Below are 57671 nucleotides of genomic sequence, written 5' to 3' on the forward strand. Positions count from 1 at the left end.
GGTATCGCTCGAAGCCTTCAATGAGATCAAGCACGAAATCGAGTTCGACACGCATAGCGTGATAACTTTTGCCGACAAGCCTATTTATCTCGATATTCCTCTCGCTCAGACGATTGAACTATTGCCACACTTTTATGCGGTACTATCCCCTGCTGAATATTTGATGTGGAATAAAGTCGATAAAGTGTGGCTAGAACTGGCCCTTTCCTTTGGTGTGGCGGCGTTTTGCACCATCACCTTAATTGTTTTGGTTTTGTATCGTTATGTATTACACCCCGTTTCTCGCCTCGATAAACAGCTACAAGAGCTGGAAACAAATCAACGCGGCAACATTGAAAAGCTAGAAACAAACGATGAAATAGGACGCTTATCCTCACGCTTTTTTGATATGTATGAAGAGCTCAACGTCATATATAAGAAGACAAAACGCCTGGCTGAAACGGATCACCTAACGCAACTCGCTAATCGCCATCGTTTCCATGAACTTGCAACTCGTGAACTCGTCTCCCCTTCGCAGCATTTGTGGGTCATTTATGTCGATCTCGATAACTTTAAGTACGTTAATGACAAATACGGGCATGAACTGGGAGACAACTTATTAAAGGTGTTTTCATCACACATCAAAAATGTCTGTCAAAAATTCTCGCACGACTACGATAGTCCCTGTTTTGCAGCAAGATTGTCTGGTGACGAGTTTGCTATTTTATTGAGCTCAAATCAGGATGCACAACGCCTACCCGACTTGCTGGCCTCAGAGTTGCTAAAACCGATTAGCAATCTCAGTCCATCTTGGAGTAATTCATTCCCCGTGACTGCAAGCGTAGGTATCGCTCAGTACCCTCAAGACGGTACAGACGTCGCGAAATTACTCTCCAGTGCCGATGCGGCAATGTATCAAGCCAAACGAGCCGGGAAAAACCAGTACGCTTATTACTCAGCTGCTCTCAATGTTGAGTCTCAAAGACGCAGTCAGCTTGAGCGAGCGCTCAGAAAAAGCAACGTGGAAGAAGAGTTCCATCTCGTTTTTCAACCCTATATGAATAATCGGGACAACGAGATTGAAGGACTAGAGGTATTATTGCGCTGGGAAGCGGAAGGCATTGGCCCCGTGCCTCCGAAAGAGTTTATCCCAATCGCGGAACAGGCGGGCTTATTTGATAAAATTGATCGCTGGGTTTTCGCCAATGCAACTGCAGAATATCACCAATTAAGAAATATTTTTGGCAAAGACATTGTCCTGTCGATTAACCTCTCTTCAGCAGAACTTAACTCCATCGAAATGGCGAATTATATTCATGACCAAGCAAGCAAAAACGGTGTGAAACCAGAATGTATTGAATTAGAAATAACAGAAACCTTTGCCGCAGAACAACAAGGTACAGCATTACTTGATGAGCTGTCGAAGCGTGGCTATCGTCTCGCCATTGATGACTTTGGCTCTGGCTATACATCGCTGACTCAACTTGTTCAATATCCAGTTCAAAAGATCAAGTTTGACCGAGAGTTCCTCGTTACATTGATGAAAACCAACAACGGTCATGTGATCAAACCCATCATCGATCTATGCCACGCTCAAAATAAAACGGTCACCGCAGAAGGTATTGAGCACAATGTTATGCATGAATGGTTATCGGCCTACCGCTGTGACTATATGCAAGGCTATTTATTTGGTAAGCCAATGAGTAAGGAACAACTGAATTTGTGGTGGCAATCCGCAAATGACGATAGCCGCTTCGATGGTTCCATAGTAGGTTCAATTACTGTTCAAGGGACATCTTATTAAAGATTAAGTACAGAAGCCATGTATGTGGCTGCTGTACTTATATAATATAGAAACAAGACTTTACCCCTAGTTTCAATAATATAAGCAACCACATAAGTTCGTACGTTAATTTTTGGCATTATTATTTTTCGATGAAAGCTCTAAGTTATTTAAATATTTAATCAAAACGATAGAATTAATTTCTGGTAAGTTTAGTTCAGACTTTTATGTATTTAATTGAAAACATGAGGAAATAAGTAAAAGCTGACAAAACTTACTTTTGTACTGCTAATCACCGGCTTAGATGATTCGTGTAGAAGCTCATTTGTCGGCTCCACTTAGACTTAGCTTTATCACTTGTGAACAGGAAATGCCCTTCTTCTCGGTATTTCTCTACCTTTCTTATCCATCTTGTTGTTTACCCACTCACTTAAAATGCACTAACACACATAACGAGTTGACGTTACGATTTGTTACGAGTCAAATCACAAATCTAAACGCAGGCTGAATAGACGCACAAAAGACAAACACATTGAAATAAAAAGAGTTTCTAATCTAGAAAAAATAAAACGTCGTTTTTATAAATTCGCCATCTCACAAATATCCTTAAACACAGTTTTATTAATTACGCATATCAGATATTATTTATGCCGAAGTTTATCGAAACAATCGATTAACTTCATAATTTATTTGAGTTTCAAACAGTTAGTTTTTAACTTGAAAACTTATCGTTAACCCAATATTAAGTACCTAAGCGTACAATAAGAAACATTGGGAATAGAATTATATTGATGTGCATGTTGTTTTAACGAATGCATGAAGCAATCGGTAAATTTGTAACACCATAGAGTTTTATTTAGCCAAGATGAAAAAGTTAATTTTATTATTTATATGGACATTTCTGTCTGCCTCTCCTTTTGCCTTTGCAAAACAAGCAGATAACGAAGTCAAAAGTCACATACCACAGAATCAAATTGAACAAGTGTTCAAACAAGCAAAGTTAGATGGCGTAGTAGACTTTAAATTGTTTCGTGACGCTTACATCGCGTACCAAAAAACACCTGATAGAAAGAAATCAGTACTAACCATCATCGACTATAGTAAACCATCGACTGAAAAACGCTTTTATGTGGTTGATTTAGATAAAAAGAAGCTTATCTACAATACTTATGTTTCTCACGGTGTGAACAGTGGAAAGAAAACAGCGACGCAGTTTTCAAACGTGGTGAACTCGCGTAAAACTTCGCTGGGTACGTTTTTGACTGACACCACCTACTACGGCTCAAATGGCTATTCACTTCGACTAGATGGTCTAAGCTCAGGGTTGAACGATAAAGCTCGCGAGCGTTATATCGTTGTGCACGGTGCCGACTATGCTAACCCTTCTTTTATCAAGAAGAATGGTTACCTTGGGCGCAGTTGGGGTTGCCCAGCACTGCCAAAGAAGTTGTCTCGTGAGATCATTGACACCATAAAAGGCGGCAGTGTTATTTACGCAAGCGCATAACACGGGTGCAAATCATGTGGGGAAGAATGCTCTATTTCTTCCCCAACAAATAATCGGATTGACTCAAGCTTCCAGGCCTCATGACTCTCTTTCTTTACCTATTTTTCCAGTTTTCGCTTGCTTCAACGCTAAAATTATTTAGGTATTAGCTTATACCTAAATAACATCAGAAAACTCTGTTCATCCCTCTTCCATCTCGTTAGTATACGCTGAGTTGGTCAGACACCGATTTTCATTGTTATCATAGTGTCACTAAGATTCCGTAGTCATAGTGATAGTCTATGACGTTATATGTTTAGGGTTACTTCTTGCGTTATCTACACCGTATATTATTGATGCTTTCATTGTCCCTATTTTCAGGGTTCATCGCTGCCTCATATGCGCATACGTATCACCACACTAAACATTACACCTCTGAACGCTTACTTAAACTCGCGCAACAAGACGATTTTGAACTAGCACACAGCGAATTCCATACATTTGCCTCTCCAAGTTCTTGGGGCTCAGAAGGTTATTATCTGCACATAAAGCGCGAGTTGTTAGCGCTGGTTTCCTGCCGCCGAACATCCGCCACTGATGGTGTTTTATCATCAGATTTTACTCCTGATTATTTTTTACTTGTTGCTTTCTCTTCCCCACCACTATTGGAATTGGCGAAACAAGCATCTCGCTTACCTCTTGATGGTTATGGCGGGCTGATGAGTAAACGCTCTCTCTATCGACTCTCAGGAAGAAAAGAAGCCAATTTGATGTACGTCTTTACTCATGGTCGCAACGCCTTCCCTGTTGTTTAACTTTTTATGACATACAGAGAACACGGAAATGTAACGATGAGAACCAATACGCTCATTGTTACTAGAACCAATTTGAGGTCCATATAATGACAAAATTCGCTACGACTATCGCACTAGCATTACTATTTGCAACGGGCTCTGCCTTCGCTAACACAGAAGCAAAGCCAGAAGAAATGAGCAATGAGACTCTGCTAGAGTGTGCCAACGTTTCTAATGCACGTATTGCGATTCCAGAACACAGAGCGATGTTCAGACACTACCTAATGTCTGAAAGAAACTATAGTTTCAGCCAGTTATCTTCTGCTGAGCTTGAATTTAAAGCAGCAGATAAGAATGAATCCGAAGTAGAAACTATCTACAAGTCTCAATGTAAAGAGGTTGGCGAGTATCTATATAGCATTGGCTATTAAATTCGAACCCCTAACGACACTAAAAAAGAAAGGCGCATACATTGCGCCTTTCTTTTTACTGATAAAAACCAGCCGATTAGATGTCTAATCTGTATACAAGCTTAAAAGTGCAAAGCAAAGTAAACTTACTGGGAAAACTCTGACACATCCTTGGATTTACAGAACGTTCGACGTGCTTTAACAAACAAGAAACTAAGCCCCCCAATCACAAGAGTAATTATTGGGGCCGCCATTAATAGCATTGTGATCGCTTTGCTCATATTGTCTGGTAGCAAAGGAAGCAATAAACCAAAACCGCATAATATCAGCGTCCATAAAATCGCACTCAACCACGCAAAGTAATGGAATTTACTAATACGTTTCACTCGCAACCCCATCATTAATGGCAATAGGGAACGAACAACCGGAATAAACCGCGCACAAAAAAGCGCAATCAATCCATGTTTACTGAGTAATACGTCGACCTGTTCCAAACGCTTTTGAGGAACCGCGCTCACCCAGCCTCGTACCTTAGGTAAGCGATTTAGCCACTTGCCTTGTAAGTAAGCCGCCCAACTTCCCAATCCCGCACTAACAGCTATCACCAACATGATCATTATTGGATCAAGGACACCAACCGCCGCCAGCGTACCGGATAATACGACGACACTGTCGCATGGGAATGGCGCAGCAGGAATAAAACCACTTTCCAAAAAGATAAGCGCAGCAACAACAAAATAAACCAATCCTGCACCGCCTGGCGCCATTAACGCCGTGAAATCTTGATGCCAAAAGGCACTCAAGACCTGAATTATCGAATCAAACATAAACCGCTCCTAAGCATAACTAACCAAAAATTGTAAAAACATGGAATGTGTTAGCGAGCATGTATAAAGCGGTATATGAGATTCGATTCTTTCCTCGCACCGACTCTGTATTTAGAATGAGTAAAAATACTTTCAACACAACGACCTAAAGCTTCATTGCCGATGCGTTTTAGCGGCCCCATCGAGTGAAATGCCGAACGATGTGTCCACCATACTACAGCAAGCGTTTCAAACCATTCGAGTTCTACATCGTCGTTCGAGCTCGTTTCCTTAGAATGGCTAACCCTCAATATATTCCGGCTGTTTAAACTCGGATAGTCTTGTTGTATTGGAGAGACAGGGTATTCTGAAAAGTGCTTCGACTTAGCGTCAACAGCAATATTCTGGTTATGAAAGGAAAGAAAATTTGGGTATGAGTGCGCCAGACTCATGCTCGGAGCCAACAAGCAGAAAAGTAGTCCGAGTAAAACAATCAGAGTCGTACGCACAAAGGTAACCAAAACCAAAATAATAAGTTCTTTTAACCCTGTGCGTAACAATTGGCAATTAGTATTCTTAATCGTTAAGAATACTAATTATTTTTCACCGTAAGGGTAGTTTTCAAACATTTTCGCAATTTCTTCTTCAATCAGAGACTCTCTTTTCTCAGAGCTCATAGACTCAGATAGTTTCCTGCTTGAAACACCTTTCCACACAACCTGATTAGCCTTTGCATCAACAAGCTCTACCACCAGTTTGCCATACTTACGTTCTTTGTATCGTTCCGGGCTTGAAGTGATCACGCCAAAGCTATTCCAACCATAACCGAAACTCACCGAAGACCCAGAAGAGACAAGCTCGGACTCTTCGACGATATCATGATGAACGTAAAGGTCCCCACCACTATTCACTTTAATTAAGCCCTTGTCTTCAAGCTGTTCAGCCAATCCTTGTTCAATACGTCGACCATCAATACTCGTAGGGGCTTCTGCTTGGGCACCGAAATCAAACGTTCTGTAAGCTGAAAAATCGGCTTGCTTATCAACATCCGTCGTTACGGTTGTACAAGCAGACACGAGCATCATCACCGTCCCTAATATCAAACCTTTCCACATGTTAAATCTCCTTTGGTTAAGCTGACTGTTTCAGCGGAATTACGCTAGTGCTATACATACGCTTCAGCAGTAAAAAGTAATCATTTCAATATCTAGTCTTGACCATGAAACGTGACTGTTCAATAAACGCAATTAACCTTTACACTGACAATCTTGAATATCATCAATACCTAAACGCTAGTAAACAGTGTGTTTGCCCCTAATTAGCAGCCATCGATTTTAGAAGCGGAATCTCTGACCCTCCTGAAAAACAGAGACAATGAACACTTTAACACCAAGACGCTACTTTTTTAGGCATCTGACAAACAATTGATGAGAAAAGACTTTTCTTTTTCGTTCAGTGTGGCATATTAACTGCGTCCTATCGATGCGCGGGCATCGTATAATGGCTATTACCTCAGCCTTCCAAGCTGATGATGCGGGTTCGATTCCCGCTGCCCGCTCCAATCTCTTTTATCTCAATCTACTCAAAAGAATCCGATGGCGGAGCAAATAGACAGCGCCAACGTTGTTTCCACGTTAAATTTGGTCGTGTTACGTCATAAAACATATCTTTCCATTCTGCAAACGTCACACGAATGGGATTAAAGCTGTTTACAGGTTTAGAAATTCCATACCTAACGGTTTCCACTTCTGGTTCAAACGTTCCAAACATCCGATCCCAGATAATCAACACTCCCGCGTAATTTTTGTCGATGTACTGACGGTTTATACCATGATGAACACGATGATGAGATGGCGTATTAAATACCCACTCTAGCGGTCCAAGCGAGCGAATTGATTGAGTATGAACAAAAAACTGTAAGCCCAGATTAAACAGCACAACGAAGACGACCCACTTGGGATCAAAGCCAATAATCACCAAAGGCAACCAGAAAATCCACATTCCCGCTAACGGATACATCAAGCTTTGACGAAACGCGGTGCTGAAATTCATTCTCTCCGAGCTGTGATGGACCACGTGCGCAGCCCACATCCAACGAATACGGTGGCTAGCTCGATGAAACCAGTAATAGAAAAAGTCTTGCAGAACGACAAGTAGCAAAAACGCTGAAACGCTCATTTCGATATCAAACAATCGCCAATCAAACCACCACAAATATAACTGAGCAATCAGTAAACCCGTGAGTATGTCTGTCGCTTGGTGTAAGCCCGCAAGTACAAAATTACATACAACTTCCGGAATATAATACGTCGCGCTTTCAGGCAAACGTCCCCTTCGTTGTCCAAACCAGTACTCTGCAACCATACATAAAAAGAAAACTGGCGCCAAAATCATCAGAAGTAATTCAGGGCGTTCCATCAACTGTGTCCAATCCATTGTGTTTCTACCATTTTGTATAGTGATCTTCAGTAAGACCTATGACTTCTTCTAACTGATGTTTGATACCATTCCCATCAACGATGTAGCCAGAGAAATAGCCGATATATTGACGAAAATTGCTTTTGAGAAACCAAAAGTTCTTCTTTTCTGAACGTCGATTTAAAGGCGTGAATACTAGGTCAATCCGTTTATCTTCCGACGTGATATGCCACCTTTGTCCTTCATCATTTCGTGAAAATTGAAACTGAACAGGCTGTAAAAAATGCCGTTCACCATTAATCCAGAATACATTTTCACAGTAGCCCGTTTCATTGACACCCGCAGCTAAGTTCAGCCCCAACCGTCTGCCGCTTTCAAAGCAATTAATACTCGCCCACCGCCAGCTTGTCTCCCGTCGCATGTACCCAGCGGAAAAGTCGTAACCAGCAGCCACTTCTGAGAGATCTTGTTCCTTTCCTAATATGAATAAATTGCCATCTACCGTTAACGCATTGTGCTTCTGCGTATAAGTCCAACCCGCATAACCGGTTGGCGTACATAACATTAATGGCAAACTCATACTTTCTGGACGTAAGTAGAGATCAGCATTGACAGACTTTGTCACAAAGTGGACGTGCCAAATACCATTCTGAATAGAAAACTGAATACTTTTGTCAGCAAGATGGGCATGACTAGACCAACTGGAAGGCTGAGTTTGATAATCAATATTAAAAGGCTTTAACCACTGCTGCTCCACTAACTCATTATTTTGAATGTCAAACAGATAGCAAAAACCAGATGCTAAATACCTAATATCCGCAATCGCAACCCCAATCACGTAGTTAGGTGTGACCAAATTAACGAACTGAAACTGCTTATAATCACAGTAACGGCGCCACTTAGACGCTGGCTTATCCATCTCATCAAGGTAGGTAAACTTATCTAACTGTAAAGATGTGGGAATCCCATCAAGATGGCCAAACACTGGTAGACCGTCTTGCTGCATAAACGAGTCCAGAGTCTTAAGCTCATGCATATTTTTATCTTTTTCGAGTCAACACGCTCAAATGTTAACACCGAGTTAACAAAAACAGTTTGCGTGACAGCACAACAATATCGACTAATTTGGCTTCTGCTCGCTATATGTGAAACCGATCACTCAGCTATCCACTCATGTCACTCACTTAATCTTCCTCATCAATACGACCAGAAGTTGGAAATTGAGCATTCTCATCCGCAGGAAAGACCATTATAGCCATTGAGAATTAGTCAAAATCACTATTTAATGGGAATAAATTCATATAAACTGATTGCTTATTCATATCAAGGAAGAGATCTATGTCACACATACACGATACTATTGTTGCGTTGCAACACAGTAGCCCGGCTCAAAAAGAGTTTTACCAAGCCGTAGAAGAAGTATTAACTTCTCTCGCTCCTGTCATAGAAAGCAATAATAAATATAAAGAACAAGCGATTATCCAAAGAATCGTAGAACCAGAACGTCAAATCATGTTTCGAGTTCCTTGGGTCGATGACGCTGGGAATGTGCAAGTAAACAAAGGCTACCGCGTCGAGTTTAACTCCGCGTTAGGTCCATACAAAGGCGGACTGAGGTTCCATCATTCAGTGAACGCGAGCATCATAAAGTTCCTCGGCTTTGAACAGATTTTTAAAAACGCGCTTACTGGCCTTCCAATTGGTGGCGGAAAAGGCGGTTCAAACTTCGATCCTAAAGGAAAATCTGACGGTGAAATCATGCGATTTTGCCAATCATTTATGAACGAGTTATACCGCCACATTGGCCCTGCTACCGATGTTCCTGCTGGCGATATCGGCGTCGGTGCGCGTGAAATTGGTTATATGTTTGGTCAATATAAGCGATTGACGGGACGCTACGAAGGAGTACTTACAGGCAAGAGCCTTCTTTGGGGGGGCTCACTTGTTAGAAAAGAAGCAACGGGATACGGAACCGTATATTTTGCGGAATGCATGCTCAATGACCGTAATGATTCACTAAAAGGCAAAACTTGCCTCGTTTCAGGCGCAGGTAACGTCGCTATCTATGCAATTGAAAAGCTATACCACATGGGAGCAACCCCAGTAACATGCAGCGATTCTAGAGGCACGATTTATCATGAGCACGGTATTGATCTGCAGCTCCTCAAGCAACTTAAAGAAGTGAAAAGAGTAAGTTTAGAAGAGTATTTAGACACTTACCCTGAAGCAGAGTATACGCCGTTGGGTGACTATCCTAATGAAGGGCATGCTGTATGGCGATATCAAGCTGACGCCGCATTTCCTTGCGCGACCCAAAATGAACTGACGTCAAACGATGCTCTTGCTCTTATCGATAATGGGTGTGTTTTGATTAGTGAAGGCGCAAACATGCCAACCACTCGTGATGCGGCCAATATCATCGTGGATTCCGAAATGGCTTATGGGCCAGCGAAAGCAGCCAATGCAGGCGGCGTTGCAACCAGTCAGCTTGAAATGGCACAAAATGCCAGCATGCAAAACTGGACCTTTGAGCAAGTCGATAGCCAGTTGCAGGCCATCATGAAAAACATCTTTATTAACGCAAACGAAACCAGTCGAGAATTTGGTCAGCCTGGTAATTTAGTTTTAGGTGCAAACATTGCCGGCTTTAGAAGAGTCGCTGATGCGATGATCGAGCAAGGCATCGTTTAGTTCACAATAGCCAGCAGCCGGACTGCTGGCTTAACACTATTCGGTGATACACTGCGCTTTGAAGAAGAGCTTCATTTAATCCGCAATAAGCGTCGTCACTTCAGTTTTAACCGAATTGGCGATAAAACAATTCTCATGAGCCATGTGGTGCATTTTTTCTAATTGAGATCGTGTCGGTTTATCATCACCAGCAAATGTTATTTTAGGGTTTAGTGTTACCTTAGACACCCATTCTTTCCCATTTTCACCTTTTGTCAGCTCTCCTACTGCATCATCTAGGTAGCGATCCACAACGTAACGTCGTTTCGCCGCAATAGAGAGAAAAACAAGCATGTGACAACTTGAAAGTGCCGCAACAAATGCTTCTTCCGGATCAACGTTTTCTTCTACAGATAATGGCAACGGCACTACGTGTGGAGATGGTGACGCAGGGACTTGCAACCCGCCATCAAACTTCCAAATGTGCGCCCGACTATACTGGTTATCACTGAACACTTCGTCAGCTTCGCGATGCCATTCGATTAAAGCGGAATGCTTACTCATTCTAACTCCCTGATTTTCTCATTGACGAATCAACACATCCATTCACGTCATAGTAAACCATAACGAAACAAGGTAAGGAACGTATGAACTCAGAGACGTTACAAAATTTGTTGAGGATCGACGTTTTTTTTCTGTATGTCATCCAGAAGTCGATTAGCCTGATGGATGTTAACTTGTAATCGGTTGATTAGCATCTGTAACCGCTCAATTTCAGGAGTTTGCTTCGCTTTGAGCGCGTTTTCTAGCGCCTCCGTTTGTCCAGCTAAAATCGGCAAACCAAGGTTCAATGCCATGCCTTTTGTTTTATGCAACGTGTCTTCTAGAGACGCGAAATCTTCAGCCATAAAATAATCAATAAGTTCATCAACCGATGATTCAAAATCGACAATAATACTTTTTAGTAGCTCATCTATCGCTTCCGGCGCTTCTTGCAAAGAAATGAGCATCTCTGAACTGGATAACTCTTCTTCTGTCAGCCGTAACTTCTCTATTGGCTTGCGCTGCAATTGGAGAACATTGTTGTCATTCGTTAATGGTAGATTTTCTTTTGGTTCGAGCCTCGCCGCAAACTGTTTAAGAGCGTCAGAAAAGCTCTCTTGCTGTAGCGGTTTTGTAAGCACATGATCCGCTCCGGCTTCAATAAAGCTATCATGCGCCTCACGAAATACATCAGCCGTATACGCAAAGAGTAATGTCTTGATACCTAACTCTTGTCGAATCACACGCGTCGCTTCAACACCATTCATCTCAGGCATGTGATTGTCCATCAGAATCAGGTCATATTCGTTATCTCTCGCCTTTTTAACCGCCACCAATCCGTTTTCAGCAACATCCACCTCATGTCCCAACTTTTCGCAAAACCCTTTCGCCACAATGGCGTTCACTCGATTATCTTCAGCAAGCAATATCTGCAAATTGTGTGTTTTCTTGCGAGTTTTTGGAGGCTCTTGTGCCTTTGGAAGTTCGCATTCAACCCAAGGAATGGGCAGTTCGACGATGAATTGACTTCCGACGCCCTGCACACTTTTCAAAGTAATCTTGCCATCCATCAAGCCAGTTAATTTTTTAACTATTGCCAAACCAAGCCCTGTGCCTCCAAATTTTCGGGTAGTTGAAGAGTCGGCTTGCTCAAACGAGTTGAAAACATGTTCTTGCTTGTCTAGCGCGATACCAATACCAGTATCACTCACAATCATCACCAAGCAATGATTTACCTTATCAAGTTCCGTTCTGATTAACACATGCCCTTCACTGGTAAACTTCACCGCGTTGCCAGCAAGATTAAACAAAATCTGTCGTAAACGTGCGCAGTCTCCGGTAAATCCAACGTATTCAGGCACTTCATTTTCCACGATCAATTCGATATTTTTTTCATCGATGAGCGGTTTTATTGCGCTACACACAGGAGAAATGACTTGATCTAAATTGAACTTAGCCTGTTCAAATTCCAGTTTGTTTTCTTCAACTTTAGAGAAATCCAAAATATCGTTGAGAATCGTCATCAAGTGTTGGCCAGAATCAAGAATGACTTTCACGTACTCTTTAGTCGTCGGCTCTTTGGTTTCCTCTGCAATCATTTGAGAAAGGCCTAATACACCATTCATCGGCGTTCTTAATTCGTGACTCATTGCGGCGAGAAAACTTGATTTGGCTTTTGCTGCTCGCTCGGCTTTATTTCGCGCCTCCTCGATTTCGAGGTTCAATTGTTTCAAGTTGTACATTCGATATTGCGACTGATACAAAAATGCGCTGACTAACAACATCACGGCAATAAAAACAAACAACCAAGTGAAACGCGCTTCACTTTGGGCAATATTGAGCAGCCGATGCTCCGCATCCTCGATAAAAACAAAGTATCCATGATCAAGCAGTTCATTCGTGAGTAGTTCTATCCTCTTATCGCTCGCTTGAAGCCGATCTAAGAAATTGGCTTCACTTTCACTCTCAACTACGTTTTGTGTCAAAAGCAGTTGGTTGAGAAACTCAAAATAGTGATGCCCACTCAACGTCTTTCGGGTATCGGTAGAAATATCTTGCTGATATAAGTTGAATAGCATTAATAACGCGTATTGATTCTCCACCTGAACGCCAATCAACATATCGAGCTTCAGCGTTGTATCAAGCACACGGTTTTTGAATAGATTGAGCGTATCCTCAACTTTTTTATGATTGGGCGTAACAGGGAACCAAACTGACTCCCTTGATGAATTTAGCAAGTTCTCAGCTGCGACTTCTATATCCACTAAAGATGTCGTCAGTTCATAATTCTTCCTATCTTCAACCGCATATCGATTCACGATAACATCGCGCTCTTCAATCAACTTGTGCCCAATATCCGTCAACTCCGCGTGGAATTCTTGTGCACTTTTTGAATTCACATGTGACATGTACGCCAATACACAACACGTCAGCATGGCAATAAAAAAGCAGATATTAACGAGTTTGAATTTACTCATTTTCCAACACCTCTAAAATCACGGGTCTGGGTGCTGTCAAAGACTGTAAGAACGCTTCAATATCAGCGACACTTTCATCGCTCATCGTAATTCCGAGCTGCGTTTTCGCCATAATCTGTATCGCCTCAGATAACTGGTCAACTCGTCCGTTATGAAAATAAGGGCTTGTTAGGGCGACATTACGTAAACTGGCGACTCTAAAATAGAATTGTTCTTCACTTTCCGTCGTAATCAGGTGCCGTCCCGAATCCTCTACTACTGGCTTATCTTTGAAATAGGCGAACCTTTGTATCATCGCTCCGCCAATATTTTTGCCCTGATGACACTGTACGCAACCTGAAGACTGAAATGTTTTCCACCCCCTAATTTGCTGCTCACTGAGGACATGGGTGTAACCCAGTAAGTAGGCATCGAATGGTGCACCTGGAGTTTGGAGCCCTTCGACAAACTCCACAATGGCGGACTTAATATTGTTAATATTAATCGGTAGCTCACCATCACGACTAAATAGCGCTTGATAACGTTCGCTTCCTTTCACGTACTGCTCTATTGTTTGCCAGTTTGAGTCCATTTCTATTGGATTGTGGATTGGCCCATCAATCTGAGCCATCAAGGTGTTTTCGGTACCATCCCATAAAAAACGATAATTTAACGCTGCATTAAACACTGTGATGGAATTTCGAGTTCCATCACCTTTCACTCCTGTAGAAACTGGTGTATTTTCAGTGCCATTGGTTTGCAAGTTGTGGCACGTCGCACAACTGACGCTACCGTTTGAAGATAGCTGAGGATCACGAAAGAGATGCCAGCCAATTCTCGCCAGCTTAATATCTACGACAGGGTCACCTTCTATCGGCTGAACTAACGAAATATCACCTAGCACCTTAGCATTTCTTGCGATTGTTGCTTGGCTCAAAATGAGTGTCACAACAACTAATGTGATTATGCTGAATTGCCTCATCAACTGCATACCTTACACTTGCCATTAGTATGAAGTTAGTTGCATTTTTAGGTTTTTTCCATTAATGGAAAACGGTTACCAGAGCTGCACGTGGAGGGACTTTTATTTAAAGCTCAGATAAGGAGCAAATGACGAAGGCGAGTAACGAAGAATTGACTCGCTTCGTGGAGTTATGTGTGCATATTGAATTCTAGATTTAGCTTATAGAAGCCAGCAACCTTTGAACCCAAGTAATCTCACCATAGGAGATGAGATCGAAGATAGTAAAGAAAATGGCACAGATAATGGCCAGTTTGACCAAGCGTTGAACAATAAACATCATAATTACCCATCATTTTTTCGCAGTTTACTATTACAAAAGAAGTTTAGATACAGAAGAAAAGCACTAGTTACACTAATAGACTGTTTTATAAAAAGATTTATACCTTTACTAGCTGCACGATTAAACCGTAATTTGAATGCGCGGTACGTTATTGAGCATTTTAATTGCAAACGCGAAAATCTAGTAATTAGAGCAAACGTTTCACTTACCATATCAGCTCAGCAAATCCTTCATTTTATCTCTATAATTTGAATCTATATCAACAATTTCTGTTAGAACATGTCGTACACTTTCAGTGAATTAACATCTATAACTATTTTTTAATGAAAACACTTCGCTTGTTTAACTTGAATCTTCGCTATAAAACCGCCTTATACTTTTCATTAGGACTGCTGGGCATGGTCATCAGCTTCCTTTTTATTAGCCGTTATTTTTTCCTGTATAGCTTAGATGAGCTCGAAGACATGGAAATTAACCATGCGAATCAGCAAGCACTCGCTGTCATCGACATGATGGTGAGCCAGCAAGAAAGCGCCTCATACGACTGGGCGTACTGGGACGAAACATACGATCTGTTTGTTGATCGTGATATTGCGAAATATACCGAGCGAAACCTTTACACAGAGAGCATTGATGCGTTAAACCTCGATATGATGGCATTTATCACGACTAATGGGCAAACCCTGCTCTCCTTAACTCGTGAGGATAACCCCGACACTTCTTCAGAACTCACCGCTAAAATGGCGAATCAACCTACTCTTCAAGATTACATCAAGTCCATGAATCACAAGCTTGATATCCATAGAGAGAGCATCTCAGGGTTGTTTAAAATCAACGATACTATTTGGGGTCTTAGCCTCAGCCCAGTTAGAAATAGTGAAGGCGACCGCCCTTCTAACGGATGGATGCTTTGGGGAAGAAACCTATCTTTGCGCTTTCCTGGAGACTTTAAATCCATTTTAACTGCGGAAAACTCATTAGAGACGCAGATGGTAAGTGGATCAGACAGTAGTGAGATGCGGGATATAGAGAAGACCTCGCGGTCAATAACAAAATGGGCCTCACTCTCTGATTTATCTGGTGAACCAATCGCATGGCTAAAAACGAAAACACAGCGAGAGCATTATGCGAAAGGTAATACGCTATTCATGTACCTGTTTGCAACGGTTGGCGTTGTGGCATCAATCATCGCTGCGGGTACCTACATCACGTTTAAAAATAAGGTCGCCACTCGCTTTAATCATTTTGCTGAAGGAATAAGCGAAATCGCCTCTCAATACCAGCTTGAAGGCTTGCACTCTGTAAAAGTAGACGAATTAGAGTTAGCGACAAAACTGGTACAAAAGCTCTCTGAAAATACATCGTTAACCCAACTGCAATTGAAAGACTCGATGGAAAAGTTTGGTGCTCTGTACCATAGCTCCTCACTGGGCATGCTAATTGTTATCGATCGTAAAATTGTCGATGTCAACCAACGCGCGTTAGATCTGTTGAGCTACAGCAAATCGCAATTGATAGATCGTCCTCTAGACACCTTGTGCCCATCGGAGGACGATGAATGTCGAGTTGACGCAATGTTCAGAGAGCTGAAAAACGGTAAAACACAATTCGAAGCGCAGGTGCTCGATAGCAATACAGAAGAAATCGACTGTTTGATAGAAGCCACGCTCATTCAACATCATGGTCAAAGTGCACTGATGTTATTGCTTCAGGATATGAGAGAGACAAAACAGCAAGCAGAAATGATCCAAAAACTCACCGACTTTGATCCGGTATCCGGTTTCTGTAACCGTCCTGTCATTCTCAATGCTCTGCACGAACTCGTAGAGACACGGCCAAACCATTTTTCGTTTGTGTACATTAACAGTAAGACTCTCAAACAAATTGCAGGGGTATACGGTCACCTCATTTTTGATGAAGTGATTCAATACATCGCATCCGCTATACGCGAGCAATTAGGGGCATTCCAAATAGGCCGAATTAGTGAGCATGAATTTATCGTTTTGATTCCAGATATCGAGCACCACCAAAAAGCGATAGATGCTACCAATCGATTACTGAATCATTTGTCACATAAGGTCCAGCTCTCCGGGATCATGATGTCATTAGACAGTAAAGCGGTGATGATGGACCTAAACATTACTCACCAGTCTGTCGAGCATTTACTGCTTGCAGCACGTTTCTCATCGCAATCCGCTAAGGGTCGTCACTCTCACGAAGTATTAGTCATTGATGAAGAACTATCAGAGCAGGCGGAAACGTCTATGGTGATCAATCGCGATTTAGAAAATGCCATTAGACAAGATGCGATTAAACCTTTTTTCCAGCCTATCGTGGATGCTAAAACCACTGAAGTTATTAGCTTCGAAGCACTTGCTCGTTGGCAACATCCAACATTAGGGATGATTTCACCAGAAGTATTTATTCCGATGGCAGAACAAGGAAAACTTATCGTCGAATTGGGAGAGTCCATTCTCAAACAATCGTGCGAATTTATCAGTCGGCTCAATGGAGTTCGTCATGCGCAAGGTCTATCGATGTTAAGCGTGCATGTGAACTTAAGTGCGCAGCACTTTTATCATTCCGGACTGATGCCCTACCTAAAAAAAGTGATGGCTCAATACAACCTCTCTGCGGGCCAGCTTGTGCTTGAAATTACCGAAAGTATGTTGATGGGCGGAGAAATAGAATCAATCCAAAGCATTCAAGACATCAAGCGACTTGGTGTTGGACTCGCTTTGGATGATTTTGGTACTGGATACGCATCATTCAGTAGCGTATGTAATTTTCCATTGGATATTGTGAAGCTGGATAAATCTTATATCGACGAGATTGAAACCAATGACAGAGCGAAAACACTGGTAAGAAACATTGCTAACATGTCTCAAGAGTTAGGGTTAACTATTGTCGCCGAAGGTGTTGAAACCGCGAGCCAAGTACGCAAGCTTAAAGTTTGGAATATTGATGAGTTGCAAGGGTTTTACTTCCACAAACCGATGCCTGCCGAGCAAGCACTCGTTCAATTTTCTCGCCACGTAAACAGTTAGTCTCTCTCCTCTAAGACACATTAGGAAGGCAAAGTGATTACCGTCACTTTGCCTTTTTGTTGAACCTTTTCACACCAGACGCCCCACGATTAGTGACTACCGATATTCATATTAAGGCCCGTAGTCTCAGATGTGCCATGATAAATGCTGATATGACTAATTCGAGTGATCAATTACTTATTTGCACTAGTATTACTGCGTATATACTTGAATTAGGTTTTCAAAAAGTCCCTGTGACCGCACAAGGAGGACTGCATGAAACGACTATGGATATGGGTCTTACCTTTACTATTGTTTGCTAGTCAAGCACTGGCCAATACTGTCTGGATTGTTCCCGTCAAAGGCGCTATAGGTCCTGCTACCAGCGACTATTTGTCTCGTGAGATAGAAGAAGCGCAACTCAACGGTGTCAGTTTAGTGATCTTAGAGATGGACACTCCTGGCGGCTTAGACAGCGCAATGAGAGATATTATTCACGCGATTACCACCTCCTCCACTCCAATTGCGACTTGGGTTGGCCCGTCAGGATCTAGAGCGGCTAGCGCAGGGACATATATTTTACTCGCCAGCCACGTTGCCGCCATGGCTGAAGCCACCAACCTTGGCGCGGCAACACCCGTCGCGTTAGGTGGTGCCCCTCAGCCCCCTTCATCGGATGATGGCAAAGATCAAAACGCGGAAGAAACGTCAGAAGGAACCAACGAAAGTTCAGAGAAAGTTCCTGCGAAAACCGCGATGGAGAAAAAGGTGATTAATGATGCTAGAGCCTATATTAAAGGCTTAGCAAAGCTTCATGGCCGAAATGCAGAGTGGGCAGAGAAAGCAGTGAGCGAAGCAGCGAGTTTGGACGCCACAGAGGCATTGGAATTAAACGTTATTGATTATATAGCCAACTCACCAGAGGATTTAGTCAAAGCCATTGATGGACAAACAGTTAAAGTTAACAATCGTGATGTGACATTGTCACTGGAAAATCCCGTATGGATTGAAAGAACACCCGATTGGCGAGCAGAAATGCTAGCCGTTATCACAAACCCAAACGTCGCCTACATCCTGATGCTCATTGGTATCTACGGTTTGCTTCTTGAGTTTTACAACCCAGGCATTGGCTTACCCGGCGTGTTGGGTGGTATTTGTTTGCTCCTCGCCATGTATGCATTACAAATGATGCCTGTGAACTACGCTGGGCTTGGTCTGCTGTTACTCGGAATTGCACTGATGATCGCAGAAGCATTCAGTCCGAGCTTTGGCATTTTGGGCTTAGGTGGCGTTGTCGCCTTTGTGCTCGGTTCCATCTTCCTCATGGACAGTGAGTTGCCAGGGTTTCAGATCGCCCTTCCTTTAATTTTCGGTATTTCTATCTTTTCTGTCGCGCTGATCGTGTTGACGGTCGGCCTGCTGCTCAAAATACGACGACGACGTGTGACAACAGGTTTAGAAACTTACCCAGGGAAAATCGCTGTTGTGAGCGATGACTTTATCGATGGCGAAGGGCGCGTTCAACTTGACGGTGCGCTATGGAGAGCCAAAACCAAAGACCATCAACAACTCAAACAAGGTGATCATGTCACCATTGTGAATGTGAAAGGGCTGACCTTAACCGTGATGCCTGATGACCGCCAAAATAAATAGGAGGCGCTTTATGATGCTCTATACTGTTGCGGTGATCGTGGTGCTGTTGTTCGCACTTGCGACCCAAATGTTTAAGGTTTTGAGAGAGTATGAACGTGGGGTTGTATTCTTTCTTGGTCGCTTTCAAGAAGTAAAAGGCCCTGGCTTAATCATTCTTATCCCATTTATCCAACAAATGGTACGGGTGGATTTACGTACTGTCGTTTTGGATGTGCCGACACAAGACTTGATAACCAAAGATAACGTGTCTGTACGCGTCAATGCGGTTGTTTATTTCCGCGTAGTCGATCCTCAAATGGCAATTAACAACATCGAAAGTTACAGCGATGCCACCAGCCAGTTAGCGCAAACCACGCTGCGATCAGTATTAGGTCAACATGAACTGGATGAATTACTATCAGAGCGCGAGCGTCTCAATAAGGATTTACAATCCATCCTCGATCAACAGACTGATGACTGGGGCATCAAGATTGCCACGGTTGAAGTCAAACATGTTGATTTAAATGACAGCATGGTCAGAGCGCTAGCGCGTCAGGCTGAGGCAGAACGTAACCGTCGTGCGAAAATAATTCATGCTACCGGTGAGCTAGAAGCTTCTAATAAATTAAAAGAGGCAGCTCAAATGCTCAACGAAGCGCCGAATGCGCTGCAATTGCGTTACATGCAGACCCTCACGGAAATCACAACAGACAAAACATCGACTATTATCTTCCCAATGCCGATCAATCTTGTCGAAGCCGTCAGTGATATCGCCGAAGCGGTAAAAAAGAATAAAGAGACACAAGATAAATAAAAACCATATTCAAGGAAGTAAGCTGTTTACACGTTACTTCCTTGCTTTAACTTGCTTGTTTTCGAAGAGTATTTAGTTTCTCTTTTAGTGTTTGGAGCACTCCCGCTTCATTACCGACAAACCTGTGTTAAAACAAGCTCTCCACGCTGTTTCGACATCATCGTCGTATTCAAAATCACACTCTTGAACCGTTTCGATAAGGCTTTCAAACCAAACATCAATATCCTGTGGTTCAATGCCAATATCGGAACTCGCATGCTTCTTACCATATTTCTCCACCATCTTGTGCGCCTCGTTAGAGGTATCGGCCATCATAAAAAACACGATAGATCCTCTAAGCATTCGCACCTGTTGGTGCATGTCGACACCATCAAACTTTTGTCTGAAGCTTGTACTTTTTGACCATAAATTCTTGTAAAACAAGTCGAAAAAGCCTTGGTTCGCGATACAACGTTCATAACTATCGTTGAAAACTTGAATCACGTTCATGTTGCTCTCCATTACTCTCTTAATATGAGTGTAATTTAATAATCATCAAAAGCATCTAAATGATGATGCCTAACCCTATGAAGCACACCAATTTTCAATAAAAAGTAAAAAGTGATTCAAATAAACGCCCTCTTATCAATGAAAAAATATCCCGTATTATGAATCCATATTCGAGGTACGCATGGTTGTCGATGCTAAGCGCATCCTCATTTGCCACAAAAATAAAAAGGATACAAACGTGTCTCATCAAATCATTACTGATCTAAACAGCCGCTACACTGCTAAAAAATACGACGAAACCAAACGCGTTTCTCAAGAAGATATGGCAATCATCAAAGAAGCACTCCGTCTTTCAGCGTCTTCAATTAATTCGCAACCGTGGAAATTCATCGTGATTGAAAGTGATGAGGCCAAGCAACGCTTCCACGATACATTTGCAAATATGCACCAATTTAACCAGCCACACGCGAAAGCCGCGTCACATACGATTCTGTTTGCGTACGATCCAAACTTCACCAAAGAGAAGTTCGCGAAACGTGTGGATGCCGAAGTAACGTCTGGCCACCTACCGGCGGAAATGTACAACAACTTTATGGGCGCCTACGCTTTTGCCGATGCAAATACGGATGAAAATGGCTTTAACGGAAACTGGACAAAAGCACAAGTCTATTTAGCGCTAGGCAATCTACTACACACCTTGGCTCGTCTGGGTATTGACTCAACGCCGATGGAAGGGGTAGATCCAACACTGATTGGAGAAGTATTCAAAGAAGAATTAGAAGGCCATGTCTGTGAAGTTGCACTGGCGATTGGCTACCACAAAGACGGGGAAGATTATAATCATGGTCTACCAAAAGCTCGCCTTGCGATGGATGATGTAATTACGACTCTATAATCGACCGTTTCCTTAGCTTAACTATTTATATCATTGTTTAAACCAAAAAGAGCCGCACTAATATGCGGCTCTTTTTTAGCTTGGCTTCAACTCTAGTCTAACTTTATGCCACTTGCTCGGACTTAAAGTTACCAAGTAATGCATCGTAAAGCTCGTTGTCGCTTAACACACCAACTAACTGATTGTCCTCCACCATAAGCAGAGGCTGATTGCTGCGCTGCTTAAGCTCAATCGCTTCTCGCATACTGATTTCCGGGCTAACCTGAACCAGCGAATTTTCGTTTACCTCATCAAGGTTCGAAGAATCGCTCTTCCATTGAACCAACGACTTATCTGTATCCGCTAAGCTTAAGCCTTTGCTCTCTTGGGTCACCCAAATATCTTTGTCAGGGCAAATTAGAACACGCTCATCTTCACGAACTAAGTCGTCACGCATCAAAGAGCGTCCCTTAAGTACGTTCAATGGATTAGTGTGGGCAACAAAGTCAGCCACATAATCGTTTTCTGGAGCAAGAATGATCTGTTCTGGCTTGCCGTGTTGAATCAGTTTTCCTGATTCCATAATGGCGATGTTATTACCGATTTTTAGCGCTTCATCCAAGTCGTGGCTCACAAAAAGAATGGTTTTGTTTAACTTTTCCTGAAGCAAAATCAATTCATCTTGAAGCTGAGCACGAATCAATGGGTCAAGCGCTGAAAACGGCTCATCCATTAACAAGATATCTGTGTCCATCGCGAACGCTCGCGCTAGGCCAACACGCTGCTGCATACCACCAGAGAGCTCGTGCGGGAATTTCGTTTCCCACTCAGACAAACCGACCATTTCGAGCTGTTCACGCGCTTTTTTACGGCGCTCTGCTTTGCCAATGCCTTGCATTTCTAGACCAAACGCAACGTTATCTAATACCGTTAACCATGGCATCAATGCAAACTTCTGAAACACCATGGATACGCGGTGAGTACGAAGGTGGCGCAACTTCTGTTCGTCACAGTTAGAGAGCTCAACCATGTCGTCGCCGTCTTTAATTTTCAGAGAGCCACGAGAAATTTCGTTCAACCCGTTAACTGTTCGCAGCAAACTTGATTTACCCGAGCCTGAAAGCCCCATCAAAACACAGATCTCACCCTGTTTCACGTTCAGCGAAACATTATCAACCCCAACCACTTGGCCAGTTTCGTCGATGATTTCTTGTCGAGACTTGCCTTGGTCTAGTAGTGCTAACGCTTGTGACTGCTGCTGACCAAAAACCACATCAAGATTTTGAATAGTAATAGCGTCCATGATTAAGCCTCCTTCTGGTTTGGTGCTTTACACAAGCGGTCAAGAATGATGGCGACCAGTACAATCGCTAAACCCGCTTCAAAACCTTGCGAGATGTTTACGGTATTGAGTGCACGTACGACTGGCTTACCAAGTCCATCAGCACCAACAAGTGCCGCAATGACCACCATAGAGAGAGACAACATAATACATTGCGTAACACCGGCCATAATACTTGGTAATGCCGCAGGTAATTCCACCTTAAACAGCAACTTCATGCGGCTTGCACCAAATGCTTTGCCCGCTTCCAGTAGCTCCTCCGGCACTTTAATAATACCGAGGTACGTCAATCGAATTGGCGCAGCGATAGCGAAAATGATGGTCGAGATTAGGCCAGGGACAATACCTAAGCCAAACAGAACCAAAGTTGGAATTAGGTAAACGAATGTCGGTACGGTCTGCATCAAATCGAGGATTGGTCGCAACAAGGTGTATAACCAAGGACGGTGTGCCGCCATAATGCCCAACGGCACGCCAATTAATACGGAAATCGTTGTCGCTGCAAACACAAGGACAAAGGTTTCCAGCATTTCTTGCCAGTAACCAAGGTTGAGAATTGCGAGCAAGGCCAACACGATGAATACAACAAGCGGAATGCTGCGGTGTAAGAACCAAGCAATTGCCGCCGTCATAATGATTGGCGCTGCAGGTGGCATCCATTTAAAAATGTCCACCACGAAAAGAATGATCGTTTCAAGTGTAATAGAGATTGCATCGAAGAAACCCGATGCATTGATGGTTAACCAATCGACGCCAGTTTCCATCCATTGGCCCAACGGTAGTTTGTTGTCCGTAATAAAATTCAAAATAAAACCTTTGTGTTAATGAAGCGGGCATGACTGCCCACTTTCTTTTTCAAAAAAACGCGCTTAAAAACTGCTTAATTAAGCGTTAGTTTTTAAATAGTTTGTAATTGCTGTTACTGCGTCTTGACCATCCACCGTCTTAACGCCTTCTAGCCACGCTTCAATTTGTTCTTGGTTTGCGTTCAACCATGCTTGCGCTGCTTTCGACGGTTTCTGCTTCTGGTTGAGAATCGCTTCCATCAATTCGTTTTCCATTTCTAGGTTGAATTCTAGGTTTTTCACTAGCTGACCTACATTTGGACACTCAGCAAGGTAGTTTTTACGTACGTTTGTGTACACATTCGCGCCGCCGTAGTTAGGGCCGAAGAAGTCGTCACCACCCGCTAGGTATTCCATTTCAACGTTGCTGTTCATTGGGTGCGGGGCCCAACCTAGGTACACAATCCATTGGTTGCGGCGCGCAGCACGTGATACTTGAGACACCATGCCAGCTTCACTGGATTCAACTAGGCTGAAGTCTTTTAGGCCGAATGCGTTGCTATCAATCATTGATTGAATTAAGCGGTTACCATCGTTACCTGGTTCAATGCCGTAAATGCGGTCTTTAAATTTGTCGGCATGTTTTACTAGGTCAGCGAAGTTGGTCACGCCTGCGTCATAAACGTACTTTGGAACCGCGAGTGTGTATTTTGCGCCGACGAGGTTCGCTCGTACGGTTTCAACGGTACCTGCATCACGGTATTTCGCGATGTCACCTTCCATTGTTGGCATCCAGTTACCTAGGAAAATGTCGATATCGCCATTGGCCATAGAAGAGTAAGTAACGGGTACCGATAGTAGATCGGTCTTCGTTTTGTACCCCAACCCTTTTAGCAGCTCAGATGTCACGGCGGTGGTCGCCGTAATGTCGGTCCAACCTACATCTGCAAAACGTACCGTTTCACATTGGTTGGCATAAGCGCCTGTTGCTAAAGTACTTAGTGCGATTGTTGAGAAGATTTTTGTCATCTTAGACATATTGAATTCCTTGTAATGATTACTGACTTTTTTCGTTTTTATGAGATCGAATCGAGATCTCTTTTTGGCGGATGCATTCGTTGCATCTCTTGCCAGTTCAGTGCAATCCAAACTGGTGCGTTGTTCGACGTTTCCAGGGCGTTATCCAAAATCATGTCCGCGGCGCGTTCTGCCACCATAATAGTTGGCGCATTTAAATTACCGTTCGGAATGGTTGGGAAAATAGAAGAGTCCACCACACGCAAGCCTTGAATTCCGCGTACTTGGCATCGCTCATTCAAAACCGCTAATGGGTCATTGTCTGCGCCCATTTTGCAGGTACAAGATGGATGGTAAGCACTCTCGACATTCTGCTTCACCCATTCATCAATTTGTTCATCCGTTGTGATATTCAGACCCGGCTGGATCTCATCACCACGAAACTCATCCATGGCTGGCTGATTGAGGATCTCGCGAGTAAGGCGAATACAATCACGCCAATCCTGCTTATCTTGTTCAGTGGAAATGTAGTTAAACTCAATCTTCGGCTTATCATTCGGATTCGCAGATACAACTTCGACCGAGCCGCGACTTTCGGGCTTGTTAGGTCCAACGTGCACTTGGAAACCATGACCGTCAAAAGCAGCTTGTCCGTCATAACGCATTGCCGCTGGCAAAAAGTGATATTGAATATTTGGCCACTTTAATCCCTCACGAGAACGGATAAACGCACATGATTCAAAGTGGTTAGTAGCCCCAAGGCCTTTGCGAGTTAATATCCACTCAGTGCCAATCAAGCCCTTGCTCACCAAACCTAATTTGCTGTTGAGCGTGATAGGTTGCTTACAGTGATATTGGAAGTACACTTCTAAGTGATCTTGCAGGTTTTTACCTACCCCTTCCAACGGATGTTTCACCTCAATGCCCGCTTTTTCTAATACTGCTGTCGGGCCAATGCCTGAAAGTTGTAGTAGCTGCACAGAGCCTACCGAGCCAGCACTCGAAATCACTTCATGATTCGCAAAACATTGCTGAACTGAACCTGACTTTTCGAATTCAACACCAACCGCTTTCTTGCCTTCTGCGCCTGTTTCTTCTAGTAAAACGCGATGAACCGTCACTCGCTTCATTAGGGTGAAGTTTTTGCGTTTTTTAGCACGGCTTAAGTATGCATTAGAGGTTGAAGCGCGTACGCCTTTGTCAACGGTCATATGCATTGGGCCAAAGCCCTCTTGCTGATAACCGTTGTAATCTTTTGTTTCTGGGTAGCCCGCTTCTTTGCCTGCATCAATAAAAGCTTGATACAGCGGATTGAGCTTCATATCGTTGCCGTTACATGTGCCGACGGGGCCATTATCGCCTCGGTATTCATCAGCACCACCAATCCAAGACTCTGCCTTCCGGAAATAAGGCAAACACGATTGATAATTCCAGCCTTTCGCGCCTTCCTCTTCCCACTGGTCAAAGTCACAAGCGTGTCCACGAACGTAAACCATGCCGTTGATCGACGAACTACCGCCCAGAACTTTCCCGCGAGGACAATGAAGTTGACGGCCATCCAACCCTTGCTCTTCAACTGTCTCAAACTGCCACGCGTATTTTTCAGTGTTCATAGGGTAAGAAAGCGCCGTCGGCATTTGGATAAAAATACTTTTATCCGATCCACCCGCTTCGAGTAATAGGACCGAATATTGACCACTTTCACTTAAGCGATCCGCTAACACACAGCCGGCCGAACCCGCACCGACGATGATATAATCGTAGTGTTGTTGCATTTGATTCTCCTAGGAGTTAATACCAATCACAGTAGATAAGTGAACGAAATTAGCGTAGGAAAAATGCTTGAGAACAAGGCGGGAATTTTCGATAAGTAGTTAGCCTACAATCAAAATTGACAACGCAGTTATCGAGCATTTTAACAAGCTAAAGTGGTCAGTTATCTACTACGATTGGTATCATTTGTAAGGGCTTTCGAAGTCGCTTAGCTGAACCAGAACACTCTTCGTTTGCGTGTAATGTTTAAGGGTTTCGACACCGTTTTCACGGCCAATACCTGATTGTTTGTAGCCGCCAACTGGCATTTCCGCAGGTGAGTCACCCCATGTGTTCACCCAACAAATACCAGCTTGAATTTGATGAATCACACGGTGGGCACGAGATAGGTTTTGAGTAAATACACCTGCCGCTAAGCCATAATCTGTGCCATTTGCACGCGCAATCACTTCCGACTCATCGCGGAATTTCAGCACTGACATTACCGGGCCAAAGATTTCTTGTTGAACGTGGCTCATGTCATCATCGCAATCGACAAATACGGTTGGAGCAACAAAGTTACCATTGGCTAGGCCATTGTCTGTTACTTTGTAGCCGCCAGTCAGTAGCGTCGCGCCACTCGCTTTCGCGGCTTCAATCGCTCCTAGTACTTTCGATTCATGATCTTTAGAGATCAGCGCGCCAATTTGCGTGTTCTCATCAAGCGGATCGCCGACAACTAACAACTCAGTGCGAGCTTTAAGTTGTGCGATGAAGTCATCATAAATACCTTCATGAACAAACACGCGTGTACCGTGCGTACAAACTTCACCTTGCGTGTAGAAGTTCGCCACCATGGCCGCAGAAACGGCATCGTTTAACTTTGCATCATCAAAAATAATCAGTGGAGACTTACCACCCAGCTCCATCGTTACTTGTTTTAGTGTCTTAGCGCTGTCACTCATGACGACTTTACCGGTGCCTGATTCGCCCGTGAACGATACTTTTGCGATTTCAGGATGCGCCGTTAGCATCTGCCCTACTCGGTAATCCCCTTGTACGACATTAAATACGCCATCTGGCATGCCCGCTTCTGAATAAATTTCTGCTAGCTTAAGCGCTGTTAATGGTGTTTCTTCTGATGGTTTGAAGATCATAGCGTTGCCCGCAGCCAGTGCTGGCGCCGATTTCCACATCGCAATTTGAATTGGATAATTCCAAGCGCCAATACCTGCGCAAATGCCCAATGGCTCGCGACGTGTGTAGAAAAACTGGTCTTCGCTGAGTGGCTGCTGCTCACCTTGCAAGCTTGGAGCAAGACCCGCATAGAACTCAAGAACATCGGCACCTGTTGTTATATCAACCGCGACAGCTTCTTGAATTGGCTTACCAGTATCTGCCACTTCCAATACAGCCAGCTCGTCATTACGCTCACGTAAAATGGCAACGGCTTTGTGTAAAATACGGCTACGCTCGATCGCAGTCATTGCTGACCATGCAGAAAAACCTTTCTTTGCCGACTCAATCGCCGCTTCGAGATCGTCTTGGTTCGCTTGTTTAATGTTGGCCAATGGCTCACCATTCGCCGGATTGTAAGTGGTGAAGTGCTCATCTGAACACCCGTTGTACATCGCACCATTGATATAGTGTGCTTTCATTTCCATTTTGAAGACCTGTGACTTTTATATTTTTTCAGAATAAAACGTAAGTTGTTTGTCGAGATAGTCGTTGATGATGATTCTCGCTCTTTCGGCATCAATACCTTGCGGGTTGAGCGTTCCGCGCAGCCAAATACCATCGATAAGTGACGCAATACCATGAGCAACCAGTTCGGCCTGCTCTGCATTTAATAATGCTTTGAGTTCTTTTCTTAGGTGGGACAATAAACGTCGTTCATTGACACGCTGCAAACGCTTAAGCTGCTCGTCATGCATTGAGTACGACCAAAACGCCAGCCAAGTCTTCGCAACTTGGTTTTCTGCCTGATAGCCGACAAAGTTACCGTCAATGATGGCATTAATTCTCTGATGATGAGCATCGCTTGGCAGCTCACGCAACTTCTGCGTGATGGTGGACGAAAGCTGACGCAAGATCTCTCGCATCGTTTCCTCCAACAACCCATGCTTACCACCAAAATAGTGATTGATAATTCCCGTTGATACACCTGCTTCTTTACTGATCAACGAAATACTCGCAGCGTGTAAACCGACTCTATCAATCACTGACATTGTCGCTTTCACCAGCTGTGGTTTTCTGATTTCAGGCATCCCCACCTTTGGCATTTTGCGTCCTTGTTATTTTTAATTGAACGGTTAGTTAAATATAAAATGCCTGAAAATTAGTTCGAACTCAAATCATTTTTTAAGAAAAAGGTTATTAACAAAGAAAGGAAAGTTGATGGTGTACGCAAAATTTCTATGCGATAACTTGTTGTAAAAGTCAAAGATGCGTTTAAAAACCCAAATAAAAACACAAACAAACCAATAACTTATTGAATCATCAATTTTTAACACACCTTTCAGAGAATTGTTTTTCGTGCCACAAAAATCCACACCAGAAAAATTTTACATCGACCACTAATCATTTCACCTGTATCGGCTTTGTTTGTATAAAAAACAGACATACTCGTGTGTTATAGCTTCGTATACACAAGTGACATTAGTACTTTGAAAATGTGGGAGATAAAACGAGTAGATAATACTGAACGCTATGAGTATGTAATTCGATACTCTTAAGTGATTCTGAAGTAATCAGTAGGAAGGGTAAGTTCAGGCTCACCGTTTGATGAGCCTGCATTCTTGATTTTATTAGGTCAGCTTGCGCCCTTTCACGCAGTTACGTCCATCCGCTTTAGCTTGATAAAGTAATTTATCTGCCTGATCACAGAGTGATTTAAAATTCATCTCACTATCTTCAGTCGTCACAACACCAAAACTACAGGTCACTCTCACTTCTTCATTCTGTTCCGTGACGAACCCATGTAAGGATAAAGCGCTACGTAATCGTTCAGCGGTAATGAGAGAGTCTTCATGATCGGTATTGGGCATCACAACAACAAACTCCTCACCACCAAAGCGTGCAACAATGTCATTTTCACGCACCGTCTCTTCTAGCACTTTGGCAACGCCTGTTAGTACGGCATCACCGAACACATGTCCATAGGTATCATTTACCTGTTTAAAATAATCTACATCGATTAGCGCTAAACTTACCGGCCCCGACTGCGGCTTCTTTGGCACCATTTTCTGTTTATCGAGCTTGCTATCCACCCATTTGTTTAAAGCTAGGTAGCCGTACTTAACTTGCTCGACTTGCTCAGACACAAAATGCTGCACCTTTTCTTGCTTAGATTGAGGCATCGGCTTTTCTTTGCGTTCACGTTTCGTCTCTACGGGTTTAGTGAACCAATCTTCTAAAAAACGGCGATTGAATAACCCTGTCAACGTATCTGTCTTTGCTAGGCGGCGCATTCTTAAACGTGATCGATTCACAACAAGGAATACCACTGCCATCAAAAAGAGAACACCAATGAGTGCTAGTAGCGCTTCACCCAATAGATAAAAGGTACGACGGTTATTTTCCAGTTCCATACGCTGCAACACGTTGTTCCAGTTGAGATCTTCGTTCTCATATTCAAGTCTTTCTAGCTCAAATAGCGTCTGTTGACGCTCAAGATTTTCAACTTCTCTTTGGTTGCTAAATTGGATGAATTTATCGTGATAGTTGCCGTAAGTTTTATACGCTAGTTTAAAGTCATTGCTTCCCGCGTAGGCCATGGCTGCCACTTTTAATAGTTCCATTTGCTGTTGCTTAACATATCGGCTCTCGATAATTTCCGGCAACATAGGCGCGATCATCGCTAGAAGTGTCTCAAACTGCTTCTGTTCTAGCATATATTCGGCTTGCAACAGCTTAAATGTCGCTAAGTAGGCGCTAGAGGTTTCTCTATACTGTAAGTTCTCCGCCAACTTTAAGTGGCGAACCATCTTATTTTCTTGGTTCGTCTCACGGTATAACGCAGCAAGCTCGAGGTTAACTCGAAACCTAAAGCGCCCGTCACCAATGATTTGCGCGAGCTTTAGCGCTCTCTGATACGATACAATCGCCTCTTCGTATTGGAACTGTGCCTTATGAAGCTTTGCTATCGTTAAGACGCTCAGCAGCTCATTGAACGACATGCGTCTATCCCTAAAATAACGGTACGCTTGTTCCAATAATGCTTCTGAACGGTCATAGCCCTGAATTTTGACCAGTACGTCACCAAGCTCTAGCGCCGCCCGTTCGACCAATCCTTGAACGCCAGAGGACTCAGCCGCATCCATTGACGACATAATTGCGGCATAGGATTTTTTAAACTCGCCCTGCTCATCGTAGTAACGTCCTTTTAGCAACAGGATCTCCGACTCGAGCTGCTTATCGCCATTTTCACGCGATGTTTCCAACAAACTATCCAACGAAGAAAGCGCGGTATCGATATCGCTCTTTCCGACCATAGTTCGCATCTGAATCAACTTAAATAAGAGATACTCATGGCTTTGTGGACGCACAAGTTCCAACCCTTTTTGTGCGACGTTTTGGCTCTCTTCCGCGCGCCCAAGTAGCTCTAGAACCGTGGACTTTGCAAGCCAATAACGTACCAGTAGCTCTGTTGGTTGATTTTGTAGTAGAGAGTCTTCTTCTAACGCCTCAATCAAAGCCAAAGAGCTCTGAGGTAATGCGTAAATTTGATTTTCAATGCCTTCTAGCGACTGTAAAAACTTACCTTCTTGTTCAACCTTTTCTGCGGATGCCTGAATAGAAAGACACAGACACCCCAATAGTAGTGGCATCGTCCTAAGCGAATGAAATAGTGACATTATTGCTCTTCCCTAATGGGTAGTTACTTCAGTGTAATAGAGAATTCTGGTTATTTTATTATTAAGGTAGCTGAAGGTTATTCAGCCAGCCTCATATTCCCATGTATTTTGCGCTGAATAATAAATCACCATCTTTAGATGTCGAAATGGTTTTCGGTCACAATATAATCAATAAGAGTGTTTTTCATACCCCAAGAAGCAAAATCTCATCAATGAGACAAAAAATTGTCTTGATTGTGAATTAATACATTTACATAAAAATTAACACGAGAGCACTTATTCATACCAAAAATACAAAAGAGTTGTAAATGTAATCGGTACAGCAGCCGTTACTAAAACATCCATTAATAATTATCGATAGAAACAATATAAGAAAGGAGGAAGGAAGCGGACAATCAAGCTCGCTCCCCTTTTTAATATGAGGAGGGGCTACATTCGCATTCCGCCATCGACTTCGAATACTCTTCCAGTCACGAACTCATTGGTTAACACGTATTTGATGGTCGAAGAAATTTCATCAGCAAGACCTAAGCGTCCGACAGGAATCATTTTGACTAAACGCTCCATCGCTTCAGGTTTTATTTGGTCCGTCATGGCAGTCTTGATGACACCCGGAGCAATCGCTACTGAGCGAATTCCGAAACGCCCTAACTCTTTCGCCCACACCGTCGCCATGGTGGCTACCGCCGCTTTGGATGCAGAATAGTTAGTTTGACCAATATTCCCCGCACGCGCGACGCTAGATATGTTGATCAGAACGCCTTTGCTATCGGTGTTCAGCATTACCTTGCTCGCTTCGCGGCCACACAGAAAAGTACCTGTCACATTCACATCCATAACAGACTGAAATTGTTCCAGCGACATCGCGTTAACCTGACCATCTTTAACTTTGATGAACATGCCATCACGCATAATGCCTGCGTTATTGATCACGCCATTGAGCTGTTTGAAATCCGCTTCAATTTGCTCAAAAGCAGCGCACACTTCTTTTTCTTCCGTCACGTTCGCTACATAAAAACGAGTGGTGACGCCGAAAGATTCACACTCCGCTTTCGTTTCAGCCAGTTGGTCTGAATTGAGGTCGATAAGCGCAAGGTGAACACCGCTTTCCGCTAGCGACAGCGCCATTTGTTTACCAAGCCCCTGCCCGGCCCCCGTGATCGCAATAACCTTATTTGCTAGATCCATAAGCACTCCTTAGGCCTGATTTTGCTTTTGGTAGAACTCAAACAAGCTTGAAAAATCTTTTTGTCCGTTGCCCTGACCGTTGTGAAAATTAAACAGGTTACGAGCCAAGCTGCCCATTGGTGTTGATGTTTGACTAGCAACCGCCGCTTCCATCGCAAGACCGAGATCTTTCGCCATTAACTGACTCATAAAGCCGCCCTGATAACCATTGCTTGCAGGCGTGTTTTCCATCACACCTGGGCACGGGTTGTAAAGCTCTAGCGCCCAGTTTCGACCCGAACTTTGCAACATAATGTCGGACAACACTTTGGGATCGAGTCCGTTTTCCATGCCTAAATTGAGTGCTTCACAAGTGCCGCTCATCAAAATGCCCAACATCATGTTATTGCAGATCTTCGCCACCTGACCGGCTCCGGCGTCTCCCGCATGGAAGATGTTTTTGCCCATGTGGTTAAGCACCGCTTTAGCTTGGACAAAGTTCTCTTGTGAACCGCCAACAATAAAGGTCAACGTGCCTGCTGCTGCGCCCGCAACCCCGCCAGACACCGGTGCATCAACAAAGCTGATGCCAAGCTGCAGCGCCTTTTCGCCAACCAAACGAGCGGTCGCTGGATCGATGGTTGAAGAGTCGATTAGCAGCGTCCCAGAATCTACGCTATCTAATATCCCGTCTTGACCAAGATAAACACTTTGAACGTGTTGGCTAGCAGGTAGCATGGTGACCACCACGCTCGCACCTTGAACGGCTTGTTTTACCGAATCTGCACTCGACGCACCAAGTGCGGTAAGTTCTGCCACAGCGTTTGGATTCAAATCAAACACTTCGACGTTCAAGCCCGCTGTGAGTAGGTTCTTAGCCATAGGCGCGCCCATGTTGCCAAGGCCAATAAATGCAATTTTATCCATGTCGTATTTCTTCCTTGTCTAAAGTGCCACAGTGGCAACCGAGGATGCGGTCAGTGGGTATTCTGCTGAATCAATTGGCGCGAAGAAGCGTTCCAAAACTTGTGGCGTTACGTCAGAAACCGTGCGATGTTGCCAAGTCGGTTGATTGGTTTTATCGATAATCAGCGCACGAACCCCTTCCCTAAAATCACCTTCTAAGCCACAACGTAACGTCAGATTAAATTCCATATCAAAACACGCTTTCAAAGAGAGGTTTTGATACTGCGTTAGCTGCTGATAAGTGATATTGAGCGACAACGGACTGCCATAATTCAATGCTTTTTGCGCATTGATGAACCACTTATCATCAACGTCGGCACTGCTGATTGCGCGAACAATCGAATCTAAATCACCCGAACAAAGCTGCTCAATCAATCCCGCATATGGCATCAACATCCCTTCGCTTGGCTCGTCCACTTGTACCGAACGTAGCGTAGTGGCGATTTTTTCGTTGATGTTTGCTTCACCTTTCCAACTTACCAATGCGAGCAGATCCAACAGTGCTTGTTTGCTTTCTGGCTTTGCAATCCATTGGCTTAATCCCAACGCTTTCATGTCTGTCGCGTTGATTTGGCAAGCCGTCAAACTTAAGAAAAGTGCCAAATGTTTTGGCAACTGATTTAGGAAGTACGTCGCGCCTACGTCTGGGTAAAGGCCGATTTTAATCTCTGGCATCGCAAAGCGTGTGGTGGTTTCTGCTACGCGATGACTTGCGCCCATAAATAAGCCCACACCGCCGCCCATCAGATAACCATGCCCCCACGCGATGATCGGTTTTGGATAAGTGTGAATAAGATGATCACAGCGATATTCGAGGTCAAAGAAGGTTTCCATCGCTAAAAACGCGGAATCAAAGTCTTGCTCTTTGTTTTCAAGTGCACGGTAAATCGCTTGAATGTCACCACCAGCACAAAACGCTTTTTCACCCTTGGCGTGCAAAAAGATCGCGACGATGCTGTCGTCCGTTTGCCATTCATTAAGCTGTTTGTACAACTTCTCAATCATTACGTAACTCAACGCGTTGAGAGCAGCTGGATTATCAAGTTCCAGCACACCAATAACAGAACCATCAGCGCACTCAAGTTTTGAAACATTTACTGTACCTGTCATTTGGCCTCCGCTAGCTGTTTGTCCATTGTGGCTTACGCTTTTGCAAGAAGGCGTTTACACCCTCAGTCTGATCTTGTGTATTGAACAGCTGTAAAAACAGTTCACGCTCCAAAACCAATCCAGCCGCATGAGTTTGGCTGCGTCGACCTTGAATGAGCGTTTTGCACGCAGACACGGATTTCGGCGATTGGCCAGCAACACGCTGTGCAAGTACTATCGCCGCTTCTAGTGCTTGGCCTTTCGCCACCACTTCTTCGACTAAACCAATTTTTTCCGCTCGCTCGGCCGTCACTCGTTCGCCACACAGAATCATGCGCTTCGCCCAACCTTCACCTACCAACGCGGTCAGGTTTTGCGTTCCGCCCGCGCAAGGCAACAAGCCGACCGATGCTTCAGGAAGTGCCATTTGTACTTGTTCTTCTGCGATGCGAATGTCACACGCCATCGCCACTTCCAGACCACCACCCATCGCATAGCCATTAACCGCTGCGATAGAAACCCCATCGAATGCAGACAGCGCTTCAAACGCTTCACCAAATGCGAACGCCATATCTGCTGCTTGTGATTTATCACCCGATGCAAAGTTGTTGAGATCCGCTCCAGCAGAAAAGAATTTCTCGCCTTCGCCCGTCAGTACCAACGCATAAATAGAGCGATCATTACTGAGTTTAGTCGCCAGCTCTTTAAGTTGATTGAGAGATTCAAGCGTCCAAGTATTGGCAGGTGGATTACTAATCGTCAGCTTAGCAATGTGTGCCTCGCGCTCTAATTTGATTTGTGCCGTCATATTCTTTCAGTCCTTTTTAATTTCTTTAGGTAAGGCTGCGTCTCTCTGACTAAAGCAGCTCAACGCCTTCCGTTAGTAATCGTCTTGCGACGATCAGACGCATGATTTCGTTGGTACCTTCAAGGATTTGGTGAACACGAACGTCTCGGAAATGGCGCTCGACTGGGTATTCTTTGATGTAGCCATAGCCACCGTGAATTTGCAGCGCCTGATCGCAGACTTTAAAGCCCACATCAGTAGCAAAGCGTTTTGCCATGGCACAGTACGCGCTTTTTTCTGCGTGTTGAGCATCGAGTTTGGCGGCAGCGAGTCGCACCATTTGACGCGCAGCAACCAGCTCCGTCGCCATATCGGCCAATTTGAATTGCAGGGCTTGAAATTGCGCCAGTGAACGGCCGAACTGTTTACGCTCAGTCATGTACTGCTTGGCTTCGTTCAGTGCCTGTTGTGCCGTGCCGACGGAACAAGTAGCGATGTTGATTCGACCACCATCCAGACCAAGCATAGCGAACTTAAAACCTTCGCCCTCTTTACCCAACAGGTAGTCGGCAGGAATGCGGACATTTTCGAAGGTGATCATGCGCGTTGGCTGGCAGTTCCAACCCATTTTCGCTTCTTTTTTACCGTAGCTAATGCCTTCGATGTCAGCAGGAACGACGAACGCAGAAACGCCTCCCGCTCCTTCACCGCACGAACGCGCCATCACGACGAGAACATCTGTATCACCCGCGCCAGAGATAAACACTTTTGCGCCATTCAGGACAAACTCATCGCCGTCACGCACTGCACTGGTCGTCAGTGAAGCGGCATCAGAGCCGGCATTAGGTTCTGTTAAACAGTAGGAAGCGAGCTTTTCACCCGAAATTAGATCCGCGCTAAATTGCTGCGCCACTTCCGCTTTGGCAAAGCTGGTGATCATCCACGTCGCCATGTTATGGATTGTCATGAACGCAGTGGTCGCGGTACAACCCATGGCCAATTGCTCGAAAATGATCGCCGCATCCAAACGAGACAATCCCAAACCACCATGCTCTGGCGGCGTATAGATGCTCAGAAAGCCAAGTTCACCCGCCTGACGCAGTACATCTTTAGGGAAATGATGGTTTTCATCCCACTCGGCCGCGTGCGGCGCTAACATTTGGTCTGCAAACTGCTTTGCTACTTCGGCAAACGCGAGTTGATCTTCGTTTAATTCAAAATCCATCTTGAAGTCCTAAGGTCTAATTCGTTGCATTTTTATCCGAGCCAAGCCCTCTAAAAGGAAGAAGGGCTTGGCTAGAGGTGTCGCTAATCCATTAATTAGCTAAGTTGAATAGTCATGTTTGGACCGCTTGGAATGTCATCTTCAAACCAACGCGCAGTGACAGTTTTCGTCTCGGTGTAGAAGCGAACCGCTTGTTTACCGTAAGCATGCAGGTCGCCGTAGAAGCTGCCTTTCCACCCCGTAAATGAGAAGAACGGCAATGGCACCGGAATCGGCACGTTGATGCCTACGTTACCTACTTCGATATTGTGTTGATACTTTCTCGCGGCAGCGCCGTTCGCCGTGAAAATAGACGTACCATTACCAAAGCGGTTCGCGTTGATTAGCTCAATTGCCTCATCTAAATTGTCGACTTCCATAGTTAACAGCACTGGACCGAAAATCTCTTCCTGATAGATCGACATGTCTGTGGTCACGTTGGTAAACATTGTTGGCCCCACCCAGTTACCGTTCGGGAAGCCAGGTACTTGGCAATCTGTACCATCCAGAACACAGTTCGCACCAGATTTTTTGCCTTCATTAATCAGATTCACCACTCGTTGCTTCGCTTGCGGGCTAATCAGCGGACCATAACCGGCGGTTTCATCATCCCACGCGCCAGGTTGAACCTGAGCTAACGCCTCTTTAAGCTCTGGAATCCATTCTTTGGTTTCGCCGACAAATACCGCCACCGAAATCGCCATACAGCGTTGGCCTGCGGCACCGACTGACGCGCCAACTAGGTTATTGATGACTTGCTGTTTGTTTGCATCTGGCATGATGACCATGTGATTCTTCGCACCCGCAAATGACTGCACGCGTTTTAGGTTATCCGTACCGGTTTTGTAGATGTGCTCCCCAACTGGCACAGAGCCAACAAAAGAGATCGCACGAACGACTGGATCAGTCAGAATGCGATCGACTTGCTCTTTGGTACCGTGAACAACTTGCAATACGCCTTTTGGTGCGCCAGCTTGTTCAAATAGCTCTGCCAATTTCATTGCAGTCAACGGAACTTGTTCCGACGGTTTCAAAATGAAGGTGTTGCCACAAGCGAGCGCCATTGGGAACATCCACAATGGAATCATCGCAGGAAAGTTAAACGGTGTGATGCCAGCACAAACACCGAGCGGTTGAATGTAAGAGTAACCATCAATATTGGTTGCGACGTTTTCCACCGTTTCACCCATCATTGAGCTACAAATGTTCGCCGCTTGTTCTACGACTTCAATCCCGCGCCAAATGTCACCCTTTGCATCCGCAAGAGTTTTGCCTGTCTCACTTGAAAGCAGTATCGCCAACTCATCGTGTTGCTCTTTTAGCAAGTGTTGGTAGCGTAGCATCAATCTCGCACGCTCAGGAGCGGCAACTTCTTTCCAACGCTTGAACGTTTCGGTTGCGCTAGCAATCGCCGCATTCATTTCTGATTCCGTGGCACAAGGTACTTGCGCAATCACTTCGTTGGTTGCCGGGTTAGTTACATCTAGCCATTGTTTTGAGTCGGAGATGGCAAATTCACCACCGATATACTGCTTTACTTGTTCTGTCATGATGACATCCTTGTATTTTTCAGCTTGTTACTGACTACTGTTATGTAAGTGAAACTTTGTTGAGAATGAATTAGCAGATTTCAATCGCGATGGCGGTTGCCTCGCCGCCACCAATACAAAGCGATGCAACGCCACGTTTACCGCCTGTTTGTTTAAGAGCGTGAATCAAAGTCACGAGGATTCGGTTACCACTCGCACCAATTGGATGCCCCAACGCACAAGCGCCGCCGCGAGGGTTCACTTTGCTCTCGTCCAATTCGAGTGCTTTCACCGCGTATTGAGCGACAACGGCAAAGGCTTCATTGATTTCCCAAAGGTCCACGTCTGATTTGTCCCAGCCCGTTTTTTCCAGCAGCGTTTCAATCGCGAATACGGGTGCGATGGTGAACTCATCAGGCTGTCTTGCATGCGTGCTGTACGCGACAATTTTGGCTAGAGGTTGAAGGTGTTCCTGACGGCCAAATTCACTATCAACCAATACCATTGCCGATGCACCATCAGAAATAGAACTGGAATTTGCTGCCGTTACGCCGCCATCTTTGGCAAACGCAGGTCGTAAGGTGGGAATTTTAGTGACGTCGAGTTTGCTCGGTTGCTCATCGTCTACCACCAAGGTTTCGTCGCGTCGACTTTTTACGTTAACAGGCACGATCTCTTCTTTGAACAAACCTTGCTCAATCGCTTGCTGCGCACGAGTCACCGACTGCTGCGCCCAGATATCCATACTTTCACGGCTGAACTGATACTTTTGCGCGGTTTGTTCGGCAAAGGCACCCATCAATTCGCCTTGGTAGGCATCCTGCAAACCGTCATAAAACATGTGATCAAGCACTTGCTCGTGACCTAAACGGAAACCATCACGCGCTTTCTTAAGTAGATAAGGAGAAGAGGACATGTTTTCCATACCGCCAGCGATAACCGCGTGCGCGTTACCAGATTGAATAAGATCATGTGCCAGCATGACGGTTTTCATACCCGAACCACAGACTTTATTCAGTGTCGTACAACCGATCGATTTTGGCATTTCTGCTTTAAGACTTGCTTGTCTTGCTGGCGCTTGCCCCACGCCGGCGGGTAAAACGCATCCCATCAACACTTCGTCTATTTTTTGCACATCGAGTTGGCTTTCGGCTAGTGCCCCTTGGATGGCTTTCGCACCGAGTTCCGTGACATCTGTTGAAGCTAATGCACCTTGAAAAGAGCCGATAGGCGTTCGCTTGGCGGCAACAATCCATGTTTCATTTTTCATTCCATTAACCTTTTGTTGACGTTTACGTCATAACTATACTAACATTTACGTTAACGTCAAGTTTGAGGTTATTGTTTGTTCGAGTAATTATTTTATTTCGAGTAAATGCGAGTGATATCAAGGCTCAAGAGTGGATGTTGTTTGTTTACTTTAACGTTAACGAATTGTATATTCGTATGAATGTTATACGAAAGTCGTAAGGTTAAGGAATGAACACATTTAAGATCAGCGAGCTCGCGAAAGAGTTCGACATTACTACCCGAAGTATTCGCTTCTACGAAGATTTAGGTCTCCTAACTCCGGAACGTAAAGGCAACACACGAATCTACAATGGTCGCGATCGAATTCGACTAAAACTGATTTTGCGAGGTAAGCGATTGGGCTTTTCTCTTGCAGATATCAAAGAGTTATTTGAACTCTACGATACCGATCAAAGTACTGAGCAGTTGAACTATATGATTCGGTTGATCGAAGAGAAGAAGGCAGCATTGCAACAGCAAGCAAACGACATTCAAGCGGTAATGATGGAGTTAAATGCTGCGCAGTTGCGATGCCAAAACACACTGAGATCCATGAAAGGCGAAAAAGTCACCTAACACCTCAACTCTGGGATGTAGGTGACGTAAAGGCAAGGACACGCAATGAAATCTACCTACTCTTCCCTGAACTTTGTTTATGACGAAAATACCGATTTGCTTCGCGAGCAAATCAATAGTTTTGCTGCAAGAGAAATTGCGCCGCTAGCGCAATCTATCGACCAATCTAACGACTTTCCAAACCATCTTTGGTCCAAACTGGGTGACATGGGTCTTTTAGGTGTGACCACCAGCGAAGAGTTTGGTGGAGCAGGCATGGGTTATCTCGCCCACGTTATCGCTATGGAAGAAATCAGTCGAGCATCCGCTTCGGTTGCGTTAAGTTACGGTGCTCACTCCAATCTTTGTGTCAACCAAATCCACCGCAACGGCACACAAGCGCAAAAAGAGAAATACCTACCTAAGCTCATCTCTGGCGAACATATTGGTGCACTAGCAATGAGTGAGCCCGGAGCAGGTTCTGATGTAGTCTCTATGCAACTTAAAGCGGAACGTAAAGGCGATATATTCCTGCTAAATGGCAACAAAATGTGGATCACTAACGGCCCTGATGCACACACCTATGTTGTCTACGCCAAAACCGACCCAAGCCAGCACTCCAAAGGCATCACGGCATTTATTGTAGAACGCGGCTTTCCTGGATTCACTCAAGCACAAAAACTCGACAAGTTGGGTATGCGCGGCTCGAATACGTGTGAGCTGGTCTTCCAAAACTGCGAAGTCCCTGCGGAAAATATTCTCGGCGAAGAAAACCAAGGCGTGAAAGTATTGATGAGCGGCCTCGACTACGAACGCGTGGTACTTGCCGGAGGCCCACTTGGCATCATGCAGGCGTGTATGGATATCGTTGTGCCTTACATTCACGACCGTAAACAGTTCGGTAAATCCATCGGTGAATTCCAGCTAGTTCAAGCAAAAATCGCCGATATGTACACACAAATGAATGCCGCTAAAGCGTATGTTTACGCCGTCGCTGCCGCTTGTGATCGCGGTGAAACCACCCGTAAAGATTCTGCTGGCGCGATCCTCTACAGCGCAGAGCTGGCAACCAAGATGGCACTGGATGCGATTCAATTACTTGGCGGTAACGGCTACATCAACGAGTTTGATACGGGCCGTTTGTTGCGAGATGCCAAGCTGTATGAAATCGGTGCGGGCACTTCAGAAATTCGCCGCATGCTTATTGGTCGCGAATTGTTTAACGAAAGCGCCTAATAATCAGCCCAGGCGTTCTGACTAAAAAACATTTTCTTAATCAACCTAAATAAAGACGGGTGTTCTCACCCGTTTACCGAATGGAGATCGGCTATTTATGGCTTGTTTGACGACCAATATTAATACCCATTCAGAGCAGTATCAGGAAAACTACCGCTCTATGGCGTCTCTTGTGGATCAACTCTATACCGTGACCGCGCAAATCGAAGATGGTGGCGGCGAGAAAGCAAGAGAGCATCAGCAGAAGAAAGGCAAACTTCCGGTTCGTGAGCGTATTCTTGCCCTACTCGACCCTGGCTCATCCTTTTTAGAAGTCGGTCAGTTTGCTGGCTGGGATGTGTATCCAGATTACGTTCCATGCGCTGGCGTGGTTGCTGGCGTGGGTGTAATAGACGGCACCGAGTGTATGATCGTTGCCAACGACGTGACGGTAAAAGGCGGTAGTTACTACCCGCTCACGGTTAAAAAGCACTTACGCGCACAGGAAATCGCAGAGAAGTGTCAGTTGCCTTGTGTTTACTTGGTCGACTCTGGCGGTGCTAACCTACCCCGCCAAGATGAAGTATTTCCAGACAAAGACCATTTTGGCCGTATTTTCTATAACCAAGCTCGAATGTCAGCCAAGGGTATCCCGCAAATTGCGGTGGTCATGGGGCTATGTACCGCTGGCGGTGCTTACGTTCCTGCCATGTGTGACGTTTCCATCATCGTCAAAGAACAAGGTACGATCTTCTTAGCTGGCCCTCCTCTTGTAAAAGCAGCAACAGGTGAAGAAGTCAGCGCGGAAGATCTTGGTGGCGCAGACGTTCACTGCCGTACGTCTGGCGTAGCCGATTACTATGCTGAAAATGATCACCACGCGTTAGAACTGGCAAGACAAGCTGTCTCTCAAATCAACCACTTGAAACCCGTTCAACTCAAGCAAAAAGCGCCACAGGAACCACGCTTTACTCCGCAAGAGCTGTACGGCATCGTCGGTACCGATCTTAAAAAGCCGTTTGATGTTAAAGAGGTGATTGCTCGAATCGTTGATGATTCCCAGTTCGATGAATTTAAAGCCTTGTTCGGTGAAACCTTAGTCTGTGGCTTTGCCCATATCCACGGTATGCCAATTGGCATTGTCGCTAACAACGGCATTCTATTTTCGGAATCGGCGCAGAAAGGTGCGCATTTTATTGAGCTGTGCGCACAGCGCAAAATTCCTCTGCTTTTCTTGCAGAACATCACTGGCTTTATGGTCGGTCAGAAGTACGAAGCAGAAGGCATCGCCAAACATGGTGCGAAAATGGTAACTGCTGTTGCGTGTGCAGACGTGCCAAAGTTTACCGTGGTTATTGGTGGTTCGTATGGCGCAGGCAACTACGGCATGTGTGGCCGCGCTTATGATCCAACCATGATGTGGATGTGGCCAAACGCGCGCATCTCCGTAATGGGTGGTGAGCAAGCAGCTGGCGTGATGGCGCAAGTAACCCGCGATATAAAAACGCGCAAAGGTGAAAACTGGAGCACTGAAGAAGAAGAAGCATTTAAGCGTCCGATAGCTGAACAGTACCAAACTCAAAGCCATGCGTATTACGCCAGTGCTCGCCTGTGGGACGATGGGATTATTGATCCTGCAAAAACACGTGATGTTGTCGGCATTGCTCTGTCTGCTGCGCTTAATGCGCCGATACCAGACAGCAAATTTGGCATCTTCCGTATGTAGTCAGATGCAAGGCAAGCCTTAACTCCTCGCTATCCACCGATGTTTATCCGAGTACTGGTTAGCGAGTATTGGAATATCAGACTGAAATGTCAGACAAAGGAAGTCACATGACCGGACTACTGCTTGAAAAAGACAGCAATGGCGTTGCCTGGTTGAGCCTCAATCGGCCAGAAAAACACAACGCGTTTAATGACGAATTGATTGCCTCACTGATTGAGACACTAGAACAGCTCGAAAAGGACGACTCTCTCCGTGCACTGGTGTTAAGTGCACAGGGAAAACACTTTTCTGCGGGAGCAGATCTGGGCTGGATGCAATCAATGGCAACCAAAACCGAAAGTGAAAACCTGCAAGATGCACAGCAACTAGCAAAACTTTTGCATACGCTGGATACCTTTAAAAAAACAACCATTGCTATGGTGCATGGCGCGGCATTTGGCGGCGCACTTGGGCTTATCTGCTGCTGCGATATCGCTATCGGTACACCTGAAAGTCGCTTCTGTTTGAGTGAAGTGAAGCTCGGTTTATTACCCGCTACCATCGGACCTTACGTAATCCGAGCGATTGGACAAAGGCAAAGCCGACGCTATTTTTTAACCGCGGAATTGATCGATGCCGAAACTGCGCTATCGATGAATATTCTTCATCAGATCGACTCTCAACCACGTGAAGCCGTCAATCGCACCATTGATCACCTGCTCAACAACGGTCCACAAGCCATGCAGGCGGCAAAAGCACTTTGTTTACGTTGTGATAACCAACCTATCGATCACTCATTAATTGAATACACTAGCCAAGCCATAGCAACCGCCCGCGTGTCCAGCGAAGGACAAGAAGGGCTGACTGCGTTTTTTGAAAAGCGCGCCGCCAATTGGAGGAATCATGTTTAAAAGAATACTGATCGCAAACCGCGGTGAAATTGCATGCCGAATCATTAAAACCGCAAAAAGCATGGCTATAGAGACGGTTGCCGTCTATTCCGAAGCGGATCGCAGCAGCTTACATGTTAAACAAGCGGATTTCGCTGAATTCATTGGCCCTGCTCCGGCGAGTGAGTCGTATCTTGATATCGATGCGATTATCGGCGCTGCGAAAAAATGGCAAGCCGATGCTATCCACCCTGGGTATGGTTTTCTTTCCGAGAACCCGAAACTAGCCAAAGCGTGCAGCGAAAATGGCATCGTCTTTATTGGCCCTTCCACCAGCGCAATTGAGGCAATGGGTTCTAAATCTCAAGCCAAAGCAATCATGTCAGAGGCGAACGTGCCCTTGGTTCCGGGCTACCACGGCACAGACAATAGCGTTGAGCATTTATTAGCGGAAGCGGAAAAAATCGGTTACCCAGTGATGCTTAAAGCAACACAAGGTGGCGGCGGTAAAGGCATGCGAGTGGTCAATAGCGCAGCCGAAATGCCCTTGGCCATCGACGGTGCGCAGCGTGAAGCACTTTCAAGCTTTGGCGATAAGCAGCTTCTAATCGAAAAATGCATATTGCAGTCTCGCCACGTGGAAGTTCAGGTATTTGCTGACCAGCATGGCAACTGTGTCTATCTTTCTGATCGTGATTGTTCCATTCAGCGTCGTCATCAAAAAGTAGTCGAAGAAGCGCCAGCTCCCGGTCTTAGTGATGAACTGCGTAAACAAATGGGTAAAGCCGCGGTTCAGGCCGCTCAAGCGATCGACTATGTTGGCGCTGGCACGGTGGAGTTCTTACTCGATAGCCGAGGTCAATTCTACTTCATGGAGATGAATACCCGTCTGCAAGTTGAACACCCTGTCACTGAATTGATCACCGGCGTTGATTTGGTGGAGTGGCAATTAAAAGTCGCAGTAGGTGAGCATTTACCGATCTCGCAATCTGAAATCACCCACAACGGTCATTCAATCGAGCTACGAATTTACGCCGAAGATGCAGACAACGACTTTATGCCGTCGACGGGCCGCATTGATTACTTAAAAGAACCATTATCAGACAAGGATGTGCGCCTAGCTTGTGTACGTGTTGATAGTGGTGTTGCTCAAGGCGATACCATCAGCGAATACTACGATCCGATGATCAGCAAACTGATCGTCTGGGGCCAAACACGTGATATCGCGCTCAAACAGCTTAAACAGGCGTTAACTCAATATCACGTACGTGGAGTAACGACAAACATTGGTTATCTGCACAGCATTATTTCGCAGCCAGCCTTTGCCAATATCGAACTTGATACCGACTTCCTGGTTAAACATCAGCAAGGCATTAGCGCGCAGCAAAATGTGTCAGATTCTATCTGGCTAACGTTGGCAGCGGTCGCTCGCTGGAATGATCTCATTTCAAAATCAGACAGCTCAACGTTACCCGCGCCAACCAAACAAGGTTTTAGACTGTCGGTTGACAACGTTTATCGATTTAACTTCACGGATGCCAATGCCAACCATCAGGTACGTTTGCAACAATCATCGCAGGATACAGGTTCTCACTTCACTATCCGATGCGGCGAGGAGTTGCATCAGGTCATCCTGCTTGAAAGTGGCAACCAGTTTATCGTCGATATTGATAATGTGCGTTACACCTTTAATGTACTTAGCGACGAGCAACAGACAACGCTGTTTTATCTTGGTCAGCAGCGCACGTTTGCTCATCAACCTAACTTTGACTCTGCAAAAGATGCAGACGATGAACTAAGTCCAACCGCACCACTGAACGGCGTGATCTCGGCGGTCATGGTGAATAAAGGTGACAAAGTGGCGGCGGGCGATCCGCTGTTAGTGCTAGAAGCAATGAAAATGGAATACACCATTACCGCTCCGGTAGCTGCGACCGTTGATGAAGTGTTTTATCAACATGGAGACCAAGTACAGCATGGTTCCATCCTGCTGCATTTAATTTCTGCACTCGAAAATGTCTGTGAAGATAAGGAGCACGAATATGCTACCAGCGAAGGTTAATATCGTCGAAGTTGGTGCTCGTGATGGCTTGCAGAATGAAACGGCAGTGACGCTGATTGATAAAATCCGTTTGATTAACCAACTAAGCACCAGTGGCTTAAAACACATTGAAGCAGGCTCTTTTGTCTCGCCGAAATGGGTGCCTCAAATGGCCGATTCCGATCAAGTATTTTCAAGTATCATACAAAAGCCTGACGTGGTTTATAGTGCGCTCACACCAAACCTAGCAGGGTTAGAACGTGCGCTGGAAAGTGGCGTAAAGCAAATTGCGGTGTTTGGTTCGGCTTCGGAGGCGTTCAGCCAAAAGAACATTAACTGCAGCATTGCAGATAGCCTAGCCCGTTTTGAGCCGGTTATCGAACTGGCGAACCAGCACAACATACCTGTGCGCGGATACTTGTCTTGCACTATGGTTTGCCCCTACGAGGGAAAAATAAAACCAGAGCAAACCACCAAGGTCGCGAATGCGCTGTTTGATATGGGATGTTATGAAATATCTCTGGGCGATACTGTCGGTAAAGCAACGCCTAATCGCGTTATCGCCATGCTGGATTCGCTGTTAACACAACTGCCAAAAGACGCGCTCGCGGTACATTTTCATGACACCTATGGACAAGCTTTGGCCAATATTTACCAAGCCTTGTTAATGGGCATCAACACCATTGATAGTGCGGTTGCTGGTTTGGGCGGCTGCCCTTACGCGAAAGGTGCCAGTGGCAATGTTGCAACGGAAGATGTGCTTTATCTTTGTGAGCAACTTGGGATTGAAACGGGGATTGATCTCAACATCATCAATCAAGCAGGTTGGCAAATTTGCCATGCATTAGGTAAACGTCCGTCTTCCAAAGTAGCACTCGCTTTGGGTGACCCAAACAGCTTGTAAATTGCTCAACCCACGATACACAACTACAAACGAGCATGTTTAATAACATGCTCGTTTTTTTGAGCCGATTTAATCTAACCGAAACACTAAACAGAAGCGTGCTTTTCCTCTGCAAGGGTATGGCATCCCCACTTCGCGATCATATTAAGCAAATCACTTTTCTGAACTGGTTTTGTCAGGTAATCATCCATACCTAATGCGATACTTTTTTGTTGCTGCTCTTGCATCGCATGTGCGGAAAACGCGACGATTGGACACCAAGGAAACGCGCCACTTTCCTGTAACTCACGAATGTCTTTTGTCACGCCAAAACCATCTTTGTTTGGCATAGAAATATCGGTAATCACCAAGTCCGGAGAAAGCTGTTTATAAAGTTCAACGGCTTCAACACCATCTTCCGCCAACGTCAGTTTAACACCTGTGTCTTGCAACATTTTTTCAATCAATATTCGATTGATATGGCTGTCTTCTGCGACTAATAGGTGCAGGCTAGAAAAGTCAGGGTTCTCATCTGAGGAAAGTTCTCGACGCTTTTGTGTCTTAGTAGAAAACAGAGCTTGCAGTTTATGCTGCGTGACCGGTTGCGGCAATAAACGATCCCGCTCGCACGACCATGCCTGCCCTTCCTCCATCACGCAAGGTGCAAGGAACAGTACCCGTTTGGCGGCGGATTCTGTCGCATCAAGCTCATAGAGCGCATCTCTATCTTGAGCATTGTTTACACTCGCGAGGATACGATCAAAACGATCCAATTTTTTACCCAAAGACTGCGCAGTTGACCAATCGTTGGCATGAGTAACTTCAATGCCAATCTCTTGAGCTAAATGTATCAAGTGTTGCACGCGCGGTTGATAATCATCAATCAACAATAGTCGATTTGCACTCAGCTCTATCGGATCGGCAAGAAACTGACTTTGCTTAGGCAACTGCAAACTAAAGCTAAAACACGACCCTTTGCCAAAATCCGAATGCACACAAAGCTCGCCGTTGTACATGCTGATCAAACGTTTTGAGATTGCCAACCCCAAGCCTGTACCTTCATGGCGTCTTGTCGCGGAGGTATCGACCTGCTCAAACTTATCCATAATATGAGCCAATCGATCTTCGGGAATACCAATGCCCGTATCACTCACGGAAAAATCAAAACCGTGCTCACTTTCTCTGACTTTGAGTAGCACATGGCCTTCATCCGTGAATTTCACCGCATTACCGATCAAGTTAAGCAAGATTTGATTAATCCGACCTTTATCGCCGACCACGACCGTATTCATAGACAATGGCATATCAACCAACAACTTAAGGTTCTTTTTATCCGCCTGATAGGCACACAAAGCGGTGCAACTCTCGACGAGTGAACGCAAGTCAAACTCCTCTTCAACTAACGTCAACTTGCCCGCTTCTACTTTGCTGTAGTCGAGGATGTCGTTAATGATCGTCACAAGGTTGTTGGCAGATTTGTGCAGCAAGAGTAATAACTCCCTTGGCTCTCGACGGTTTTCGTTCTCAAGCAATATCTCGCTGATCCCCATGATCGCGTTCATTGGGGTGCGAATCTCATGGCTCATGTTCGCCAAAAATTCCGATTTGGCTTGCATCGCCTTTTTCGATTTATCTAAAGCAGACGACAGACGCCTCTCCATCCTGCGCCTGTCGGTGATGTCACGCTCTACCGCAATAAAACGTAACAGCCCGCCATCTTCATCAAACACAGGAGAGAGCTCCAACTCGACCCAATATGGGTGCTTCGACTTGGTATAGTTGAGTATTTCAACCCTAATAGGAGAGTGATTACGGACACTTTTTGAGAGCAATGCTACCGTATTTGGGTCTGTGTCTGGCCCTTGGAGTAACTCGCCCGGCGATTTGCCAATAACTTCTTCCAACGTATATTCGGTTAGCTGTTCAAACGCAGGGTTTACCCATGCAATAGTGCCGTCAGGGTGAGTAATGATGATGGTATCACGCGCATGTTCAGCAACCTCAGCAAGCTGCGATATTTTGGCCGATAACTGTTGCTGGGTTTGATGCTCTTGCTGAAGTTTAGTTTGCGCTTGCGCTAAAGAGCGTGACATTTGGTTAAACGCTTCGCCAACACGTGTAACTTCGTCATTGCCTGAAATCGAAATTTGCGAACCCGGACCTTGCTGTGAAACCTTGATTACCCCTGTACGAAGAAGATCGAGCCGCTTCATCAAATAGCTACCGAGAGCATACGAAAACATGGCCACCAGCGACATTTCAATAAAGGCGATAACCAAACTTGCTTGAGTCGCAAATGAAAGAACTTGATGTACATGTTCAACATTCACACCCATTTCAACCTTACCGAAAGTCTGCTCTCCAAGAGTAATCTCTTGCGCAACATCGTAAACTCCATCGGTCACATCAAACGGTCTCACACCAGTATCAACACCGCTGTAATCCCCCTGTAGCGTCAGCTCGACGCCATCTTGGTTAACAATACGAATATAAGCCAGCTCGCGCTCACTCACGACTGAGCGAGCAAAACTGTCTAGATAGGCTAAGTCCGTCGCAATCACCGCATCTCTCGACGCCTGAGCAAATACACTCACCAAGTGTTGGCTCCCAACCTCGAGGCTAGTCTCGTTGGAACTTTCCAACCAATTAAGCCCACTAATGATGAGTACACCGAGCGCAAGGGCCTCAATAAGAGCAATGCCAAGTATCGTTTTCGAACGCAGCGTCATAGGACAACCATTTATCTTGAGATTCCCAATTGAACAACATCTTGCCAATCTTGGTCTTGTGCAAGCTGTAACCCGTCAATGTTGAGTAAAATAAAACTCTCCTGTGCTTTTGGATCGTCATTAAGTTGCGCAATTGCCTTTCGTAAGGCAAGAGTAATCTCTTCATCGACATTATTTGAAACCGCAATAGCATGAGGCGTATAACCAGCAGTTGTATAAATGATGCTAAGTTGGTCTTTTATTTCACTCGGTAAGCTCTCAAAGGTACGCTTCACGCCACCACCAGCAATGTACAAACCTTTAAGTACCCCCAAATAGACTGAGTCGTGCGAACCGACGTATTTAGGCGTAAACTTGATGCCTTTCTGCGCCAACTCTGATTGTGTGATGATAGAAGCAGCAAATGCTCGTGGGGCAGGAAAAGCGATGGTCTTGTCTTGCAGCTCATCAAGGGAAACCGACTTCCCTCGCCTTGCTACAATAATGCCTGTGATGCGCTTATTTTTCGCTCTTGCTAAAGCCATATAACCTGGGTTTTGATTCACCAACGTAAAGTGATATGGGTTCATGTATGCAATGTCGTAGGCTCCAGCCATCAAGCGAGCTTCGAATGTGGGAATATCACGTGCCGTGGCAAACTTAATCTCAACGCCAGCAAGATCTCCCCAGCGTTGCAGTAATGGCTGCCATTGTTGCACTAGTTTGGTCGCTGACTGTTGCGGTACGACACCAAAAACAATGGAAGGTTGAGCAACGACAGAAGGTGACCATATGCATAACACCGTAAGCAACGTAAATATTCGCTTGTGAAGCCGCCAAATCAACGTCTTTAATTGGGAGTTCAACAAAATCATCTCCTTATGTTTGTCTTTCGTTAAAGATAGATAGCTATCTGAAAGATTGCGAATTATCGGATTAAATTGCCTCGTGTCTCAGATACCATTTATACTCAAATGAACACCTAAAACAGGAGCAGGTAAATGCTTATTACATTTCGTTGCCATAGCCACTCGAACGTCACTATGTTTGGCGATATTGCGATAAAGATGATCAAAATGATGGGGCATAGTGGCTCAGTACCAGGGTCAATTTCCGCTCAAGACATCCCTGATGCTCTATCTAGATTGACCTCCGCTCTCGCAGCACAAGAAGCGATAGAGCAGAACAACAGTCAAGCAATGGAAGAAGATGAGGAGCAAGAGGAACAAACGGTCAGTTTAGGACGCAGAGCATTTCCACTTATTGAGCTTTTAAAATCGGCAATTAAAGAAGAGTGCGAAGTGATGTGGGACAGCCAATAAATGCTCCAAATCAAGCTGTGGAGAGGAAAGCAACATCCAATCTATACTTTCCTCCCCTGCTAAAAAGAACTTACCCAATTCACTTCACTTCTCTATTTGAATGACTCTTAACGAGTGCTTACTCAAAACTAACCTATTGAATATAAATCAGTGATAAGCCTCTGATTTCATAATAAAAATCCCCTATTGACTGAAACACTCACTTATCATTGTGGTCTCAACTGCAAACCATTAATGGAATGATTGTTATGTCAGAACTGACTCGGATGCGCTCTAGAGAAACCTATAATTGCCTGGATGAAGAACTAAAGCTAATGCGCGCCAACACTGCGCAGCTTGTCTTCCAATTTAACCACGAGCCAAACCCAGATATCCGTAGACAACTATTGGCGGAAATGGGCGTCCAATTAGAAAACAGCGCCTGTATAGAGCCACCGCTTCAACTTACCTACGGTTGTCACTTGTCCATCGGGGAAAACACCTACATCAACTGGGATGCCATTATTCTGGACAATGGACAGGTTGAGATTGGTGCGAACGTCATGATTGGGCCTAGAGTGCAAATTTACACAGCCGCTCATTCACTCGATACACAAAGACGCTTAGCCGGAGATGAGATCGCCAAACCGGTCAAAATCGGCAATAACGTTTGGATTGGTGGGGGCGCAATCATACTGCCAGGCGTGACCATTTGCGATGAGGCCGTCGTCGGCGCTGGCTCTGTCGTAACCAAAGATGTTGCGCCAGGCGATCGAGTTGCTGGAAATCCGGCGCGCTCCATTAAACCAAAAAACTGAAGAAAGTCGCTATTTTGCCAAATGTTCGCGAATAATGTTGGCAAGCAGATTGAGAGCATGGACGTATTTGTCATTGAGCTCAAAAGAAGCGTTAAGACGAATACAGTGATCGTATTGTTCTGTCAGGCTGAACATCTTTCCTGGTGCGATACTGATATTGTCTTTTAGCGCTTTTCGATATATCGGCAAGGCATCGATATGCTTGGGAAGCTCTAACCAAATAAAGTACCCGCCGCTTTGGCTTAACACTTTGACTTCTCCAGGTAACAGCTCACTAAGCAGATCCGTCATCTTATTTTTACGTTCAAACAGCTTTTTCCGTAACTGCTTCAAATGCGATTCATAATTGCGGCTTGTTAAATAGTGCACCAATGTCATTTGCACTGGTGCACTCGTCGCTAACGTACTCATTAACTGTAACTTTTGTACCTCTAGCGCCCGCTTTCCCGCCGCAACCCAACCAATACGTAGCCCTGCGATTAATGATTTTGAAAACGAGGAGCACAGCATGGTATTGCCCGTGTCATCAAACATTCTTAGTGGGTAAACCGAGTCATTCTCGGCATGCAGTTCGCTGTACACATCATCTTCAATCACTGGCACGTTATATCGCTGTGTCAGCTCAATCAGCTTTTGTTTTTTCTCGTTGGAGAGCGTAAAACCCAGAGGATTCTGGAAGTTCGACATAAGCCAACATGTTTTCACATCGTGTGTTTGCAGCGCTCGTTCCAATGAATCTAGGTCAATGCCCGTGACCGGGTCTGTTCTTACTGAGAGCGCTTTCAAACCTAACCGCTCTAAGGATTGCAATGCGCCATAGAATGCAGGCGACTCCACAACCACCCAATCTCCCGGTCTTGTACAAGCTTGCAAACTGAGCGTTAACGCCTCCAGCGCGCCTGCCGTAATGACAATTTCATCGGGTGAAATTTCAATGCCTTTCGCAGCATAACGCTTCGCGATGATGGTGCGTAATTGTTCGTTTCCCGGCGGTAAGTTATCAAAGGTGGTGGAAATCGGCATATTGCGAGCGGCTGCGCTCATCGCCCGATTCACGTGATATCGTGGGTACAAACTTGGGTCTGGATAGGCAAAGCCAAAATTGATCATGGATGGATTTTTACTCGCCTGCAGAACATCAAAGATAAACTCATTGATGTCTACCTGCTCTGTCCACGAAACCGCTGCTGGTGCTTGAGGTTCATTTGAACTCTTAATATTGGGAGCGACTCGATAACCAGAGCGCGGCTGGGACGTTACCCAGCCTTGAGATTCCAGAATTTGATAAGCGTGCAATACCGTCATCAAGCTCAAACCCGAGTGTTCAGATTGGCGACGCAGCGAAGGCAGCTTGTCACCCGGATGCCATATCCCCGATTTTATCTGCCTTTTAAGCTGTTCCACTAATTCTTGATACTTCGCCACACGCGAATCCCCCTCCATAAAGCTGAATTCAAAATAATAACACTTTGGCATTTAATCTGTTATAGGTTTATAGTCACTGTCTGTACCTACTTCCCCTATTCCGCTCCTTTTAAAATAGCTCTCTCATAAAACTTAAAAGATCAAAGGAAGTTTAATGTTTGGCCTCGACGCATTTATGCTTGCACGGATACAGTTCGCCTTTACGGTATCCTTTCATATTATTTTCCCCGCTATCACCATAGGTTTGGCCACCTACCTCGCCGTGTTGGAAGGTTTATGGCTAAAAACACGTAATCCCGATTACCAAAGGCTCTATCACTTCTGGTCGAAAATTTTTGCGGTTAACTTTGGAATGGGCGTTGTATCTGGTCTTGTCATGGCCTATCAATTCGGCACCAACTGGAGTGGTTTCTCCGACTTCGCTGGCTCTATCACTGGCCCATTACTGACTTATGAAGTGTTAACGGCTTTCTTTCTCGAAGCCGGATTTCTTGGCGTGATGCTGTTTGGTTGGCGTCGCGTCGGCGAAAAGCTGCACTTTTTTGCAACCTTGATGGTGGCGTTAGGCACGATCATTTCAACCTTCTGGATTCTCGCCTCCAACAGTTGGATGCAAACGCCACAAGGCTATGAAATTGTCGACGGACGCGTGGTACCAACCGACTGGTTTGCTATCGTTTTCAATCCTTCATTTCCTTATCGTTTGGCGCACATGAGCGTCGCGGCTTTTGTCAGCTCTGCACTCTTTGTAGGCTCGTCAGCAGCTTGGCATTTATTGAAAGGCAATCAATCGACTGCGGTAAAGACCATGTTTTCGATGTCGCTCGGGATCTTAGTGTTCCTTGCGCCACTTCAAGCTGTGATTGGCGATGTACACGGGTTAAACACTCTGGAACACCAGCCCGCCAAAATCGCTGCCATCGAAGGACATTGGGATAACAGTGATGGCAAACCAACCCCATTAATTTTGTTCGGCATGCCAAACATGGAACAAGAACGCACAGACTATGCCTTAGAAATTCCTGTTCTAGGAAGTTTGATCCTACGCCACAGTTTAACTGAGCCAATCCCGGCGCTGAAAGACTTCCCGAAAGAGGAACGACCGAACTCACCTATCGTCTTTTGGTCATTTCGAATCATGGTCGGGCTAGGACTTCTGATGATTTTTCAGAGCTTCTACAGCATGTGGTTACGAAAAAAGAACACGCTTTATACCTCGCGTTGGTTCCTCAAGTTTTCATTATTTATGGGGCCATCTGGTCTTATCGCAATACTCGCTGGCTGGTTTACGACAGAGGTTGGTCGGCAGCCTTGGGTGGTGTATGGCGTACAAAAAACGCGTGATGCGGTTTCTGCACACGGAGACCTACAAATGAGCATCAGCCTGCTGTGTTTCCTTGTTGTATACAGCTTGGTATTTGGTTTTGGTTATTACTACATGATCCACCAAATCAAGAAAGGCCCCGATGCAATCGAACACGATGAGCACGACATGACGACCGTTTCAGGCCGCATCTAGAATTTGTCACAAAGTGAAGGTAAAGAATATGCATTTTGATTTATCCGTGATTTGGTTCGCGATCATCGTTTTTGCCACTTTGATGTACATCATCATGGATGGCTTCGATTTGGGTATTGGAATACTGATGCCCTTCATCAAGGATGAAAAACAAAAAGACGTCATGGTCAACAGTGTCGCGCCAGTTTGGGACGGCAACGAAACTTGGATTGTGCTTGGAGGCGCATCTCTATTTGGCGCTTTTCCGATGGCTTACGCGGTAATTATTGAAGCGCTAACCATCCCTTTGACGTTGATGTTGATTGCTTTGATCTTTCGTGGCGTAGCGTTTGAGTTTCGCTTTAAAGCATTGGAAAACCACTTAAAGTTCTGGGATCGCTCTTTTATGGTCGGCTCGATTTTAACCACGTTTTTCCAAGGCATCGTTGTTGGCGCGGTAATTCAAGGCTTTGCGGTGGAAAACCGCGTTTTCGTAGGTAGCCAACTAGACTGGCTCACCCCTTTTCCCATCTTTTGTGGTTTGGGTTTAGTCGCAACGTACGCACTGCTTGGTAGCACATGGCTCATCATGAAAACGGAAGGTGCACTGCAAAACACGATGTACCGCTTCACTAACAAAACACTACTGGCGATGATCTCCGCATTAGTCATTGTGAGCGCTTGGACCCCACTTGCTTACCCTGCCATTGCGGAAAGATGGTTTTCTCTGCCTAATTTGTTCTACTTATTGCCCGTATCTGTCATTACTGGGCTGGTATGTTTGAAGATTGCCGACTCCGTTAAAAAGCGAAAAGAGCGCAGCCCTTTCGTGATGGCATTGGTGATCGTGATTCTCGGGTTCGCAGGGCTTGGCATCAGTATCTGGCCAAATATCATTCCTCCTAGCATATCAATATGGGAAGCAGCCGCTCCTGCAAGCAGTCAGCGCTTTATGCTCGTTGGAGCAGTGATCATCATCCCGATAATTCTGGCTTACACCTTTTGGAGTTACTACGTCTTCTCTGGAAAAGTGAAAGAAGACGAAGCGTACCATTAACGAGTTGATAAGGAGTGAGTATGAAAATCAAAAATTGGTGTCGCCAGTGGGCATGGATGATTGGGATCTGGGCGGCCAGTGTGCTCGCTCTGGGGTTCGTATCAATGCTGTTTCGCGTCATGATGACCGCTGCAGGATTAAAATCTTAGCTCGGCACTTTTTAGTCAATAAAAAATGGATGCCTCTAGATCTTGTATAAGAGCTAGAGGCGTTTGCATTCAAGTCCGACTTTTCACGTGTGCAGACAATACGATAGTAGATTCTGAACCGCGCGCCACTTCAAAATAACCACCAGCGCGAGATAGCTGGCGAGCCCTCAGTTTTTCTTTGCCCAGTTTTTCAAACCAATAAGGCGCCAATGAGCACTGAGCTGAGCCTGTGGCAAGATCCTCTGAAATACCGATTTTAGGTGCAAAGTAACGCAGCACATAGCCACTATCAGAGCTTTGAGCCGTCACGATGACTGCATGAAACTCATCAATTTTAATCAGCTCATCAAAGTTAGGCTTACAGTGAGCAACATCATCTTCGGATTCGAGAACAACAACCAAATCACGCGTTGTAAAAGCATCTACGGGGCGATTGGAAAAGCCTGAAATATCCAAGGGGATTACATGAGGCTTTGCTTGCCAACTTGGCATCACTATCCGATACATTCCATCCAGTTCAGTAACGGTAATATGACCATATTGGCTTTTTAGAATGACCTCATTCTGATGATAGTTGGAAATGATTGCAGCGCCTGCGCCCAAACTTCCGTGTCCGCATAGGTTGATCTCTCCTTCTAGGCTAAACCAGCGAATGTGGTAGTCACTGCCAGACTGAACCACAAATGATGTGACAGGTTGAGCGACCTGATGAGTGATTTGAAGTAACTCAGAATCACTCAGCCAGTGATTTAGTTCGACAACGCCACAAGGGTTACCTTTAGCCAATTCATCACAAAATACATCATATATTTGCGCTTTAATCATCCATCATCCTTGCGGTTTAACGCCGCATTAAGTTGTAAACAACGCTATCACTAACCCGAAACCACTACACTGCAAAAACGAAACCTAAAAATGACAAGCCTCGGGAGTCCCTCTTAAATGCTTTGTTAGTCTTTTTATGCATCTATCTTGGCTAGTTCAACCGTAAAACCCATGTTTTGTAACCGTCTACTGTGATGACGCAGGTTTACTTTTGAAAAAAAATGGCAAGTGCACTTCACCTTTCTTCTTGTTTCTTAGGGTTGATTATATCGGCCTCTTCGTAGCCTTCTTTGATCAAATATGCAACGACATTAAGCTTCATTTCATCCCTCACCACTCCTACACATAAGCAACTAACATCTCATCAAAGCTCTCCATATGGTATGACATCTGTCATAAATATTACCAATCGTAATGAATAGCTTTATCCTATTAAATTCACTAAATGGCTTTCATTAAACTCTGATAGCTTTTGCAGCTTTAGACTGGCTTCATTAAACTCTTGGTAGAACTTATCAGGTTGAGGTATCACGACTGTTTTTATGTTTGCTCGTGTTGCCGCAAGCATACCCGAATAAGAGTCTTCAAAGGCAATACAGTTACTTGAATCTACACCTAGTTTATTGATTGTTGAAAGGTAGACATCTGGCTCTGGCTTGCCCTGTTCTACATCGTCTGAGGATGATATCGCGTCAAAGTAATTGGCAATACCGAGTTTGTTCAAAATGATGGGAATGAGTTGATAAGGTGAATTAGTAGACAACCCTATCTTAAACCCTTTTTCCTTAAGCAATTTGAGTGTTTCTGTAACCCCCTCTAATTCGCATCCTTTTTCAATTATTAATGCCTCCACTTTATCCACAACAGCATTCTCTACTTCGTCTAGGCTCTTTTCTTGCCAAGGATTACGTTCATACCAAAACCTTGTTACTTCACCTGTCGTCATCGTCGCAGTCTGCTTTGATAAGACTTCGGTCACTTGGACGCCAACTGATGAAAACACCTGCCTTTCCGCTTCCTTCCACAAAGGTTCTGAATCAATCAGCAACCCGTCCATATCAAAGACCGCAGCGTATATCATTGGTACATCCTCAGTAAGTTCTATTCGTTGAGTAAGATTTGTCTATTCAACCAAAGCATAGCTTTGCATATAACGAGGGAGAGTATCACATTTGCCTGTGGCTATCAGAGCCAGTTCGATGACTCATCTTTAAGCCTCAACATGACCGATGTTCATAGCTACTTTTAACGCTTGTTTATTGAGATTAGATGC

At 44.9% G+C, this 57671-nt stretch carries 49 protein-coding genes and 1 tRNA gene (2 of these 50 only partly in view); 21 read left to right on the forward strand and 29 right to left on the reverse strand.

Annotated features, from left to right (window positions below):
* The 4 genes from NB463_RS11245 to NB463_RS11260 all read left to right on the forward strand — a co-directional run.
* Nucleotides 1-1783, forward strand: partial view of an EAL domain-containing protein gene (locus NB463_RS11245; protein ID WP_085344715.1) — the 3' portion only. The gene continues 584 nt to the left of window position 1, outside the view; only the last 1783 of its 2367 coding nucleotides appear in the window; the start codon falls outside the window, past its left edge; its stop codon occupies nucleotides 1781-1783.
* 844 nt (nucleotides 1784-2627) lie between these two features.
* Nucleotides 2628-3269, forward strand: a complete 642-nt coding sequence (locus NB463_RS11250; protein ID WP_006741014.1) for a murein L,D-transpeptidase catalytic domain family protein — start codon at nucleotides 2628-2630, stop codon at nucleotides 3267-3269.
* Nucleotides 3270-3604: 335 nt separating this feature from the next.
* The gene (locus NB463_RS11255) at nucleotides 3605-4063 is read left to right on the forward strand and encodes a hypothetical protein (RefSeq protein ID WP_005397143.1); all 459 of its coding nucleotides are present in this window, start codon (nucleotides 3605-3607) and stop codon (nucleotides 4061-4063) included.
* Between the two features lie 86 nt (nucleotides 4064-4149).
* The gene (locus NB463_RS11260; protein WP_182032857.1) at nucleotides 4150-4473 is read left to right on the forward strand and encodes a hypothetical protein; all 324 of its coding nucleotides are present in this window, start codon (nucleotides 4150-4152) and stop codon (nucleotides 4471-4473) included.
* A 125-nt stretch (nucleotides 4474-4598) separates the two neighbouring features.
* On the opposite strand, the gene NB463_RS11265 is transcribed toward NB463_RS11260, so the two are convergent.
* On the reverse strand, nucleotides 4599-5279 hold the full coding sequence (locus NB463_RS11265; RefSeq protein WP_258431232.1) for a DedA family protein: 681 nt from the start codon (nucleotides 5277-5279) through the stop codon (nucleotides 4599-4601).
* Nucleotides 5280-5854: 575 nt separating this feature from the next.
* Nucleotides 5855-6373, reverse strand: coding sequence for a DUF4136 domain-containing protein (locus NB463_RS11270; RefSeq protein WP_053807830.1), 519 nt, complete (start codon nucleotides 6371-6373; stop codon nucleotides 5855-5857).
* A gap of 371 nt (nucleotides 6374-6744) precedes the next feature.
* On the opposite strand from NB463_RS11270, the gene NB463_RS11275 reads away from it, so the two are divergent.
* Nucleotides 6745-6819, forward strand: a tRNA-Gly gene (locus NB463_RS11275).
* A 17-nt stretch (nucleotides 6820-6836) separates the two neighbouring features.
* On the opposite strand, the gene NB463_RS11280 is transcribed toward NB463_RS11275, so the two are convergent.
* Together NB463_RS11280 and NB463_RS11285 are read right to left on the reverse strand one after the other, a co-directional pair.
* Nucleotides 6837-7694 carry a sterol desaturase family protein gene (locus tag NB463_RS11280; RefSeq protein ID WP_005397136.1) on the reverse strand — a complete coding sequence of 286 codons (858 nt, stop codon included), beginning with the start codon at nucleotides 7692-7694 and terminating at the stop codon, nucleotides 6837-6839.
* A 7-nt stretch (nucleotides 7695-7701) separates the two neighbouring features.
* Nucleotides 7702-8712 carry a DUF2804 domain-containing protein gene (locus tag NB463_RS11285; protein ID WP_053807831.1) on the reverse strand — a complete coding sequence of 337 codons (1011 nt, stop codon included), beginning with the start codon at nucleotides 8710-8712 and terminating at the stop codon, nucleotides 7702-7704.
* A 302-nt stretch (nucleotides 8713-9014) separates the two neighbouring features.
* Here NB463_RS11285 and gdhA point away from each other — a divergent pair, with 302 nt between their 5' ends.
* Nucleotides 9015-10367, forward strand: a complete 1353-nt coding sequence (gene gdhA, locus NB463_RS11290) for an NADP-specific glutamate dehydrogenase (RefSeq protein ID WP_258431230.1) — start codon at nucleotides 9015-9017, stop codon at nucleotides 10365-10367.
* 75 nt (nucleotides 10368-10442) lie between these two features.
* Here the strand turns inward: gdhA and NB463_RS11295 are convergent, their stop codons facing one another.
* From NB463_RS11295 to NB463_RS11305, 3 genes are all read right to left on the reverse strand, one after another.
* Complete coding sequence (locus NB463_RS11295; protein WP_258431229.1) at nucleotides 10443-10910, reverse strand: OsmC family protein; 468 nt, start codon at nucleotides 10908-10910, stop codon at nucleotides 10443-10445.
* A 98-nt stretch (nucleotides 10911-11008) separates the two neighbouring features.
* Nucleotides 11009-13366: an ATP-binding protein gene (locus tag NB463_RS11300; protein ID WP_258431228.1), complete on the reverse strand. Its 2358-nt coding sequence runs from the start codon at nucleotides 13364-13366 to the stop codon at nucleotides 11009-11011.
* Nucleotides 13359-14327, reverse strand: coding sequence for a cytochrome-c peroxidase (locus tag NB463_RS11305; protein ID WP_258431226.1), 969 nt, complete (start codon nucleotides 14325-14327; stop codon nucleotides 13359-13361). The genes NB463_RS11300 and NB463_RS11305 overlap by 8 nt, the downstream gene beginning before the upstream one ends.
* A gap of 645 nt (nucleotides 14328-14972) precedes the next feature.
* Here NB463_RS11305 and NB463_RS11310 point away from each other — a divergent pair.
* The 3 genes from NB463_RS11310 (at nucleotide 14973) to NB463_RS11320 (ending at nucleotide 20121) form a co-directional block, all read left to right on the forward strand.
* Nucleotides 14973-17696, forward strand: a complete 2724-nt coding sequence (locus tag NB463_RS11310) for an EAL domain-containing protein (RefSeq protein WP_101911934.1) — start codon at nucleotides 14973-14975, stop codon at nucleotides 17694-17696.
* 255 nt (nucleotides 17697-17951) lie between these two features.
* The gene (locus tag NB463_RS11315) at nucleotides 17952-19328 is read left to right on the forward strand and encodes an NfeD family protein (protein WP_085344417.1); all 1377 of its coding nucleotides are present in this window, start codon (nucleotides 17952-17954) and stop codon (nucleotides 19326-19328) included.
* Between the two features lie 10 nt (nucleotides 19329-19338).
* Nucleotides 19339-20121, forward strand: a complete 783-nt coding sequence (locus NB463_RS11320) for a slipin family protein (RefSeq protein WP_005373196.1) — start codon at nucleotides 19339-19341, stop codon at nucleotides 20119-20121.
* Between the two features lie 84 nt (nucleotides 20122-20205).
* On the opposite strand, the gene NB463_RS11325 is transcribed toward NB463_RS11320, so the two are convergent.
* Nucleotides 20206-20610 (reverse strand): globin, encoded by a 405-nt coding sequence (locus NB463_RS11325; protein ID WP_005392547.1) that lies wholly within the window; start codon nucleotides 20608-20610, stop codon nucleotides 20206-20208.
* A 238-nt stretch (nucleotides 20611-20848) separates the two neighbouring features.
* On the opposite strand from NB463_RS11325, the gene NB463_RS11330 reads away from it, so the two are divergent.
* Complete coding sequence (locus tag NB463_RS11330) at nucleotides 20849-21505, forward strand: NAD(P)H-dependent oxidoreductase (protein ID WP_031780265.1); 657 nt, start codon at nucleotides 20849-20851, stop codon at nucleotides 21503-21505.
* Between the two features lie 103 nt (nucleotides 21506-21608).
* Here NB463_RS11330 and choV read toward each other — a convergent pair whose 3' ends face one another.
* The 14 genes from choV to NB463_RS11400 all read right to left on the reverse strand — a co-directional run bounded on the left by choV (nucleotide 21609) and on the right by NB463_RS11400 (nucleotide 39308).
* Nucleotides 21609-22787 (reverse strand): choline ABC transporter ATP-binding protein, encoded by a 1179-nt coding sequence (gene choV / locus NB463_RS11335; RefSeq protein ID WP_006741028.1) that lies wholly within the window; start codon nucleotides 22785-22787, stop codon nucleotides 21609-21611.
* 2 nt (nucleotides 22788-22789) lie between these two features.
* Nucleotides 22790-23632, reverse strand: a complete 843-nt coding sequence (choW, locus tag NB463_RS11340; protein ID WP_005392552.1) for a choline ABC transporter permease subunit — start codon at nucleotides 23630-23632, stop codon at nucleotides 22790-22792.
* 78 nt (nucleotides 23633-23710) lie between these two features.
* A complete protein-coding gene (locus NB463_RS11345) occupies nucleotides 23711-24649 on the reverse strand; it encodes a choline ABC transporter substrate-binding protein (protein WP_005392553.1) in 939 nt (312 codons plus the stop codon).
* A gap of 38 nt (nucleotides 24650-24687) precedes the next feature.
* Nucleotides 24688-26403, reverse strand: coding sequence for a choline dehydrogenase (gene betA / locus NB463_RS11350; RefSeq protein WP_258431465.1), 1716 nt, complete (start codon nucleotides 26401-26403; stop codon nucleotides 24688-24690).
* A gap of 180 nt (nucleotides 26404-26583) precedes the next feature.
* On the reverse strand, nucleotides 26584-28044 hold the full coding sequence (gene betB / locus NB463_RS11355) for a betaine-aldehyde dehydrogenase (RefSeq protein WP_257081257.1): 1461 nt from the start codon (nucleotides 28042-28044) through the stop codon (nucleotides 26584-26586).
* A gap of 18 nt (nucleotides 28045-28062) precedes the next feature.
* A complete protein-coding gene (gene betI / locus NB463_RS11360; protein ID WP_005392557.1) occupies nucleotides 28063-28662 on the reverse strand; it encodes a transcriptional regulator BetI in 600 nt (199 codons plus the stop codon).
* Between the two features lie 525 nt (nucleotides 28663-29187).
* Nucleotides 29188-31209 (reverse strand): diguanylate cyclase, encoded by a 2022-nt coding sequence (locus NB463_RS11365; protein WP_405054830.1) that lies wholly within the window; start codon nucleotides 31207-31209, stop codon nucleotides 29188-29190.
* A gap of 456 nt (nucleotides 31210-31665) precedes the next feature.
* Nucleotides 31666-32424 (reverse strand): SDR family oxidoreductase, encoded by a 759-nt coding sequence (locus NB463_RS11370; RefSeq protein ID WP_258431468.1) that lies wholly within the window; start codon nucleotides 32422-32424, stop codon nucleotides 31666-31668.
* Between the two features lie 9 nt (nucleotides 32425-32433).
* Nucleotides 32434-33330: a 3-hydroxyisobutyrate dehydrogenase gene (gene mmsB / locus NB463_RS11375; RefSeq protein WP_257890116.1), complete on the reverse strand. Its 897-nt coding sequence runs from the start codon at nucleotides 33328-33330 to the stop codon at nucleotides 32434-32436.
* 18 nt (nucleotides 33331-33348) lie between these two features.
* Nucleotides 33349-34479: an enoyl-CoA hydratase/isomerase family protein gene (locus NB463_RS11380; RefSeq protein ID WP_258431469.1), complete on the reverse strand. Its 1131-nt coding sequence runs from the start codon at nucleotides 34477-34479 to the stop codon at nucleotides 33349-33351.
* 10 nt (nucleotides 34480-34489) lie between these two features.
* Nucleotides 34490-35266 (reverse strand): enoyl-CoA hydratase, encoded by a 777-nt coding sequence (locus NB463_RS11385; RefSeq protein WP_258431470.1) that lies wholly within the window; start codon nucleotides 35264-35266, stop codon nucleotides 34490-34492.
* Nucleotides 35267-35315: 49 nt separating this feature from the next.
* Entirely contained in the window at nucleotides 35316-36470 is a 1155-nt protein-coding gene (locus NB463_RS11390) for an acyl-CoA dehydrogenase family protein (protein ID WP_258431471.1), read from the reverse strand.
* Nucleotides 36471-36565: 95 nt separating this feature from the next.
* The gene (locus NB463_RS11395) at nucleotides 36566-38059 is read right to left on the reverse strand and encodes a CoA-acylating methylmalonate-semialdehyde dehydrogenase (RefSeq protein WP_053807844.1); all 1494 of its coding nucleotides are present in this window, start codon (nucleotides 38057-38059) and stop codon (nucleotides 36566-36568) included.
* Between the two features lie 70 nt (nucleotides 38060-38129).
* Complete coding sequence (locus NB463_RS11400) at nucleotides 38130-39308, reverse strand: thiolase family protein (RefSeq protein WP_053807845.1); 1179 nt, start codon at nucleotides 39306-39308, stop codon at nucleotides 38130-38132.
* Nucleotides 39309-39517: 209 nt separating this feature from the next.
* On the opposite strand from NB463_RS11400, the gene NB463_RS11405 reads away from it, so the two are divergent.
* From NB463_RS11405 to NB463_RS11430, 6 genes are all read left to right on the forward strand, one after another.
* Nucleotides 39518-39904, forward strand: a complete 387-nt coding sequence (locus tag NB463_RS11405) for a MerR family transcriptional regulator (protein ID WP_005373242.1) — start codon at nucleotides 39518-39520, stop codon at nucleotides 39902-39904.
* 45 nt (nucleotides 39905-39949) lie between these two features.
* Nucleotides 39950-41119: an isovaleryl-CoA dehydrogenase gene (locus NB463_RS11410; RefSeq protein WP_006741040.1), complete on the forward strand. Its 1170-nt coding sequence runs from the start codon at nucleotides 39950-39952 to the stop codon at nucleotides 41117-41119.
* 97 nt (nucleotides 41120-41216) lie between these two features.
* The gene (locus tag NB463_RS11415) at nucleotides 41217-42824 is read left to right on the forward strand and encodes a carboxyl transferase domain-containing protein (RefSeq protein WP_053807846.1); all 1608 of its coding nucleotides are present in this window, start codon (nucleotides 41217-41219) and stop codon (nucleotides 42822-42824) included.
* A 107-nt stretch (nucleotides 42825-42931) separates the two neighbouring features.
* Complete coding sequence (locus NB463_RS11420; protein WP_053807847.1) at nucleotides 42932-43714, forward strand: enoyl-CoA hydratase-related protein; 783 nt, start codon at nucleotides 42932-42934, stop codon at nucleotides 43712-43714.
* Nucleotides 43707-45755, forward strand: a complete 2049-nt coding sequence (locus tag NB463_RS11425) for an acetyl/propionyl/methylcrotonyl-CoA carboxylase subunit alpha (protein WP_258431477.1) — start codon at nucleotides 43707-43709, stop codon at nucleotides 45753-45755. The genes NB463_RS11420 and NB463_RS11425 overlap by 8 nt, the downstream gene beginning before the upstream one ends.
* Nucleotides 45736-46638 carry a hydroxymethylglutaryl-CoA lyase gene (locus NB463_RS11430; RefSeq protein ID WP_203347530.1) on the forward strand — a complete coding sequence of 301 codons (903 nt, stop codon included), beginning with the start codon at nucleotides 45736-45738 and terminating at the stop codon, nucleotides 46636-46638. Before NB463_RS11425 ends, NB463_RS11430 begins: the two co-directional genes overlap by 20 nt.
* Before the next feature lie 86 nt (nucleotides 46639-46724).
* On the opposite strand, the gene NB463_RS11435 is transcribed toward NB463_RS11430, so the two are convergent.
* On the reverse strand, nucleotides 46725-49346 hold the full coding sequence (locus NB463_RS11435; RefSeq protein ID WP_203347531.1) for an ATP-binding protein: 2622 nt from the start codon (nucleotides 49344-49346) through the stop codon (nucleotides 46725-46727).
* An 11-nt stretch (nucleotides 49347-49357) separates the two neighbouring features.
* The gene (locus tag NB463_RS11440; RefSeq protein ID WP_309303488.1) at nucleotides 49358-50194 is read right to left on the reverse strand and encodes a phosphate/phosphite/phosphonate ABC transporter substrate-binding protein; all 837 of its coding nucleotides are present in this window, start codon (nucleotides 50192-50194) and stop codon (nucleotides 49358-49360) included.
* Between the two features lie 132 nt (nucleotides 50195-50326).
* Here NB463_RS11440 and NB463_RS11445 point away from each other — a divergent pair, with 132 nt between their 5' ends.
* A complete protein-coding gene (locus NB463_RS11445) occupies nucleotides 50327-50647 on the forward strand; it encodes a DUF1840 domain-containing protein (protein ID WP_031427956.1) in 321 nt (106 codons plus the stop codon).
* Nucleotides 50648-50895: 248 nt separating this feature from the next.
* Nucleotides 50896-51444 carry a sugar O-acetyltransferase gene (locus NB463_RS11450; protein WP_258431480.1) on the forward strand — a complete coding sequence of 183 codons (549 nt, stop codon included), beginning with the start codon at nucleotides 50896-50898 and terminating at the stop codon, nucleotides 51442-51444.
* Between the two features lie 9 nt (nucleotides 51445-51453).
* Here the strand turns inward: NB463_RS11450 and NB463_RS11455 are convergent, their stop codons facing one another.
* Nucleotides 51454-52869, reverse strand: coding sequence for an aminotransferase-like domain-containing protein (locus NB463_RS11455; protein WP_258431482.1), 1416 nt, complete (start codon nucleotides 52867-52869; stop codon nucleotides 51454-51456).
* 154 nt (nucleotides 52870-53023) lie between these two features.
* Here NB463_RS11455 and NB463_RS11460 point away from each other — a divergent pair, with 154 nt between their 5' ends.
* From NB463_RS11460 to NB463_RS11470, 3 genes are read left to right on the forward strand one after another with little or no spacing between them, the layout of a single operon-like run.
* On the forward strand, nucleotides 53024-54388 hold the full coding sequence (locus NB463_RS11460; protein WP_258431483.1) for a cytochrome ubiquinol oxidase subunit I: 1365 nt from the start codon (nucleotides 53024-53026) through the stop codon (nucleotides 54386-54388).
* A gap of 28 nt (nucleotides 54389-54416) precedes the next feature.
* Nucleotides 54417-55424, forward strand: coding sequence for a cytochrome d ubiquinol oxidase subunit II (gene cydB / locus NB463_RS11465; protein ID WP_258431484.1), 1008 nt, complete (start codon nucleotides 54417-54419; stop codon nucleotides 55422-55424).
* A 20-nt stretch (nucleotides 55425-55444) separates the two neighbouring features.
* Nucleotides 55445-55573 carry a DUF2474 domain-containing protein gene (locus tag NB463_RS11470; protein ID WP_182032878.1) on the forward strand — a complete coding sequence of 43 codons (129 nt, stop codon included), beginning with the start codon at nucleotides 55445-55447 and terminating at the stop codon, nucleotides 55571-55573.
* 69 nt (nucleotides 55574-55642) lie between these two features.
* On the opposite strand, the gene NB463_RS11475 is transcribed toward NB463_RS11470, so the two are convergent.
* The 4 genes from NB463_RS11475 to NB463_RS11485 form a co-directional block, all read right to left on the reverse strand.
* Entirely contained in the window at nucleotides 55643-56398 is a 756-nt protein-coding gene (locus NB463_RS11475) for a PhzF family phenazine biosynthesis protein (protein ID WP_258431485.1), read from the reverse strand.
* 134 nt (nucleotides 56399-56532) lie between these two features.
* Nucleotides 56533-56637: a DUF6119 family protein gene (locus tag NB463_RS23945; protein WP_309474410.1), complete on the reverse strand. Its 105-nt coding sequence runs from the start codon at nucleotides 56635-56637 to the stop codon at nucleotides 56533-56535.
* Nucleotides 56638-56822: 185 nt separating this feature from the next.
* Complete coding sequence (gene hxpB, locus NB463_RS11480) at nucleotides 56823-57479, reverse strand: hexitol phosphatase HxpB (RefSeq protein WP_258431487.1); 657 nt, start codon at nucleotides 57477-57479, stop codon at nucleotides 56823-56825.
* Nucleotides 57480-57608: 129 nt separating this feature from the next.
* On the reverse strand, nucleotides 57609-57671 hold the final stretch of the coding sequence (locus NB463_RS11485) for a LysR family transcriptional regulator (RefSeq protein WP_258431488.1). 819 nt of this gene lie beyond the right edge of the window; 63 of the gene's 882 nt are visible here — the last part of the coding sequence; its start codon lies off the right edge, out of view — the gene reads right to left on this strand; it ends in the stop codon at nucleotides 57609-57611.

Source organism: Vibrio sp. RM-41-2B (assembly GCF_024744415.1).
Taxonomy (GTDB): Bacteria; Pseudomonadota; Gammaproteobacteria; order Enterobacterales; family Vibrionaceae; genus Vibrio; species Vibrio diabolicus.

Bases quoted from the DNA above. Each gene is read 5' to 3' on its own strand.
- NB463_RS11260 (WP_182032857.1), top strand. From the start codon at position 4,150: ATGACAAAATTCGCTACGACTATCGCACTAGCATTACTATTTGCAACG.
- NB463_RS11385 (WP_258431470.1), bottom strand. From the start codon at position 35,266: ATGACGGCACAAATCAAATTAGAGCGCGAGGCACACATTGCTAAGCTG.
- NB463_RS11365 (WP_405054830.1), bottom strand. From the start codon at position 31,209: ATGCCACTACTATTGGGGTGTCTGTGTCTTTCTATTCAGGCATCCGCA.
- gdhA (WP_258431230.1), top strand. From the start codon at position 9,015: ATGTCACACATACACGATACTATTGTTGCGTTGCAACACAGTAGCCCG.
- NB463_RS11255 (WP_005397143.1), top strand. From the start codon at position 3,605: ATGCTTTCATTGTCCCTATTTTCAGGGTTCATCGCTGCCTCATATGCG.
- NB463_RS11470 (WP_182032878.1), top strand. From the start codon at position 55,445: ATGAAAATCAAAAATTGGTGTCGCCAGTGGGCATGGATGATTGGGATC.
- mmsB (WP_257890116.1), bottom strand. From the start codon at position 33,330: ATGGATAAAATTGCATTTATTGGCCTTGGCAACATGGGCGCGCCTATG.
- NB463_RS11390 (WP_258431471.1), bottom strand. From the start codon at position 36,470: ATGGATTTTGAATTAAACGAAGATCAACTCGCGTTTGCCGAAGTAGCA.
- cydB (WP_258431484.1), top strand. From the start codon at position 54,417: ATGCATTTTGATTTATCCGTGATTTGGTTCGCGATCATCGTTTTTGCC.
- NB463_RS11415 (WP_053807846.1), top strand. From the start codon at position 41,217: ATGGCTTGTTTGACGACCAATATTAATACCCATTCAGAGCAGTATCAG.
- NB463_RS11320 (WP_005373196.1), top strand. From the start codon at position 19,339: ATGATGCTCTATACTGTTGCGGTGATCGTGGTGCTGTTGTTCGCACTT.
- NB463_RS11475 (WP_258431485.1), bottom strand. From the start codon at position 56,398: ATGATTAAAGCGCAAATATATGATGTATTTTGTGATGAATTGGCTAAA.
- NB463_RS11270 (WP_053807830.1), bottom strand. From the start codon at position 6,373: ATGTGGAAAGGTTTGATATTAGGGACGGTGATGATGCTCGTGTCTGCT.
- NB463_RS11315 (WP_085344417.1), top strand. From the start codon at position 17,952: ATGAAACGACTATGGATATGGGTCTTACCTTTACTATTGTTTGCTAGT.
- NB463_RS11380 (WP_258431469.1), bottom strand. From the start codon at position 34,479: ATGACAGGTACAGTAAATGTTTCAAAACTTGAGTGCGCTGATGGTTCT.
- NB463_RS11410 (WP_006741040.1), top strand. From the start codon at position 39,950: ATGAAATCTACCTACTCTTCCCTGAACTTTGTTTATGACGAAAATACC.
- betB (WP_257081257.1), bottom strand. From the start codon at position 28,044: ATGGAAATGAAAGCACACTATATCAATGGTGCGATGTACAACGGGTGT.
- NB463_RS11420 (WP_053807847.1), top strand. From the start codon at position 42,932: ATGACCGGACTACTGCTTGAAAAAGACAGCAATGGCGTTGCCTGGTTG.
- NB463_RS11370 (WP_258431468.1), bottom strand. From the start codon at position 32,424: ATGGATCTAGCAAATAAGGTTATTGCGATCACGGGGGCCGGGCAGGGG.
- NB463_RS11280 (WP_005397136.1), bottom strand. From the start codon at position 7,694: ATGGATTGGACACAGTTGATGGAACGCCCTGAATTACTTCTGATGATT.
- NB463_RS11325 (WP_005392547.1), bottom strand. From the start codon at position 20,610: ATGAACGTGATTCAAGTTTTCAACGATAGTTATGAACGTTGTATCGCG.
- NB463_RS11345 (WP_005392553.1), bottom strand. From the start codon at position 24,649: ATGTCTAAGATGACAAAAATCTTCTCAACAATCGCACTAAGTACTTTA.
- NB463_RS11460 (WP_258431483.1), top strand. From the start codon at position 53,024: ATGTTTGGCCTCGACGCATTTATGCTTGCACGGATACAGTTCGCCTTT.
- NB463_RS11445 (WP_031427956.1), top strand. From the start codon at position 50,327: ATGCTTATTACATTTCGTTGCCATAGCCACTCGAACGTCACTATGTTT.
- NB463_RS11250 (WP_006741014.1), top strand. From the start codon at position 2,628: ATGAAAAAGTTAATTTTATTATTTATATGGACATTTCTGTCTGCCTCT.
- NB463_RS11285 (WP_053807831.1), bottom strand. From the start codon at position 8,712: ATGCATGAGCTTAAGACTCTGGACTCGTTTATGCAGCAAGACGGTCTA.
- NB463_RS11310 (WP_101911934.1), top strand. From the start codon at position 14,973: ATGAAAACACTTCGCTTGTTTAACTTGAATCTTCGCTATAAAACCGCC.
- betA (WP_258431465.1), bottom strand. From the start codon at position 26,403: ATGCAACAACACTACGATTATATCATCGTCGGTGCGGGTTCGGCCGGC.
- NB463_RS11405 (WP_005373242.1), top strand. From the start codon at position 39,518: ATGAACACATTTAAGATCAGCGAGCTCGCGAAAGAGTTCGACATTACT.
- NB463_RS11400 (WP_053807845.1), bottom strand. From the start codon at position 39,308: ATGAAAAATGAAACATGGATTGTTGCCGCCAAGCGAACGCCTATCGGC.
- NB463_RS11295 (WP_258431229.1), bottom strand. From the start codon at position 10,910: ATGAGTAAGCATTCCGCTTTAATCGAATGGCATCGCGAAGCTGACGAA.
- NB463_RS11430 (WP_203347530.1), top strand. From the start codon at position 45,736: ATGCTACCAGCGAAGGTTAATATCGTCGAAGTTGGTGCTCGTGATGGC.
- NB463_RS11425 (WP_258431477.1), top strand. From the start codon at position 43,707: ATGTTTAAAAGAATACTGATCGCAAACCGCGGTGAAATTGCATGCCGA.
- NB463_RS11300 (WP_258431228.1), bottom strand. From the start codon at position 13,366: ATGAGTAAATTCAAACTCGTTAATATCTGCTTTTTTATTGCCATGCTG.
- NB463_RS11450 (WP_258431480.1), top strand. From the start codon at position 50,896: ATGTCAGAACTGACTCGGATGCGCTCTAGAGAAACCTATAATTGCCTG.
- hxpB (WP_258431487.1), bottom strand. From the start codon at position 57,479: ATGATATACGCTGCGGTCTTTGATATGGACGGGTTGCTGATTGATTCA.
- betI (WP_005392557.1), bottom strand. From the start codon at position 28,662: ATGCCAAAGGTGGGGATGCCTGAAATCAGAAAACCACAGCTGGTGAAA.
- NB463_RS11265 (WP_258431232.1), bottom strand. From the start codon at position 5,279: ATGTTTGATTCGATAATTCAGGTCTTGAGTGCCTTTTGGCATCAAGAT.
- choV (WP_006741028.1), bottom strand. From the start codon at position 22,787: ATGGACGCTATTACTATTCAAAATCTTGATGTGGTTTTTGGTCAGCAG.
- NB463_RS11395 (WP_053807844.1), bottom strand. From the start codon at position 38,059: ATGACAGAACAAGTAAAGCAGTATATCGGTGGTGAATTTGCCATCTCC.
- NB463_RS11305 (WP_258431226.1), bottom strand. From the start codon at position 14,327: ATGAGGCAATTCAGCATAATCACATTAGTTGTTGTGACACTCATTTTG.
- NB463_RS11435 (WP_203347531.1), bottom strand. From the start codon at position 49,346: ATGACGCTGCGTTCGAAAACGATACTTGGCATTGCTCTTATTGAGGCC.